55 protein-coding genes and 2 pseudogenes (1 of these 57 cut by a window edge) are annotated in these 55,910 nt (G+C 61.6%); 43 read left to right on the top strand and 14 right to left on the bottom strand.

The genetic code is table 11. The features are described 5' to 3' along the window. Window positions 1–91 (top strand): annotated as a pseudogene (locus GGD65_RS41165) (BREX system ATP-binding domain-containing protein) (its annotated part extends 917 nt beyond the left edge of the window); the annotation flags it as partial. On the opposite strand, the gene dinB reads toward GGD65_RS41165, so the two are convergent. The 4 genes from dinB to GGD65_RS26065 are packed head-to-tail and all read right to left on the bottom strand — an operon-like array spanning window position 8 to window position 2,761. Then, on the bottom strand, window positions 8–1,144 hold the full coding sequence (gene dinB, locus GGD65_RS26080; protein WP_409362760.1) for a DNA polymerase IV: 1,137 nt from the start codon (window positions 1,142–1,144) through the stop codon (window positions 8–10). The pseudogene GGD65_RS41165 and the gene dinB sit on opposite strands and share 84 nt — an antisense overlap. Then, a complete protein-coding gene (locus GGD65_RS26075; RefSeq protein WP_183237048.1) occupies window positions 1,141–1,866 on the bottom strand; it encodes an SOS response-associated peptidase in 726 nt (241 codons plus the stop codon). The genes dinB and GGD65_RS26075 overlap by 4 nt, the downstream gene beginning before the upstream one ends. A gap of 3 nt (window positions 1,867–1,869) precedes the next feature. Next, window positions 1,870–2,319 carry a hypothetical protein gene (locus tag GGD65_RS26070; protein ID WP_183237047.1) on the bottom strand — a complete coding sequence of 150 codons (450 nt, stop codon included), beginning with the start codon at window positions 2,317–2,319 and terminating at the stop codon, window positions 1,870–1,872. Between the two features lie 46 nt (window positions 2,320–2,365). Continuing rightward, complete coding sequence (locus GGD65_RS26065; RefSeq protein WP_183237046.1) at window positions 2,366–2,761, bottom strand: hypothetical protein; 396 nt, start codon at window positions 2,759–2,761, stop codon at window positions 2,366–2,368. 146 nt (window positions 2,762–2,907) lie between these two features. Here GGD65_RS26065 and GGD65_RS26060 point away from each other — a divergent pair, with 146 nt between their 5' ends. From GGD65_RS26060 to GGD65_RS26045, 4 genes are all read left to right on the top strand, one after another. Further along, window positions 2,908–3,840, top strand: a complete 933-nt coding sequence (locus tag GGD65_RS26060) for a Ku protein (protein ID WP_183237045.1) — start codon at window positions 2,908–2,910, stop codon at window positions 3,838–3,840. A 139-nt stretch (window positions 3,841–3,979) separates the two neighbouring features. Next, window positions 3,980–4,114 carry a hypothetical protein gene (locus GGD65_RS40805; protein WP_283813705.1) on the top strand — a complete coding sequence of 45 codons (135 nt, stop codon included), beginning with the start codon at window positions 3,980–3,982 and terminating at the stop codon, window positions 4,112–4,114. Between the two features lie 7 nt (window positions 4,115–4,121). Continuing rightward, a complete protein-coding gene (locus tag GGD65_RS26050; protein WP_183237044.1) occupies window positions 4,122–4,625 on the top strand; it encodes an NUDIX domain-containing protein in 504 nt (167 codons plus the stop codon). Then, window positions 4,622–5,086: a metallophosphoesterase family protein gene (locus tag GGD65_RS26045; protein ID WP_183237043.1), complete on the top strand. Its 465-nt coding sequence runs from the start codon at window positions 4,622–4,624 to the stop codon at window positions 5,084–5,086. Before GGD65_RS26050 ends, GGD65_RS26045 begins: the two co-directional genes overlap by 4 nt. Window positions 5,087–5,168: 82 nt before the next feature. On the opposite strand, the gene ligD (GGD65_RS26040) is transcribed toward GGD65_RS26045, so the two are convergent. Next, window positions 5,169–6,116: a non-homologous end-joining DNA ligase gene (gene ligD, locus GGD65_RS26040; RefSeq protein ID WP_183237042.1), complete on the bottom strand. Its 948-nt coding sequence runs from the start codon at window positions 6,114–6,116 to the stop codon at window positions 5,169–5,171. Between the two features lie 153 nt (window positions 6,117–6,269). Here ligD (GGD65_RS26040) and GGD65_RS26035 point away from each other — a divergent pair, with 153 nt between their 5' ends. Beyond that, the gene (locus GGD65_RS26035; RefSeq protein WP_183237041.1) at window positions 6,270–6,884 is read left to right on the top strand and encodes a cell envelope biogenesis protein TolA; all 615 of its coding nucleotides are present in this window, start codon (window positions 6,270–6,272) and stop codon (window positions 6,882–6,884) included. Window positions 6,885–7,337: 453 nt separating this feature from the next. Here the strand turns inward: GGD65_RS26035 and GGD65_RS26030 are convergent, their stop codons facing one another. The 3 genes from GGD65_RS26030 to ligD (GGD65_RS26020) form a co-directional block, all read right to left on the bottom strand. Further along, window positions 7,338–7,661: a hypothetical protein gene (locus GGD65_RS26030; protein ID WP_183237040.1), complete on the bottom strand. Its 324-nt coding sequence runs from the start codon at window positions 7,659–7,661 to the stop codon at window positions 7,338–7,340. A gap of 74 nt (window positions 7,662–7,735) precedes the next feature. Beyond that, window positions 7,736–8,194, bottom strand: a complete 459-nt coding sequence (gene hspD / locus GGD65_RS26025) for a small heat shock protein HspD (RefSeq protein ID WP_183237039.1) — start codon at window positions 8,192–8,194, stop codon at window positions 7,736–7,738. 351 nt (window positions 8,195–8,545) lie between these two features. After that, window positions 8,546–9,466: a non-homologous end-joining DNA ligase gene (ligD, locus tag GGD65_RS26020; RefSeq protein WP_183237142.1), complete on the bottom strand. Its 921-nt coding sequence runs from the start codon at window positions 9,464–9,466 to the stop codon at window positions 8,546–8,548. A 104-nt stretch (window positions 9,467–9,570) separates the two neighbouring features. Here ligD (GGD65_RS26020) and GGD65_RS26015 point away from each other — a divergent pair, with 104 nt between their 5' ends. After that, on the top strand, window positions 9,571–9,759 hold the full coding sequence (locus GGD65_RS26015; RefSeq protein ID WP_183237038.1) for a DUF3606 domain-containing protein: 189 nt from the start codon (window positions 9,571–9,573) through the stop codon (window positions 9,757–9,759). Window positions 9,760–9,785: 26 nt separating this feature from the next. On the opposite strand, the gene GGD65_RS26010 is transcribed toward GGD65_RS26015, so the two are convergent. Beyond that, window positions 9,786–10,064 (bottom strand): hypothetical protein, encoded by a 279-nt coding sequence (locus GGD65_RS26010; RefSeq protein WP_183237037.1) that lies wholly within the window; start codon window positions 10,062–10,064, stop codon window positions 9,786–9,788. 1,506 nt (window positions 10,065–11,570) lie between these two features. After that, window positions 11,571–12,911: an LLM class flavin-dependent oxidoreductase gene (locus tag GGD65_RS26005; protein WP_183237141.1), complete on the bottom strand. Its 1,341-nt coding sequence runs from the start codon at window positions 12,909–12,911 to the stop codon at window positions 11,571–11,573. Between the two features lie 645 nt (window positions 12,912–13,556). On the opposite strand from GGD65_RS26005, the gene GGD65_RS26000 reads away from it, so the two are divergent. The 13 genes from GGD65_RS26000 to GGD65_RS25940 all read left to right on the top strand — a co-directional run bounded on the left by GGD65_RS26000 (window position 13,557) and on the right by GGD65_RS25940 (window position 31,219). Beyond that, entirely contained in the window at window positions 13,557–14,486 is a 930-nt protein-coding gene (locus tag GGD65_RS26000; RefSeq protein ID WP_183237140.1) for a TauD/TfdA family dioxygenase, read from the top strand. Between the two features lie 28 nt (window positions 14,487–14,514). After that, a complete protein-coding gene (locus GGD65_RS25995) occupies window positions 14,515–15,558 on the top strand; it encodes an ABC transporter substrate-binding protein (RefSeq protein WP_183237036.1) in 1,044 nt (347 codons plus the stop codon). Next, entirely contained in the window at window positions 15,555–16,421 is an 867-nt protein-coding gene (locus GGD65_RS25990) for an ABC transporter ATP-binding protein (protein WP_183237035.1), read from the top strand. Before GGD65_RS25995 ends, GGD65_RS25990 begins: the two co-directional genes overlap by 4 nt. Beyond that, window positions 16,414–17,277, top strand: coding sequence for an ABC transporter permease (locus tag GGD65_RS25985; protein ID WP_183237034.1), 864 nt, complete (start codon window positions 16,414–16,416; stop codon window positions 17,275–17,277). Before GGD65_RS25990 ends, GGD65_RS25985 begins: the two co-directional genes overlap by 8 nt. 43 nt (window positions 17,278–17,320) lie before the next feature. Beyond that, entirely contained in the window at window positions 17,321–18,946 is a 1,626-nt protein-coding gene (locus tag GGD65_RS25980) for an FAD-dependent oxidoreductase (RefSeq protein WP_183237033.1), read from the top strand. Then, entirely contained in the window at window positions 18,943–19,263 is a 321-nt protein-coding gene (locus tag GGD65_RS25975; protein ID WP_183237032.1) for a ferredoxin family protein, read from the top strand. Before GGD65_RS25980 ends, GGD65_RS25975 begins: the two co-directional genes overlap by 4 nt. A 464-nt stretch (window positions 19,264–19,727) precedes the next feature. Beyond that, window positions 19,728–20,690, top strand: a complete 963-nt coding sequence (locus GGD65_RS25970; RefSeq protein ID WP_183237031.1) for an ArdC family protein — start codon at window positions 19,728–19,730, stop codon at window positions 20,688–20,690. A gap of 101 nt (window positions 20,691–20,791) precedes the next feature. Next, entirely contained in the window at window positions 20,792–22,909 is a 2,118-nt protein-coding gene (locus GGD65_RS25965) for a ParB/RepB/Spo0J family partition protein (RefSeq protein WP_183237030.1), read from the top strand. Window positions 22,910–23,095: 186 nt separating this feature from the next. Then, window positions 23,096–27,415 carry a strawberry notch-like NTP hydrolase domain-containing protein gene (locus GGD65_RS25960; RefSeq protein WP_183237029.1) on the top strand — a complete coding sequence of 1,440 codons (4,320 nt, stop codon included), beginning with the start codon at window positions 23,096–23,098 and terminating at the stop codon, window positions 27,413–27,415. Then, window positions 27,415–28,476 (top strand): toprim domain-containing protein, encoded by a 1,062-nt coding sequence (locus GGD65_RS25955; protein ID WP_183237028.1) that lies wholly within the window; start codon window positions 27,415–27,417, stop codon window positions 28,474–28,476. Before GGD65_RS25960 ends, GGD65_RS25955 begins: the two co-directional genes overlap by 1 nt. A 338-nt stretch (window positions 28,477–28,814) precedes the next feature. Continuing rightward, a complete protein-coding gene (locus tag GGD65_RS25950; RefSeq protein WP_183237027.1) occupies window positions 28,815–29,738 on the top strand; it encodes a DUF2493 domain-containing protein in 924 nt (307 codons plus the stop codon). Window positions 29,739–29,878: 140 nt separating this feature from the next. Further along, on the top strand, window positions 29,879–30,328 hold the full coding sequence (locus GGD65_RS25945; protein WP_183237026.1) for a hypothetical protein: 450 nt from the start codon (window positions 29,879–29,881) through the stop codon (window positions 30,326–30,328). A 570-nt stretch (window positions 30,329–30,898) separates the two neighbouring features. After that, on the top strand, window positions 30,899–31,219 hold the full coding sequence (locus tag GGD65_RS25940) for a DUF736 domain-containing protein (protein WP_027562526.1): 321 nt from the start codon (window positions 30,899–30,901) through the stop codon (window positions 31,217–31,219). A gap of 64 nt (window positions 31,220–31,283) precedes the next feature. Here GGD65_RS25940 and GGD65_RS25935 read toward each other — a convergent pair whose 3' ends face one another. Beyond that, window positions 31,284–31,511, bottom strand: coding sequence for a helix-turn-helix domain-containing protein (locus GGD65_RS25935; protein ID WP_183237025.1), 228 nt, complete (start codon window positions 31,509–31,511; stop codon window positions 31,284–31,286). Window positions 31,512–31,719: 208 nt separating this feature from the next. On the opposite strand from GGD65_RS25935, the gene GGD65_RS40315 reads away from it, so the two are divergent. The 23 genes from GGD65_RS40315 to GGD65_RS25825 all read left to right on the top strand — a co-directional run bounded on the left by GGD65_RS40315 (window position 31,720) and on the right by GGD65_RS25825 (window position 52,185). After that, a complete protein-coding gene (locus GGD65_RS40315) occupies window positions 31,720–31,992 on the top strand; it encodes a DUF2285 domain-containing protein (RefSeq protein WP_246783409.1) in 273 nt (90 codons plus the stop codon). A 165-nt stretch (window positions 31,993–32,157) separates the two neighbouring features. Next, the gene (locus tag GGD65_RS25930) at window positions 32,158–32,352 is read left to right on the top strand and encodes a transcriptional regulator domain-containing protein (RefSeq protein ID WP_183237024.1); all 195 of its coding nucleotides are present in this window, start codon (window positions 32,158–32,160) and stop codon (window positions 32,350–32,352) included. Window positions 32,353–32,419: 67 nt separating this feature from the next. Then, complete coding sequence (locus tag GGD65_RS25925) at window positions 32,420–32,929, top strand: DUF2285 domain-containing protein (protein WP_312017731.1); 510 nt, start codon at window positions 32,420–32,422, stop codon at window positions 32,927–32,929. A gap of 133 nt (window positions 32,930–33,062) precedes the next feature. Continuing rightward, window positions 33,063–33,344 carry an AlpA family transcriptional regulator gene (locus tag GGD65_RS25920; protein ID WP_092295092.1) on the top strand — a complete coding sequence of 94 codons (282 nt, stop codon included), beginning with the start codon at window positions 33,063–33,065 and terminating at the stop codon, window positions 33,342–33,344. Window positions 33,345–33,366: 22 nt separating this feature from the next. Next, window positions 33,367–34,248 carry a replication initiator protein A gene (locus GGD65_RS25915; RefSeq protein ID WP_183237023.1) on the top strand — a complete coding sequence of 294 codons (882 nt, stop codon included), beginning with the start codon at window positions 33,367–33,369 and terminating at the stop codon, window positions 34,246–34,248. A 289-nt stretch (window positions 34,249–34,537) separates the two neighbouring features. Beyond that, complete coding sequence (locus GGD65_RS25910; RefSeq protein ID WP_183237022.1) at window positions 34,538–35,002, top strand: DUF2840 domain-containing protein; 465 nt, start codon at window positions 34,538–34,540, stop codon at window positions 35,000–35,002. Then, a complete protein-coding gene (locus tag GGD65_RS25905; RefSeq protein WP_183237021.1) occupies window positions 34,999–35,511 on the top strand; it encodes a S26 family signal peptidase in 513 nt (170 codons plus the stop codon). Before GGD65_RS25910 ends, GGD65_RS25905 begins: the two co-directional genes overlap by 4 nt. A gap of 2 nt (window positions 35,512–35,513) precedes the next feature. After that, window positions 35,514–36,344 carry a lytic transglycosylase domain-containing protein gene (locus GGD65_RS25900; RefSeq protein WP_183237020.1) on the top strand — a complete coding sequence of 277 codons (831 nt, stop codon included), beginning with the start codon at window positions 35,514–35,516 and terminating at the stop codon, window positions 36,342–36,344. A gap of 418 nt (window positions 36,345–36,762) precedes the next feature. After that, window positions 36,763–38,526 carry a DUF3363 domain-containing protein gene (locus GGD65_RS25895; RefSeq protein WP_183237138.1) on the top strand — a complete coding sequence of 588 codons (1,764 nt, stop codon included), beginning with the start codon at window positions 36,763–36,765 and terminating at the stop codon, window positions 38,524–38,526. A 36-nt stretch (window positions 38,527–38,562) separates the two neighbouring features. Continuing rightward, window positions 38,563–40,551, top strand: coding sequence for a conjugal transfer protein TraG (locus GGD65_RS25890; protein WP_183237019.1), 1,989 nt, complete (start codon window positions 38,563–38,565; stop codon window positions 40,549–40,551). A 6-nt stretch (window positions 40,552–40,557) separates the two neighbouring features. Next, a complete protein-coding gene (locus tag GGD65_RS25885; RefSeq protein ID WP_183237018.1) occupies window positions 40,558–40,983 on the top strand; it encodes a CopG family transcriptional regulator in 426 nt (141 codons plus the stop codon). A 134-nt stretch (window positions 40,984–41,117) separates the two neighbouring features. After that, window positions 41,118–42,446: a nitrate/nitrite transporter gene (locus GGD65_RS25880; RefSeq protein WP_183237017.1), complete on the top strand. Its 1,329-nt coding sequence runs from the start codon at window positions 41,118–41,120 to the stop codon at window positions 42,444–42,446. Window positions 42,447–42,675: 229 nt separating this feature from the next. Further along, complete coding sequence (gene trbB / locus GGD65_RS25875; RefSeq protein ID WP_183237137.1) at window positions 42,676–43,590, top strand: P-type conjugative transfer ATPase TrbB; 915 nt, start codon at window positions 42,676–42,678, stop codon at window positions 43,588–43,590. Window position 43,591: 1 nt separating this feature from the next. Further along, the gene (locus GGD65_RS25870) at window positions 43,592–43,915 is read left to right on the top strand and encodes a TrbC/VirB2 family protein (protein WP_183237136.1); all 324 of its coding nucleotides are present in this window, start codon (window positions 43,592–43,594) and stop codon (window positions 43,913–43,915) included. Then, window positions 43,915–44,178 (top strand): VirB3 family type IV secretion system protein, encoded by a 264-nt coding sequence (locus GGD65_RS25865; protein WP_179734533.1) that lies wholly within the window; start codon window positions 43,915–43,917, stop codon window positions 44,176–44,178. Before GGD65_RS25870 ends, GGD65_RS25865 begins: the two co-directional genes overlap by 1 nt. Window positions 44,179–44,188: 10 nt before the next feature. Then, complete coding sequence (trbE, locus tag GGD65_RS25860; protein WP_183237016.1) at window positions 44,189–46,630, top strand: conjugal transfer protein TrbE; 2,442 nt, start codon at window positions 44,189–44,191, stop codon at window positions 46,628–46,630. Continuing rightward, window positions 46,627–47,355, top strand: a complete 729-nt coding sequence (gene trbJ, locus GGD65_RS25855; protein WP_183237015.1) for a P-type conjugative transfer protein TrbJ — start codon at window positions 46,627–46,629, stop codon at window positions 47,353–47,355. Before trbE ends, trbJ begins: the two co-directional genes overlap by 4 nt. After that, a complete protein-coding gene (trbK-alt, locus tag GGD65_RS25850; protein WP_183237014.1) occupies window positions 47,355–47,714 on the top strand; it encodes a putative entry exclusion protein TrbK-alt in 360 nt (119 codons plus the stop codon). The genes trbJ and trbK-alt overlap by 1 nt, the downstream gene beginning before the upstream one ends. After that, window positions 47,711–48,928, top strand: a complete 1,218-nt coding sequence (gene trbL / locus GGD65_RS25845) for a P-type conjugative transfer protein TrbL (protein WP_183237013.1) — start codon at window positions 47,711–47,713, stop codon at window positions 48,926–48,928. Before trbK-alt ends, trbL begins: the two co-directional genes overlap by 4 nt. 93 nt (window positions 48,929–49,021) lie before the next feature. Next, window positions 49,022–49,705: a conjugal transfer protein TrbF gene (trbF, locus tag GGD65_RS25840; RefSeq protein WP_183237012.1), complete on the top strand. Its 684-nt coding sequence runs from the start codon at window positions 49,022–49,024 to the stop codon at window positions 49,703–49,705. After that, the gene (trbG, locus tag GGD65_RS25835; RefSeq protein WP_183237011.1) at window positions 49,702–50,736 is read left to right on the top strand and encodes a P-type conjugative transfer protein TrbG; all 1,035 of its coding nucleotides are present in this window, start codon (window positions 49,702–49,704) and stop codon (window positions 50,734–50,736) included. The genes trbF and trbG overlap by 4 nt, the downstream gene beginning before the upstream one ends. Further along, on the top strand, window positions 50,733–51,938 hold the full coding sequence (locus GGD65_RS25830; RefSeq protein WP_183237010.1) for a TrbI/VirB10 family protein: 1,206 nt from the start codon (window positions 50,733–50,735) through the stop codon (window positions 51,936–51,938). Before trbG ends, GGD65_RS25830 begins: the two co-directional genes overlap by 4 nt. 4 nt (window positions 51,939–51,942) lie before the next feature. Beyond that, window positions 51,943–52,185, top strand: coding sequence for a DUF2274 domain-containing protein (locus tag GGD65_RS25825; protein ID WP_179734517.1), 243 nt, complete (start codon window positions 51,943–51,945; stop codon window positions 52,183–52,185). A gap of 187 nt (window positions 52,186–52,372) precedes the next feature. Here GGD65_RS25825 and GGD65_RS25820 read toward each other — a convergent pair whose 3' ends face one another. The 3 genes and pseudogenes from GGD65_RS25820 to GGD65_RS25810 all read right to left on the bottom strand — a co-directional run bounded on the left by GGD65_RS25820 (window position 52,373) and on the right by GGD65_RS25810 (window position 54,684). Then, window positions 52,373–53,278, bottom strand: coding sequence for a TauD/TfdA family dioxygenase (locus GGD65_RS25820; protein WP_183237009.1), 906 nt, complete (start codon window positions 53,276–53,278; stop codon window positions 52,373–52,375). A gap of 53 nt (window positions 53,279–53,331) precedes the next feature. Continuing rightward, window positions 53,332–53,781 carry a hypothetical protein gene (locus GGD65_RS25815; RefSeq protein ID WP_183237008.1) on the bottom strand — a complete coding sequence of 150 codons (450 nt, stop codon included), beginning with the start codon at window positions 53,779–53,781 and terminating at the stop codon, window positions 53,332–53,334. A gap of 272 nt (window positions 53,782–54,053) precedes the next feature. Next, a pseudogene (locus tag GGD65_RS25810) lies at window positions 54,054–54,684 on the bottom strand (FMN-binding negative transcriptional regulator). Between the last annotated feature and the right edge of the window lie 1,226 nt (window positions 54,685–55,910).

Genomic DNA, 55,910 nt, shown 5'->3' with positions numbered 1-55,910 from the left:
ATCCTCACTATATCGGCTTGCTTACAGCCAACTGGCCGAAAACGTTGAGGCTGTGAGCGCGCACTGCGTTGAAGACTGGATGCGGAATCCAGTCCGGAACCCGCGCAGACTTGTTCGCCTTTTGGTGCATCGCCTCGATGTCATGCGCAACTTGGATAGATAGGCGTTCGAGTTCCGTGCGACTCGAAACCGCGACGGGTACCGACCTGCTGCGCGTAATCATCTCGAAGTCGTTGAACTTGACCTTCAGAGTCACCGTCAGGCCCCGCGCTCCCTTGTCTTCACAATGCAGCCAGATCTTATCGATCAATGGTTGCAGTTCGGCGACCATCGCTTCGAATTCGGTGAGGCCCCTGGAGAACGTATTCTCGGCGCCGACTGACTTTCGTATTCGGTCGGAACGGACCTCGCGGTCGTCGACGCCCCGCGAAATCCAGTAGTAGTAGCTTCCGGCCTTCCCGAAATTGGCCTGCATGAATTCGAGCGACTGATTGCGCATGTCGAGGCCGGTGTAGAGACCCAAGGAATTCATCTTGGCGCTGGTCGCTGGGCCGATGCCGTGGAATTTGCCTACGGGTAAGGCTTCGACGAAGGCAGGCCCCATCTCCGGCGTGATGACGTACTGGCCGTTCGGCTTGCGGTAGTCTGAGGCGAGCTTCGCCAGAAACTTGTTGTAGGAGATTCCCGCCGAGGCATTGAGGCCGGTTACCTCCTTGATCTTTGCACGGATCGCCAACGCGACGTCCCGCGCCAACGGAATGCTCTGCAGATTTTCGGTCACGTCGAGGTAGGCCTCGTCCAGCGACAGTGGTTCGATGATCGGGGTGTGCTCGACGAAAATCTCGCGTATTTGCTGGGAGACCGCCTTGTACACCTCGAAGCGCGGCTTCACGAAGATCAGGTCTGGGCATTGCCGTTTCGCGGTAACCGATGGCATGGCCGACCTGACGCCGAACTTGCGCGCTTCGTAGCTGGCGGCCGCCACGACGCCGCGCTCCCGGGATCCACCGACGGCAATCGGCTTGCCGCGAAGATCCGGATTGTCCCGCTGCTCGACGGACGCATAGAAGGCGTCCATGTCGACGTGGATGATCTTGCGCTGACGGCGCGAAAGCTCAATCTGGTCGTCGTTCTCGTCGGTCACGTTGTCGGCGCGGGCGGGTCTTCCTTGACGCCGCGCGCGACGATCCGGAGCGCTCCGTCCGCCAGCGGCCGCTGCAGCTTCAAGGCCTCGTCTGAAGGGGCCATCATCCAGGTCTCGACTTCGTCCGGCGTCGTCAGGATTACAGGCATCGCCTTGGGATGGATGGCGCCGACCTCGGCGTTCGGCTCTGCCGTGAGGAACGCGTACAGGTCGTTGGTCGTCTCACCTTCCTTGACCTTCCGGACGGACGTCCAGTTGGTCCAGATGCCCGCGAAGCAGGCGAGGGGACGGGTCTCATCGAGCGCGAACCAGATATCACCGCCCTCGGCCTTGTTGAACTCGCTGAACGAGTTGAACGGCACTATGCAGCGATGCTCGGGACCGTGCCAACGAGCCCAGTGTTTGCTCTTCACATTTCGGATGTTGGTCGTCCCGCCGTCCGGCTCCATTCTGAGCAATTCCTTGAAATCCACTGCCTTACCCTTAGCCTGCAGCTTTTCGGCTCGCTTCTTCGTGGCGTCCATCAGTGCTTTTGACGACGATGGCATTCCCCATCGCGCCGTAGCGAGTTCGCGGCCCTCGACCCCGTTGCGCACGATCGGTGCCTTGTAATCGGGAAACACGCCGGGCATGGGCGCTAGATTGCCGACGTATCGGTTCACTACTCGAAACAGCGCACTGATCGCGGCTTGGTTGGTCGTGATCGAATAGAGATTGCACATCGGTCAGGATTCGGTTCGAGGGTGGCGCGGCTGCCACGTCAACTGTAGCAGAGTCGCGGATGGACGCCGGCCCGCCTTGGCGCATTTGCGGCAGCGCAGACGGCTAGCGAGATCGTGCACGAAGGTGGTCGGCGGGTGCTTCATCGCCGCGAGGTCCACGTCGCTCGGCGTCTTGCAGCGCGCACACCTGATCTCCAGCCAGGGGAAGCCTCCGTTCACGGCCTGATCGATGGTCGGCGACGGATCGATCGGTTCGCCGTCCCTCCACATCCGCTCGCTCCAGCTTTCGCAAAGCAGCCTATCGGCTTGCCGGATCATTGCCTCGCCTTTGGCCCGCATCTCCGCCGAATGGGTAGCCAGGATGTTAGCCATCGCCCGTGCCTTGCCGAGCTCTTTTGCCAGAGCCTTGCGATCGCCGCCCGACAGGGGCGTAGGGTGATACTTCGGGGCCATCCGGACATCCAAGCGCAAAGAGATCGGATCGGCAAATCCTGAGCGACTACGGCGTCTCGAACGCTGGCCAGCACCCGTCTTCTTCATGCCTGCCGGTGCGCTGCTGGCAGGTGTTGTCGAGCAGCCGCTGCGCAACGTCCTTCCAGACAGCGTTGGCGCCATACAAGCGGACCGCATCGGCGGTCTGGATTTCTACGGTCCGTTCGCAACGGTGGCAGGAGACGCGCAGTACGTGACGCTGAATTTCGGAGAGACGTCGCTGCCGCATCTGGGCCCCGGTCGCGCCGGCGTGAGGATCTTTGAGGACCGATTCCCAATATTCGGCCGGGAGGGGCGCATCCGGAGCCGCAGTGGAGGGGCTCGGCCTACGGGCGGCTTCAGCGGCCAGCTTTTCCATCTGCTTCGGGGTCGGCATGCGCCAGCTCGCGGGTCGGTCGGTCATGCACGTACTAGAACATAACAAGAACAAATGTCGAGCCCGACTAGGGCAGCTGGTGAGAAAAATCCTCCTATCGGACGGGTCGCGATGTCGGAACCAAGATGGGCCGTTCGTCTTGAATCCGGCATCAGTAATGGAGTTCCCCCGCGATGGCCCCGCGCGCCAACTGGAAAGGCTTCCTTCGTCTTTCCCTCGTCACCTGTCCGGTTGCGCTGTATCCGGCCACCTCGGAGTCCGAAAAGGTCTCGTTCAACCAGCTGAACCGAAAGACTGGCCATCGGATCAAGTACGCCAAGGTCGACGCCGACACTGGCGAGGAGGTCGACAACGAGGACATCGTCAAGGGGTACAAGGTTGATACGGATACCTTCATCGAGGTGACCAAGGAGGAGCTTGAGAACGTCGCGCTGGAATCGACACGAACCATCGAGATCGACGAGTTCGTCGACCGCAGCGAGATCGATCCGCGATATCTCATTCGCCCCTACTACCTGCGTCCCGACGGTAAAGTTGGGCACGATGCCTTCGCCGTCATTCGGGAAACCATCCGCGAGATGAACAAGGTCGCAATTGGTCGTGTGGTGCTGACCAATCGCGAGCACATCATCGCGCTCGAACCTCTCGACAAGGGGCTGATGGGCACGCTGCTGCGCTATCCCTACGAAGTCCGTTCTGCGGATGAGTATTTCGACGATATCCAGGACGTCAAAGTCACCAAGGACATGCTCGACCTGGCCAAGCACATCGTCAATCAGAAGGCGGGGCACTTCGAGCCAGACAAGTTCGAAGACCAGTACGAGACCGCCCTCGTCGATCTGATCAATCAGAAGCGCGCCGGCAAACCCATTACTGCGAAAGCGCGTCCTCGAGGCGAGAACGTCGTGGATCTGATGGATGCGCTGCGCAAGAGCATCGGAAAAGAGGGCGCGTCCGCGACAGAGGCACCCAAGAAATCAGGAAAAAAGCCGCGCAAGGCGGCCGCCGGGCAGAAGGAAATGCTGATGCCGATCGCAGGCAAGAAGCCGGCGAAGGAGACCGCGGCGAAGAAGCCGGCGGCCAAGCCGCAGCGGAAGTCGGCTTAGGTGTGAAGCATTTGGTGACGCCGGACGGCCACTATTCGTCGTCCGCGGCAGGCTCTGGCGAATGGCAAATCCCATCTCAACGATGTCACGCGAGATCATCTCGTCGGCAGTCTAATGGCGGCTCGCCGGGCGGTGCGCGATGCCAGGAAGGCTGCCGACCGCGAGGCCGAAATACGGCGGTAGGACGGTGGACGAGGTTAAGCAGGCGCTCGGCGAGCGCGGTCTGGTATGGTGGGACGACGGCTCGCCGGATCTCGATTGCTCTGCAAAGTAGGAGCGATATGGCTGCGATAAAAAAGACTTCCAGGAAATCGGCCTCGAGCGCGGGCATTCTCGCATACCGCAAGGGCGCTCGTGGGCTCGAGGTTCTGCTCGTTCATCCCGGCGGTCCGTTCTGGCATAAGAAGGATGATGGCGCCTGGTCCATCCCAAAGGGTGAAATCGATGCGAATGATGCTCCGGAGAACGTCGCTCGACGCGAGTTTGCCGAAGAACTCGGCCCGGGCGCTTCGATTGGTCCACTCCAGGCGCTGGGGGAAATCCAACAGCGAGGAGGGAAGCGCGTCATCGCATTCGCCGGCGAGGGCCACTTTGACCCGGCAGCGCTGACCAGCAATACCTTCGATATCGAATGGCCGCCCCGAAGCGGTCGACGGCAGAGTTTTCCCGAAGTCGACCGCGCGGAATGGTTCGATATCGAGCTCGCGCGGACCAAGATGCTCTCCGCTCAAGCTGTGCTTCTCGATCGTCTTTTGGCGATCGCGGTTGAGAGCGCCGGAAAATGATGTTCAGGATCGGAATCATTTCGGACACGCACGGTCTGTTGAGGCCCGAGGCGGAACGAGGCCTGACGGGCGTCGATCACATCATCCATGCCGGCGACATCGGGCGCCCCGGGATCATCGACGCGCTTCGCCGGATCGCGCCCGTCACGGCCATTCGTGGAAACGTGGACAGTGGCGAGTGGGCCTGCGACTACCCCGACACGAACCTTGTGCGCCTGGCGGGAAAGTCGATCTACGTTCTGCACGACTTGAAGACGCTAAAGGTCGATCCCGGCGCCGGCATCGACGTCATCGTCTCCGGGCATTCTCACGTGCCGAAGATCGACACGATCGGCGGCGTTCTCTATCTGAATCCCGGTAGCGCGGGACCCCGGCGTTTCAAGCTGCCGATCACGCTTGCGACGCTCGAACTCACGCCTGACGGCATGCGACCGGAAATCCACGACCTTGGAGGCGACTGAGTGCCACCGTGGAGGGAGTTCACACCGGAGGAGGCGGATGCGTTAGTTCGTTCCGTTTGCCGGCTACGCCCGAAGGGAAGTGCTATGTGCGCGGACGTTCTCGCTCGCGCACGACATCCTTCGCCCGCTTGTCGGATCTGAGCCCGAGGTAGACGGGCTGGCGCAGTTCGCCCTTACTCGTCCACTCCGCAAATTTGACCTCGGCAACCAACGAAGGCTTAACCCAGGTCGTGGCTGCCTCGTCCTTCACTTTGGCAGGGAAGGGTGATTTCGGGGTCGTCAGCTTCGCGAGCTTGGCATGGAGGTCTCCCAGGACCTTGTGGCTGAAGCCAGTGCCGACATGTCCGATATACCGCCATGTGTCGTCTTCCCGCACAGCGAGGACCAGGGCGCCGAAGAACTGCCTAGTGCGCTTGGGCGCTGTGAAGCCCGCGATCACCACTTCCTGCCGCTTTGCCGTCTTGATCTTCAGCCAATCCGCCGTCCGGCTTCCGGACTCATACCCGCTGTCGGCGCGCTTCGCCATGACGCCTTCCAGACCCTTCCGCTCGGCCTCGGCGAAAAATTTCGTGCCGTTCGCTTTGCGGTGACGGCTGAAGGCGATCAGCCGGTGGCTCGGCAGGATCGCTTTCAGCCGCTCCTTGCGCTCGAGAAGAGGCTGTTTGCGCAAGTCCGCTGCGTTCTGAAACATGAGATCGAAGGCGCAATACAGGAGCTTCGCTTCATGACGCAGCGCGTTTTGCAGCAGCTGGAAATGCGAGACGCCGTCCTTTCCGATCGCGACGAGTTCGCCGTCGATCACGGCGTCGCCCTTCACGCCCTCCAGCGCTTTGGCGACCTCGATATAGCTGCGGCTGATGATCTTGCCGTTGCGGCTGTAGAGCGAAACCTTGCCCCGCCGGATTTCCGCGATCATCCGGAAGCCATCGTACTTATCCTCGAAAACCCAGCCGGGGTCGTCGAACGGCGCGTCGGTGAGGGTAGCGAGCATCGGCTGTAAGCGCTTGGGCAGGGTCGACGTCCGGCTCATTCAAGGGCCAATTTTTCGGAGCGTGTTGCGTAATGCATGGACGTCCTTCAAGAATGAGGGAACGCTTAAAGCCATGGCATGTTCCGTCAGACGCCGCGGCAAATCCCAGAGTGCGCGACGTTAACTATCGAACGGGAAGGTCTAATCAGACCGATGGCCAGAAAACTGAAAACATACCAGACGTCGCTCGGCTTCTTCGATCTGGCGATAGCCGCTCCTTCCATGAAAGCGGCGCTGGAAGCGTGGGGCGCAGACAGCAATCTCTTTCATCAGGGCGCCGCCAAAGAAAGTGATGATCCGGACGTCATCGACGCAACCATGGCAAAGCCTGGCATTGTGCTCAGGCGCCCGGTCGGATCCGACGGATCTTTCAAGGAGCATGCCGAACTGCCCACGGATCTTGGCGGCGGCAGACCAACGAAAGCTACCCGCAAGTCGAAAAGCTCAAAGGCGAAGAAGCCTTCCTCTCGTACCGTCGACAAGGCTGCGGAGCGAAAAGCCGCGCTCGACTACGACCGGGAGCAGAGGCGTCGCGAGGTGGAACGAGCGAGAGAGGAGGCGGCCAGGCAGAAGGAGAGAGAACGCCGTCAGCAGGCGGTCGACAAGGCGCAGGCTGCGTTGGACAAGGCCGAGCAGGAGCACGCGAAACGGGCCGCGGCCATCCAGGTCGAGGTCGAGGCTATCGAGAAGAGGTCGCAGGCCGAAGAAACCCGCTGGGATAAAGAGAAGGCGCGATTGGAAACTGCGCTCCGGCGCGCGCGAAGTTAGAAGCTAGCTAGCCAATGGTCTCGCGGAACCCGCCTAGCATTCCTCGTCGCGCCTCTAGCTTTCTTACGATCGCTCCAGAGATCACCTTGCTCAACGCGGCTATGCGCGATGTTGGATAGGCCAGTATGAAAGTTGAACTCGCGATTGGCGGAGGCGAAAGACAAAAGATTCAAAAGAATGACCTCCGAAAAGCGTAGAACTATCCGGAGGTCAATGGTGCGCAGTTTAGAGCACGGGGTTAGACGAAGCTGGACTGGATTTCTCGATCTTCCGTCGGTGGTCTCAGGGATCCTTCCAGAAGTCGCCGAACTCGCGGCGATCGGAGTGGATCGTCAAAGACCGTCGAGAACCGCGGGCGCAGCGAAGCTTGCGCGAACTTCGCCATCCACCGACGCTCGATACGGTTCAGCACGTCTCGGGGTAATCCGATGTCATCCATAGCAACCCTCCTTCTCAGGCGGCCAGAACCCTCGACGTCGAGCAGAGACGGTTCGGTTTACCTCCTGGAGGATTGCGTGGAGCACCGTCGAGTTCGCACAGTGCCTCGAGGATCTCGTCAATGGTGACTGGCGCTTTCAGTCCCGTCGGTGCCCGCAAGGACGGGCAGGAGGCGATGGCCGATGCGTCGGACGCCCAGGATGCCAAAATGGCGCGTTTCTCCGAGGTGGACAGCGAAGGGTCGGCCAGCACATCCCTCGGATGGTCGAACACGGTCCCGGGATGCAGCAGGGCGTTGAAGTCGATGACGTTGTCGTCGGAAGCGGTCGTCGGCCGCATGGTATCCTCCATTCCGTAGACGAAGTCGGGTGCCGCGCGTCGGCTGACGCGCGGCGTTGCTCGATGGGGTTGAATTAGGCCGCTTTGGCCTCGATCTGGTGGACGTTGTCTGAAGATGCGGCGCCGCCAATCGCGATGCGGCGCGGCTTCATGGCCTCTGGGATTTCCCGGACCAATTCGATCTTCAGCAAGCCGTTGTCGAACGTTGCGCCCTTGACCTGTACGTAGTCCGCCAGGTTGAACTGACGCTTGAAGTGGCGGGTCGAGATCCCTCTGTAGAGAAACTCCCGCTCGGCCTTCTCGGTCTTGCCGCCCTCGATCGTTACGACGTTCTGTTCGGCCGTGACCGCGACCTCGTCGGGCGAGAAGCCCGCCACCGCCAGAGTGATCTGGTAACGGTCTTCGGCCAGCCGTTCGATGTTATAGGGGGGATAGCTTTCCTCGGCAGCCCGCTGGGCCGTCTCGGCGAGGTCAAACAGGCGATCGAAGCCGATCGTCGACCGGAACAGGGGCGAGAAATCATAAGTGCGCATAGCCAAATCCTCCAAAGAGCAAGATGGGTATGAGGCACCGGACACGACCGGTGCCCGTCTCAGGTCAGAGGCCCCAGAGGGCACCTCAGACGTCACCCGAAGGTGACGCCAAAAAAATTAGCAAAACCGATTTTGGTTTCAAGAGGGGAGGCAAAAAAATCGTCGGCTTAGGGGTCCAGACGATCCCGGTCAAGTCTCGCAGCGTCGAGATGAGTTGGGCGCCGCTATACGGTTTCGGGATGAAAACGCTGCCCGCCGGCGGATCCGTATAGCATGGTTCGCAAGCGAAGGCCGGAGTCTGGATGTTCTGCTTCCAGCTTGAGCCGAATTGTCGCGCTAGCGCCTGCCTGATTACACGTCATCGCGTAATCCTCGAAAGAAAGGGTGCCGGACCTTTCCGTCGGCAGACTTTGCGCGATACTCGATCTCGGCCAGAAGCTTGGGTTCAACCCAGATGCCCTTGTGGCCGATGCGCTTGGCGTAGGGCTGAGTCCTTCGGATGAGGGGTTTAAGCCGCTTCTGCAGATCGGCGGCCGAGACCTTGTCGAAGCCGTGGTCGACTTTGCCGGCGTAGACCAGATCGTCACCCTTGCGCCGCCCGACATAGAGCCCGTCCCACTTCGTACCATCGAGTGCGAAACCGGCAATGGTCAGCGTCTCCCGCTGCACGCAAGTCTTCTTGACCCAGTCGTTCGTGCGTCCCCGCGGATAGGCACTGTCCCGTACCTTCGAGACGACGCCTTCGAGGCCGAGCTTGCAGGCGTGCGCGAACATCTCACGGCCGTTTATCTCGAAACTTTCGCTGAACTGGATGTCGGTGCCGTTCACGATCTTCTTGAGTTCGGCCTTGCGCTGAAAAAGCGGTAGCTTCCGGATATCTCGGCCGTTCAGATAGAGCAGATCGAACGCTACGAGCACGATGCTGGCCGACTTGCCCTTAAGCTCGTTCTGCAGGACCGAGAAGTCGGTCGTGCCGTCGGCCGCCGGTACCACGATCTCCCCGTCCACCACCGCCGAGTTCGCCTTGATCCGCCAGGCGTCATGAGCGACCTTCTTGAAGCGATGCGTCCAATCGTGGCCCCGCCGGGTGAAGATCTTCGCCGTCTCGTTGGCCAGATGGACCTGAACACGGTAGCCGTCGAACTTGATTTCGTGAATCCACCGCTCTCCTGACGGCACCTTCTCGATCGAGGTGGCCAGGGCCGGTTCGATGAAGCCGGGGAGAGGCGCCTTGACGCCGATAGCCGCCGGCATTTTACGCGCAAACGCCACTGAATAACTCCACGCTACAGCCGACTCAAATTGGCACAGTTCGGATCGTTCCGGAACCTGCGAATCCTTGTCGCGTTGCTTCGATGTCACAACAGGAGGCACCGATGGCGGTAGCGAAGAAGAGCAAGACGGCGCGCGGACGAAAACAGGACCGGGCGCGGGTGGCTGGCGGGCAGGACTACGAAGTGCAGTACGAGGCGAAGAAGACAAGAAAGTCGGCACCGGCGGTGAAAAAGGCCGTCAAAAAGGTCGGCAACGCGCGCAAGCGCGTGGAGAAACGGCTAGGCCGCTGAGAAGGAGACGGGGTCGGCGTCGATGCTTAGCGCCGGTCCTCCACGTCAGGGGGGCATTCTGGGCAGGTATCACCAATCGAGTCCAGCACGTCGCGAACCGCCGCCTCCGCTGCTTGAGGGGATACGTCTGCTGGCGGATTTCGACGGGCGATGTCGAAGGCCCGCGCTCGTGCATGCGGATCGGCGCGGTCCTGCATCCAACCGTGCTCCTCGCACTCGCGGATGGCGCCGGCTTCGTTCAGCACGTTGATCGCCCAACCGCGCAGGGTGCGGATCGCCGGCCGTCTCTGCTTGGTCATCAGCATTGAAAGGGTCCCCCACGCTGAGACGAATCGTTTAGTCCCGCAGACGTTCCCCATCGCTAACACACGACTGGGATTCGAGATCGTGGGATCTCGTGGTTTTTCGAAGGCCGAATTTTCCGCCCGCCCAGGTGCTAGGGGTGGGCAAGAACGAACTGAAGAAACCGTTTTCCGATACTTCAGACGTCCGAGCTCAGGTGGTTGCTTCTTGTCCGTTTTGTGCGTGCGGCTGTCGCCGCACCGGGCTCTCGTAAACCGAGCCGCGCAGCGTCTCGGCCTTGCGGCTTCGATCCCTCGCGCACGAGCAGATCACGCCCTCGCGGGGCAGAAATGAAAAACCGGACCTTTATGCAGCAGCCGCCTGCACAAAGGTCCGGCCTTGTCTTACCTTGCCGCGATACCAAACGGCTGCAAAGGACGCTTCATATCCTTTGGGAGGTCTCGCTTTTCATGCGGGTTGCGACCCGAAGGCGGCAATAGATCAGTAGCCGATACGACTACTTCTTTTTCTTTGAAGTCTTCTTTGCCACCTTCTTGGTGGCTGCCTTCGCGGTCTTCTTTGCCTTCTTCGCTTTCTTGGCCATGTCGTCCTCTGTAAAAAATGGCTCTCAGTGAACATGCCCACGCCGTGCATAGACATGCGCACGAGTGAGACGCTATCACAAAAGCAAAATTGATACCAAGCAGACGTGAATCCGCATTGGTCGCTCGCCGGAGGCACTCGCCCTCGGGCCCGCCGTCATTGCATGCCGGCGTCGCTATCACTGCCCTTCGGGTCGGGTGCCTTTTTAACCGGTCTCGCGACTGCACTCGGTCCCGGATCCCGCCGCAATGCGTCGGCGCTATGCTGACCCTCCTGCGGGTGCCTCTTTTGCTGCGTCCCGCGAGTGGTCTACGCTTTCGCTCCGCCCACAGGCCTCTCTTCCATAATTGCGAGACTCCCGTGAAAATGCTGGGCGGTTCTCGTATCGTTGCCTGCATCACGTTCGCTCAGCTTTTGGCGCGTGCGGCCAGAGCCGCACCGGGCTCTCGTGAACCGAGCCGCGCAGCGTCTCGGCCTTGCGGCTTCGATCCCTCGCGCCAGAGCTTTGGTGCTCCTCGCCGGGGGCACTCGGGAAAGGGGCTCGCCTGCGGCGATCGCTATCACTGCCCCGTTCCCGGGTGCCGCTGTTGAACCGGTCTCGTCGCTGCACTCGGACCCGCGTGCCCCTTCGGGCCGCTATGCTCACGCTCTCCGGGTGCCATTTTCCGTTGAGGCGATGCGCCGCTGGCGCACGCCCGAGGTGATGACAAAAGCCAACATGCAGACCTACCAAGAGGCATGACATCTTGGCTGTTCAACGTGGCATCATCGAACAACTGCGAGCAGCCGAGAGCAAAGCTAGTGGACGACCTGCGAAAACGCAGCATTGCTCCAGAACTAGCGCCTAGCTCAAGTAACCTGTATGAAAGATCGGCTGCCGTGGTGCGCTGCGTCGGCTCCCGGCAGTTACGTTCGATGCAAGTCTTTCAAGCGGTCGCTTTAACGCGATTGGAGAAAACGCTGTCCGGGCGATCCAGACTGTAATGTCCGCGTAAGGTAGTGCCGGCATAGTCGTGCCGGAACAGGCAGCGCGCGCGCAGGATAGGCACGACCTGCTCGGCGAAGACGTCGAAACCGCCTGGCAGCCACGGCGGCATGACGTTGAATCCGTCGGCCGCGCCGTTCTCGAACCAGGTCTCGATGTTGTCAGCGATCTTCTCAGGCGGCCCAGCGATCACCCAATGGCCGCGTGCGCCGGCGAGCCGCTGCACGAGCTGACGGATCGTCGGCTTCTCACGATCGACGATATCGACAACGAGCTTGAAGCGGCTAGCGACGCCGTGCGCACCGTTGGTGTCGATCAGATGCCGGGGGAAAGGGCCATCGAGATCGAAGCCGGAGAGATCGAGCCCAGTCATCTGACGGAGTTGGGTGAGCGAAAATTCTGGTTGGATGAGGTCGTTAAACTCCTCCTGCAGCCGGTCGGCCTCGAGCTGCGTGCTGGCGATGAAGGGGGAAATCCCAGGCAGGATTTTGATTTGGTCGGGGCTACGGTCGAAGGCGCGCGCTTGCCGCTTAATATCGGCGTAGAACTCTTGTGCGCTGGCCAAAGTCTGATGCGCGGTGAAGATCGCTTCGGCAAAGCGTGCCGCGAAGACGCGTCCATCTTCTGAGGAACCGGCTTGGACGTAGACCGGCCGCCCCTGCGGCGTCCGCGAGACATTGAGCGGCCCGCGCACGCGGAAATGCTTTCCGATGTGATCGATCGTGTGGATCTTGCTGGTGTCGGCAAAGATGCCCGACACCGGGTCGTTGACCAGCGCGTCGTCTTCCCAACTGTCCCAGAGCCTCGTGATAACGTCGAGATATTCCCGCGCCCGCTCGTAACGTTCGTGATGCGGCGGATGCTCCGGCAGACCAAAATTCTGCGCCGCCTGCGGCGTGCTCGTGGTCACGATGTTCCAGCCGGCACGGCCGCCGCTGATGTGATCAAGCGAGGCGAACAACCGCGCCAGATTGTAGGGCTCAGTGTAGGTCGTCGACGCCGTTGCGATCAGGCCGATGTGCTTGGTGGCCGACGCGATCGCGGTCAGGAGCGTGATCGGCTCGAGCCGGAAGCGCTGCGCATAGCGGACGTTGTCTGCCAGCGCCGGCCCGTCGGCGAAGAACACCGCGTCGAACTTGTGCGCCTCGGCTTTCTGCGCCAGCTCCTGATAATAGGTGACGTCGAGGATACGGTCCGTTGCCGAGGACTTGTGACGCCAAGCCGCCTCGTGATGGCCGTCCGGATAGATGAAAAAGTTCAGGGAAAGCTGGCGTTTGCTCATGTCGTGCTCGTGAATGTTGATCGTTGTCTGATTAGACTGCGCCTCCGCGCGTTCCATCAACTCTATGTCGGTGATCGCAAGCCTGTCGATGAAAGGAATTTGCGTTGTTGTGTGCCAAGTGAGCATGAAGCGGGTGAGGAGATCGTCGATCGAAGACGAGTGCGTGCGTGTCGACGAAGCAAGCCGGCTTTTCTAGCTATTCTACGCGTCGACGCGGCCGATTTTGTATGCGGTCGTGCACGTGAAGCGAAGTAGCGGACGGTAATCGTCGCAAATATTTCAGTGTCTGCATGGGTGACGATGCGATCATTGCGTCCCCTCAAAAACAAAGCTGGTTTCGTTTCATTGACTGATTTTGGATCGCTTTTACGATCAGAAGCGTCAAAGCGAGGTCGTCCCACCTATGCTGCCAGCCGATGCCCATAACGTAGCGCGCGACGTGTCGCCTCTCACGAGGCCGCTCGGCGACCATGCTATCGCACAGCACATTTGCGACGATCGCTGTATCCGATGCCTCTGTCGACCCATCAGGCACGACTGAACGGACGCCCCCTTCAAAAGTGACTTCGAATATCTCCGCCGTCGTACCCGCGACCGGCGCATGGCGGAGCTTTGTCCATGGATCGCAGTGATGAGAACAGGATCATGAGCAACACCACCGAAATAGACAATGTCATTCCGCGCGCTGACATCGTCAAGCGCGCCGCTCGGCTCGGCGCCGAGATCAGGAACGTCAAGCTGTCGGGCGATCTGCCCGACCAGGTCATCCGCGCCATCAACCAAGTGCTGCTCGAACACAAAGTGATCTTCTTCCGCGACCAGGGCCATCTCGACGATGCGGAGCAAGAACGTTTTGCCGTCCGGCTCGGCAAGCTGGTGCCGCATCCGACGGTCGGCGCCACCAAGGGCACGTCCTCGATCCTGGAATTGGATTCTGGCCGAGGCGGGGGCCGTGCCGATCAGTGGCATACGGATGTGACCTTCGTGGATGCCTATCCGAAAATCTCGGTGCTGCGCGGCGTGGTGATCCCCTCCTATGGCGGCGACACCGTTTGGTCGAACACGGCGGCGGCCTATCTCGATCTGCCGGCGCCCCTGCGCAAACTCGCCGACGAGCTCTGGGCGGTGCACAGCAATGCCTATGACTACGCTGTGAAGGCGCGTGCTTCAGAGGCGGACAAGAAGCACTTCGACGAGGTCTTCACAGGTACCATTTTCGAGACCGAGCATCCGGTGGTGCGCGTCCATCCCGAGACTGGCGAGCGCACGCTGGTGCTCGGCAACTTCGTGCAGCGCTTCGTCGGCCTGCCGAAATACGACGGCCAGAAGCTGTTCGATTTGTTCCAGTCGCATATCACGGCGCCCGAAAATACCGTGCGCTGGAGGTGGCAGGCTGGCGATGTTGCAATCTGGGATAATCGCGCCACCCAGCATTACGCGGTCAATGACTACGGCGATCAACATCGCGTGGTTCGCCGCGCCACCATCGATGGCGACGTGCCGCTCAGCGTCGACGGCCGCCACAGCGTGACACGCATCAAAACTTCGAAACCGCAGGCGGCGAAAGCCGCCTGATTCAGGGTCACGCAATCGGAGCACAACAATGAACACGATCCTTCGCATTCTTCGCGTGCGGCGTCACGCCGCGCGCCTTCTGCTGGCCGGTGCCCTCGCGTTGGGCCTCGTGGCCCCGGCCTTCGCCGAACCGCCACTGGAGAAGACTGAGATTCGTTATCAGGGCTGGGCCGGGCAGGTGACGTTCACCGAGCTTGCCGAGGACCTCGGCTATCTCGCGCCGCTGAAGCTCAAATGGGTCGGCAACACAACTAGCGGGCCGCAAGACATCCAGACCGTCGTCACCGGCGATATCGACGTCGGCGGTGCCTTCTATGGCGCGATCCTGAAGCTGATAGCGGCAAAGGCCCCGATCAAGGCGGTCGTCGGCTACTACGGCTCGGATGCCAACACCTATTACGGGTACTACGTCAAGGACGACAGTGCGATCAAGACTGCGCGCGATCTGATAGGCAAGAAGGTCGCGGTCAACACGCTCGGCGCCCATCTCGAATTTGTGCTGCGCGAATTTCTGGCGCGGAACGGCCTCAACGCCGGCGAAGCCAAGCAAGTGACATTGGTGGCGATCCCGCCGGTTTCGGGTGAGCAGGCCTTGCGCCAAGGGGCGGTCGAGGTAAGTGCGCTCAGCGGCGTGCTGCGCGACAAGGCGCTGGAGCGCGGCGGCATCCGCTCGCTGTTCAACGATACCGACCTATTCGGGCAGTTCACCGGCGGCGCCTACGTGCTACGGGATAAATTTATCAAGGACAATCCCGAAGCCTCGCGCAAGCTGGTCGAGGGCATCTCGCGCGCAATCCAGTGGGCGCAGAGCAGCCCGCCGGATGAGGTTCGTGCCCGGTTCGACAGGATCATCGCGGAGCGCAAGCGCAACGAGGACGGTTCCACCATCAAATACTGGAAGAGCACCGGCGTTGCGAGCAAGGGCGGCGTGATTTCAGACGCTGAGATCCAGGTGTGGATCAACTGGCTTGAGAAGGACGGGCTGTTCAAGCCGGGGCAGGTCAAGGCCTCAGATACCTACACCAACGCGTTCAACTATTTCCGTCCCGGCAATACGGCGGAGGCAAAATGACCTCCGTCAAGATCAGCTTTGAACGGGTCCGCAAGGAATTCGTCACGCGCGGCGAAAGTGGCGGTCCGGCCGGCCGCTTCACCGCGCTGGAAGACATCACGCTCGATGTTCGCACCGGCGAGTTCCTCGCTCTCGTCGGGCCGAGCGGCTGCGGAAAGTCCACTTTGCTCGATCTGCTCGGTGGGCTCGCGACGCCGACCAGCGGTCGCATCCTGCTCGATGGCCAACCGATTGAGGGACCGGCGCGCGATCGGGGCATCGTGTTCCAGCAATATGCGCTGTTTCCCTGGCGCACGGCCGCGCAGAACATCGAGTTCGGCCTCGACATTGCCGGCTTCAAGGCCAAGGAGCGGCGCGACGTCGCTCGGCATTTCCTCGACCTGGTCGGCCTGTCCGGTTTCGCCGACCGCTATCCGCACGAACTCTCCGGCGGCATGAAGCAGCGCGTGGCGATCGCGCGCAGCCTTGCCTATGATCCCGAAGTGCTTCTGATGGACGAGCCCTTTGCAGCACTCGACGCCCAGACGCGCGAGACCCTGCAAGGTGAGTTGCTGCGGATTTGGCGCGCCACCGGCAAGACCATCATTTTCATCACCCATGGCATTGACGAGGCTGTCGTACTCGGCCAGCGGGTCGCGGTGATGACGTCGCGTCCGGGCCGGATCAAGCAGATTATCGATATTCCGGACCTGCTGCGCAGCGAGGCCGACGACGTGCGTTCGCTGCCGGAGTTCGGCGAGGTGCGGCATGAGGTCTGGAGCCTGTTGCGCGAGGAAGTGCAGAAAGCCCAGCACGGACAGTTGGCCGGCGGCGGGGCTTCGCGCCCGGTCGGCCGTGGCGTGAAGGAAGCTGCCCATGTCTAATATGGAACTGTTGACGCTTTTGGAGCTGGCACATGGGCGCCGGGAGCTGGAGAGGCCGCCTTCGCAGGTGGCGGCGCGATTGCGCGCTGCAGCGCGCGGACTGGCCGTCGCCGGGCGCCGCTCGCTGCTGCTGATTGCGCTGCTTGCGGTGTGGGAGGCTGCACCGCGGCTGGGGCTCATCGACGCGGTGTTCCTGCCGCCCTTCTCAGAGGTGATCGCGGCCGGCTGGCAACTCGCGCAGACCGGCGAGCTTTATGACGACGTCTGCGCCAGCCTGCTGCGCGCGCTGAGCGGCTTTCTGATCTCGGTAGCCCTGATCGTGCCGCTTGGCCTTGCGGTTGGCTGGTATGCCCGACTCGGCGATCTTCTCAATCAGTTCATCGAGATCTGCCGCAATACCGCACCGCTGGCGCTGCTCCCCGTGTTCATCCTGCTGCTTGGGATCGGCGAGCTCTCGAAAATCACGATGGTGATCTATAGCTGCGCGTGGCCCCTGCTGCTCAATACCGTCGCCGCGGTGAAACAGGTCGATCCGCTCCTGATCAAATCGGCGCGGACCATGGGCGCAACGCCCCAGCAATTGTTCCGTAAAGTGATCCTGCCGGCTGCGCTACCCACCATCTTCGTCGGCATCCGTCTCGCTAGCGCTTCCGCCATGCTTGTGCTGGTCGCCTCCGAGATGGTCGGTGCCAAGGCGGGGCTCGGCTATCTCATCATCAACAGCCAGTACAGCTTCCTAATCCCGCAGATGTATTTCGGCATTCTCGGTATCACCGTGATCGGGCTGGCATTCAACGCCGCGCTCGAAGCGCTGGAGCGGCGCTTCATGCGTTGGAAGGCCCCGGTGACAGCGTGAGCGTATGGATGAATCGTAATCATTTGGGCAGAGGACAAGGTCAATGACTCAAATTCATCGTGCCGAACGCAGAGTCGCGCCGGCTGGATCGGTTGAATACGACGCCGATGTGCTGGTGCTCGGCGGCGGGCCCGCGGGCACCTGGGCTGCAGTGAGCGCCGCGGAGCGCGGGGCGCGTGTGGTACTCGCCGACAAGGGATTTTGCGGCACCTCCGGCGCCACCGCGGCAGCCGGCACCGGTGTCTGGTATGTCGAGCCCGACCCAGCACAGCGCGAAGCTGCGATGGCCAACCGCGAGAAGCTGGGCGGGTATCTGCAGGATCGCCGCTGGATGGCGCGGGTGCTCGATCGCACCTATCAGCAGAGCAATCGCCTGGCCGATGGGGGATATCCCTATCCGCTCGACGAGAGCGGTACCTCGCAGCGCGACTCGCTACAGGGACCGGAATATATGCGATTGATGCGTAAGCGCACCAAGCAGGCCGGCGTCACGATTCTCGATCACAGCCCGGCGCTCGAATTGCTGGTGGATGACGATGGCGCAGTCGCCGGCGCCAGCGGTCTGCGCCGGCAAAAAGATGATCGCTGGACGGTGCGCGCCAAAGCGGTCGTGATCGCGACCGGCGGCTGCGCGTTTCTGAGCAAGACTCTCGGCTCGAACGTGCTGACCGGTGACGGTTATCTGATGGCGGCCGAAGTCGGTGCCGAGTTCAGCAGCATGGAATTTTCCAACCCTTACGCGATCTCGGCTGCGTTCGGCTCGGTGACCAAGACGTTGTTTTTCGGCTGGGCGACCTTTACTTATGACGATGGCACGGTCGTGCCTGGCGCGGCGTCCAAAGGCGGACGCTCGGCGATCGCTCGCGCGCTGCTTCAAGGATCCGTCTACGCGCAGCTCGACAAGGCTGATGGCGACGTGCAGCGTCACATGCGTGCCTCGCAGCCAAACTTCTTCCTGCCCTTCGACCGCACAGGCATCGATCCATTCACTGATCGCTTCCCCATCACCTTGCGGCTGGAGGGCACGGTGCGTGGCACCGGCGGCCTTCGTATTGTCGACGAAAGCTGTGCCACAAGCGTGCCCGGACTGTATGCCGCGGGCGACACGGCCACGCGTGAACTGATCTGCGGCGGCTTCACTGGCGGCGGCAGCCACAACGCCGCCTGGGCGATGTCTTCGGGAGCATGGGCGGGGCAGGGCGCTGCCGATTACGCGCGGCACCTTGGTCTAACTGCAAGTCGAAGGCTGTCCTCCGCCGGAACTGTCGCATTCCGCAACCGGCCGCGGCGTATGTTCGCCCCGGCAGTGTTAGCCAAAGCGGTCCAGGACGAGGTCTTCCCTTATGAACTGAATTATTTCCGCGAAGCGTCGCGGCTGCAGGGGGCGCTGGCGCGGCTCGATGCCGCCTGGCGCGACATCTCGGACGCAGACGCAGCAAACAAAGACGATCTGTCGCGAGCTCGCGAGGGCGCAGCGATGCTCGCGACTGCGCGATGGATGTACCGTAGCGCGCTGACACGTCAGGAAAGCCGCGGCATGCATCGCCGCGACGATTTCCCCGATCAGGACGACCGCCAGCGTCACTACGTGACAACCGGGGGCCTTGATGAAGTCTGGACGTCGGCTCGCCCGCATGCGGAAGCGACCTATTTGGAGGCGGCAGAATGATTGAAGTCATCGATACCGAGCGTTGTACGTCTTGCGACATCTGCGTGACCGTGTGCCCGACAAATGTGTTCGATAAGACGGACGGCATTCCGGTGATCGCGCGTCAGAGCGATTGCCAGACCTGCTTCCTCTGCGAACTTTATTGTCCCGAAGACGCGCTTTATGTCGCGCCTTTCGCCGATCAGGCGCAGCCGGTCGATCTCCTGGCGCTCAAGAATTCGCCTACGTTGGGCAGCTACCGCCGCGCCGTCGGTTGGACGGACGAGACGCGGGATCGCCGCGGCCTTGATCGCAGCTATTTACTGTTCGGGCATTGACCGAAGCCAAGACGCGAAAGGCCACCGGGAGCGACCTCCCCGGCTTCGGTTAGCACCGCCCGACAACTTGGAAACGCAACTCCTGAGCCGGGCCAAGACAGGAACGGCGGTAGCTTGAAATCCGCCGGCGAAGGCGGGAGTGCTCCTTGTTGAAGTGCCGCGCCTCGTCCGGCGACGAGCCAAAGGGTACCGATGCCGGGTCGTTATCACTGCCCCGTTCCCGGGTACCCTTATAACCGGTCTCGTCGCGCACTCGGTCCGGCGTGCCGCCTTCGGCGTCCCTATGCTCGCGCTCCTGCGGGCGCCATTTCTCTTAAAGCGACGCGCCCTGGCGCACGCCGGAACCGTCCTGCGGCCTAAGGCAGATCGGGCAAGAAGCTTAGAGTAAGAGTGCAGGCTGGGTTTTTCCGTGACGGGTTACAAGCTGCGAGAGAGGCTCGCGGTGCCCGTCGCGGAGACCCGCGATGTCAAACCCTACTGCGTACGCGCGCGTCGACCTGGACCGGGCGAACCTCTACAACGAAATCACCGACCGGATCATTGCCGAACTCGAGGCCGGACGCGTCCCTTGGGTTCAGCCCTGGGGTACTGCCGCGGCGAAAGCGCCGCTGGCGATGCCGAAAAACGCGTCGACTAACCGGCAATACGGTGGCGTTAACATCCTCATCCTCTGGGGAGCCGTGATCGAGCGCGGATTCACCGGGCAAAGTTGGCTCACGTTCCGTCAGGCGCTCTCGCTTGGTGGCCACGTTCGCAAGGGAGAGCGCGGCACCACAGTCGTCTACGCCGATCGTTTCGTGCCGAATGACGAGAAGCGACGCGCCGCCGAGACCGGCGAAGACGCGCAGGCGATTCCATTCCTCAAACGATTTACCGTTTTCAACACCGATCAGTGTGAGGAACTGCCCGGCGAGATTGCCAACGCGGCGCTGCCACCGCCGGCTGGCCTCATCGAACCCAAGGTCGACGCTCTGATCAGGGCCAGCGGAATTCCATTCCGGATCGGTGGAGATCGCGCATTCTATGCAACAGCCGAAGACTATGTTCAGGTCCCGCCGCCGCAGGCCTATTTCGAACCCATCAACTGGCACCGTACGGCCTTGCATGAACTCGGTCATGCGACCGGGCATCCTTCGCGTCTCAATCGCGACCAGAGCGGATCCTACGGTACGAAGAGATATGCCTTCGAAGAACTGGTCGCCGAGTTGAGTTCCGCATTCAGTTGCGCGTCGCTCGGGATCGTCCCGACCGTGCGCCATGCCGACTATATCGGATCATGGCTTGAAGTTCTGCGTGAAGACAATCGGGCCATCGTGCGTGCCGCCTCGCAAGCGAGCAAGGCCGCGGATTATTTGCTCGGCTTCATTCCCGGGGCCATTGAGCACACGTCGCCGCATTCGGTTGTCGCCGATCACGAGGCGGCGTGATGCTCGGCCTCCTGGCCGCGCGAGAGTGAGAGGGGGGAGGCTGTTCGCGACGGGTTGGAAGCCGAGAGAGAGTCTCACGGCGCCCGTCGTGGAGAGCTAAAATGACGAAAGCCGTACAAAAGATCACGTTGTCGCCTTCCCGGGACATTCCCTTTAACAAGCTCGTGCTCAGCCAGTCGAACGTTCGGCGCGTCAAGACCGGTGTCTCGATCGAGCAGCTAGCCGAGAGCATCGCGCAGCGTACGCTTCTGCAAAGTCTGAGTGTCCGGGCCGTCGTTGATGCAGATGGCAACGAGACCGGCATGTTCGAGGTGCCAGCGGGCGGCAGGCGCTATCGCGCTCTCGAACTCCTGGTGAAACAGAAGCGGATGTCCAAGACGCAGGCGGTGCCGTGCGTCGTGCGTGAAGGGGGCATTGCCGCGGACGATTCGGTGGCGGAGAACGATGAGCGGGTCGGCCTGCATCCGCTCGATCAGTTTCGGGCCTTCCAGATCCTCCGCGACCTCGGCATGAGCGAAGAAGACATTGCCGCGCGCCATTTCGTGAACCCCGCCATCGTCAAGCAGCGCCTGCGCCTGGCGTCGGTCTCGCCGAAGTTGCATGAGGTCTATGCTGAAGATGGCGTGACGCTCGAGCAGCTCATGGCGTTCTCAGTCACTGCCGATCACGCCCGCCAAGAGCAGGTCTGGGAGAACGTCAGCCGCTCCGGATATGATGAGCCATACCAGATACGGCGCTTGCTCACCGAGAACACCGTGCGCGGGTCCGATCGCCGGGCCCAATTTGTGGGCCTCGATGCTTATCAGCACGCGGGTGGCGGCGTTCTGCGTGATTTGTTCGAGCACGACGACGGCGGCTGGCTTCAGGACGTCGTGTTGCTCGACCGCCTCGTGACCGAAAAGCTCAAAGCCGAAGCTGAGACGATTGCGGCCGAAGGCTGGAAGTGGATCTCAGTCGCCGTGGATTTCTCCTACGGTCACACTCAAGGTCTACGAGAAATCGAAGGCAAACCTGTCGAACTCTCGCCTGAGGAGCAGGCCACCATCGATGCCCTGAACACCGAGCAGGCCAAGCTTGAATCGGATTACCAGGATGCCGACGAGTTGCCGGACGAGGTCGATCAGCGTCTCGGCGAAATCGAATCGGCATTGGCGGCATTCGAAAATCGGCCGATGCTTTACGAACCGACGGAGATCGCCCGAGCTGGTGTCTTCATCAGCATCGATTCCGAAGGACGCCTCTCCGTGGACCGGGGTTACGTCCGGCCAGAGGACGAGGTGCAGGCAACTGATCCTGATATCGCGCAGGCCGCCGACCCGTCGTCGAACGAAGGGCAGGAGCCCAGCACTTCAGTCCAACGCACGATCATCGCGGTCGCAGGTAGCGCTGCTGATGTCGAAGAGGATGATGAGGACGCGGCCAAACCTCTGCCGGATCGGCTCATCATCGAGCTGACGGCGCATCGTACACTGGCATTGCGGGATGCGCTGGCAGAAAATCCAGCGGTCGCGTTCCAGGCGGTGCTGCATAACTTCGTGCTGACGGCCTTTTACCGGTTCGCCTCGTCCGGGAGCTGTCTTGAGATCGGCCTTCGCACGCCGAACTTTCCCGCTCAAGCTCCGGGGTTGAGAGAAAGCGTCTCAGCCAAGGCCATCGAGGCGCGGCATGAGGCATGGAAGGCGCGGTTGCCGAAGAGCGAGAACGATCTTTGGGATGCGCTGACGACTCTCGATGGCGGTGCACAGGCGTCGCTGTTCGCGCACTGTGCGTCATTTGCGGTCAACGCCGTCTATGAGCCGGCCAACCGCTACAATCAGGGCCGTGTCTCCGCTCACGGTGTCCGCACGCGCCTCGACCAAGCCGATGTGCTGGCGCGCGCGGTCGGGCTCGACATGGTGCAGGCCGGCTGGCGACCGACGGTCGACAACTATCTCGGGCGGGTCACCAAGCCGCGTATTCTGGAAGCGGTGCGGGAATCCAAGGGCGAGTCGTCAGCACAACTGATCGACCATCTGAAGAAGGCCGACATGGCCAAGGAGGCCGAGCGTCTTCTGGATGGCTCGGGTTGGTTGCCGGAGCCGCTGCGTCTCGTCGATCCCGATGTGGCGCCAGTGGAGCAGAAGGGCGAAGCTGGCTCGCTGCCCGAATTCCTCGCCGACGAAGAGGATCAGGAGACCGCCGGCGACGAAGATCCGCAACAACTCGACGCGGCTGAGTAACATCACAGAGCGGGGCGGCTCCGGCCGTCCAGCGGTTGCTTGGGGACCGGTGCTCAGCGCCGGTCCCCATTCTTATGGGCGAGGGCTCAGAGGGAGAGGTAGGCCGGGAAGGGTTTGAATCGTCGTGGTCTTGAGGAGAGCGCCGGGCGGTTCGACCCGTTCCTGCTCTCCGAAAGGAATCCTGCCATGACCGAATCTCTTGCCGGCGGTGCCGCCACGCCGCTCTCCACGCGTGCCGCTGCAAATCTCACCTCTGCCGCTGTCAGGGCCGCGCGACAGGTCCTGACCGAACTCGAACGCGGCCGTCGCATCGATGCCGCTGTTCTGCGTAGCGCTATGGAGTCTGCCTTCGGCGCCTCGGACACGGCCGGCGTTTGGAACTGGAAGACCGCCTATGACGTCTGCGAGGCGGCAACCGTTCTGTTCCTTCGCAAGTTCGGTCCGGCCATGCGCGCCAAGGCCGGCTCGACCGTCGCCATGCTTCCGATGCTTGCGCGAGTGTCTGGTCTTCTCCCGACCCACACGCGACGTTCCGAAGATAGTCAGGCGCTTCAGCAGTTCTCGACACCGCTCCCGCTGGGGCTGGCCGCATGCACCGCAGCCGGCATTACACAGGCCGATCGCGTTCTGGAGCCCTCCGCGGGGACTGGTTTGCTTGCCGTCTTTGCCGAGCTTGACGGCGGCGTCTTGCTATTGAACGAGTTGGCTGAGACCCGGGCGGGGCTGCTCGAACAGCTATTCGCGGGCGTTAATGTCACGCGGTTCGATGCCGCGCAAATCGATGATCACCTCGATGCGAGTGTCACACCAAGCGTCGTCCTGATGAACCCGCCGTTCTCCGCGGTAGCGAATGTCGATCGACGGATGGCGGATGCGGCTCTCCGCCACATCGCTTCGGCGCTCGCGCGCCTTTGCGACGGTGGACGCCTCGTCGCCATCGCCGGTGCAAGCTTCGCGCCGGACAATCCGGCATGGCGAAATGCCTTCGCTCGCCTCCAGGAACGCGGACGGGTGGTGTTTTCTGCGGCGATCGATGGCGCCGTCTACGCCAAGCATGGCACTCAGACGGATACGAGGCTGCTTGTAATCGACAAGCTGCCTGCCGCCGATCCGACCGCTTTTCCTGCCTCACCAGGCATGGCGGCCGATGTCGCCACCTTGCTTGGCTGGGTGAGCCAGCATGTGCCTCCAAGGCTGCCCGTCGCCACGCCACAGGAGATCGCTGCAATCGGGCGGCCAGCGATGTCGCGATCGGTCGGCCCCGCCGCACCGCGCTCATCGTCCTCTTCGACAGAGGCAGCGCCAAAGGGCGTCGAACTTGCGTACGAGACGGTCGAATGGTCGCCGCCGGAAGGCGCCCGGCTGACCGATGCGCTTTATGAGGAATACGGACTACAGTCGATCTGCATTCCCGGATCATGCGCACATCCGACCAAGCTCGTGCAGTCTGCCGCGATGGCGTCCGTTGCGCCACCGAAGCCATCCTATCGTCCGCACCTGCCGGCCAATGTCATGGACGACGGTGTTCTGTCGGATGCTCAGCTGGAGAGCCTCATCTATGCCGGCGAGGCGCATTCCGAATTCCTGGCAGGCTCCTGGACGGTCGACACGACCTTTGATGTTTTGGCCGCCGCGCGCGACGACGCCGAAAATGCCGTCCGCTTTCGCCGCGGCTGGTTCTTGGGCGATGGCACCGGGGCGGGCAAGGGGCGGCAGGTCGCCGGGGTTTTGCTCGACAACTGGTTCAAGGGCCGTCGTCGTGCGATCTGGGTCAGCAAGTCCGACAAGCTGATCGAGGACGCGCAGCGCGATTGGTCCGCGCTCGGCATGGAGCGGCTACTTGTGACGCCGCTCTCGCGGTTTCGCCAGGGCACCCCGATTCGGCTCTCGGAAGGCATCCTTTTTACCACCTACGCCACCCTACGGACCGACGAGCGCGGCGAAAAGCTTTCGCGTGTCAGGCAGATCGTCGAATGGTTGGGTTCGGACTTCGACGGAGTGATTGTCTTCGACGAGAGCCACGCCATGCAGAATGCGGTCGGGGGCAAGGGCGAGCGCGGTGACCAGGCGGCCTCTCGGCAGGGCCGCGCTGGCCTGCGGCTCCAGCACGCGCTGCCGAATGCCCGCGTAGTTTATGTGTCGGCGACGGGCGCTACCACGGTCCACAACCTCGCTTATGCCCAACGCCTTGGCCTCTGGGGCGGCGCCGACTTCCCGTTCGCGACGCGTGCCGAGTTCGTCGAAGCGATCGAGGAGGGAGGGGTCGCGGCGATGGAGGTGCTGGCGCGGGACCTCAAGGCGCTCGGTCTCTATGCGGCCCGCTCATTGTCCTACGAGGGCGTCGCGTACGAGCTCGTCGAACACCAGCTGACGCCCGAGCAAGTTCGCATCTATGATGCCTATGCCGATGCGTTCGGTATCATCCATAACAACCTCGACGCCGCGATGCGAGCGGCCAACATCACTGGCGCAACGGGAACGCTGAACGGGCAGGCCAAATCAGCGGCACGCTCCGCCTTCGAAAGCGCGAAGCAGCGCTTCTTCGGGCACCTCCTGACTTCGATGAAGACCCCGTCGCTGATCCGTTCGATCAAGCACGATCTTGAGGCTGGACACACCGCCGTCATTCAGATCGTGTCGACGGGCGAAGCGCTGATGGAGCGCCGGCTCGCTGAGATCCCGACTGAAGAGTGGGGCGACGTCAAGGTCGACATCACGCCGCGCGAGTATGTCCTCGACTATCTCGCCCACTCCTTCCCGGTCCAGCTCTACGAGCCCTTTACCGACTCTGAAGGTAACCTTTGCTCCCGGCCTGTCTATCGCGATGGCCAGGCGGTCGAGAGCCGGGAGGCCGTCGCCCGCCGCGATCGTTTGATCGAGAAGCTCGCCTCATTGCCGCCGGTACCTGGCGCGCTGGATCAGGTCGTGCAGCGCTTCGGCACCGACTTGGTTGCCGAGGTGACGGGCCGCTCGCGCCGCATCGTTCGCAAGGGCGACCGGCTGGTGGTCGAAAATCGAGCCGGTTCAGCCAACCTCGCCGAGACCTCGGCTTTCATGGACGACGTCAAGCGCATCCTCGTGTTCTCCGACGCCGGCGGCACGGGGAGGAGCTACCATGCCGAACTGTCGGCCCGGAATCGCCGTTTGCGGGTCCACTACTTGCTCGAGCCCGGCTGGAAGGCCGATGCCGCAATCCAGGGCCTCGGCCGCACAAACCGGACCAATCAAGCGCAGCCACCGTTGTTTCGTCCGATTGCGACAGACGTGAAGGCCGAAAAGCGCTTTCTCAGCACCATTGCCCGCCGGCTCGATACGTTGGGAGCCATTACCCGCGGCCAACGTCAGACCGGAGGACAGGGCCTGTTCCGGCCCGAGGACAATCTCGAAAGCCAGTACGGACGTGATGCGCTGCGTCAGCTCTACACGCTGCTCGCGCGAGGCAAGGTCGAGGGGTGCTCGCTTGGGAGGTTCGAGGATGCGACCGGTCTGAAGCTCATGGATGCCAATGGGCTCAGGGATGACCTGCCGCCGATCACGACCTTTCTGAACAGGCTATTGGCGCTCACCATCGACCTACAGAATGTGCTGTTCACCGCCTTCGAGCAGCTCTTGACCGCTCGGATCGAAGGCGCGGTTGCATCCGGCACCTACGACGTCGGGTTGGAAACCCTCCGTGCCGAGAGCCTCGTCGTCACCGACCGGCGGACGATCTATGACCATCCGGGGACCGGCGCCGAGACCCGGCTGCTCACGGTCGCCCAGTGCGAGCGCAATCATCCGGTGAGTCTGGATGACGCTCTTGCTCGTCTTTCCGATCGTCAGGCCGTCCTGCTCGTCAATGAGCGCTCGGGACGAGCCGCCGTACAGGTCCCCGCGGCGAGCGTCATGCTCGATGACGGCGAGATCGAGCGGCGCGTCCGTCTGATCCGGTCGATGGATCAGCACACGGTCCCCTTGACCACCATGGCCGAAAGTCATTGGGACGAAGCGGATCGTGAACGCTTTGCCTCGACCTGGCTGGCGGAGCTTGCCGAGGTGCCCGAGTTCACGGAAAGCACGATCCACGTCGTGGCGGGCTTGCTGCTACCGATCTGGAAGCGGCTACCGAACGAATCGACCCGCGTCTATCGGCTCCAGACCGATGCTGGCGAACGCATCATCGGCCGCAAGGTTTCGGCCGCGTGGGTCGCAAACGTTGTTACGACGGACGCGCCTTCGCTGACGCCGGACGCTGCCTTTGCTGCACTGATGGAAGGACGGACCGTCCTCGACCTCGCGGAGGGACTTCAGCTTCGCCGCGTCCGGGCGATGGGTGCACATCGCATCGAGCTGTCGGGATTCAACGACACGTTACGCGATCGCCTCCGTGCTTACGGCCTCTTTGGGGAGATCATCTCCTGGAAGCTGCGCATGTTCGTACCCACGAACGCGAGCGGCGTCGAGATCCTGTCGAAGGTGCTCGACACCTATCCGGTTGCGCACATCAGTGAGCGGGAGGTCGCGTGATGTCCGGCGATGTCTCCGAGCTAGCACGCCGCCTCGCGCGCGAGGCCGAGGCGGTGTGCCGACACTATCTCCCCAACGGTAAGCGGGCGGGGCGGTACTGGGTGGTTGGCGACGTCCACAACACCCCGGGCCGCTCGTTATTTGTGCGGCTCCAGGAATCGTCGAAGGGCCCCGCCGGCAAATGGACCGATGCCGCGACCGGGGAGCATGGCGATCTCCTCGACATCATCCGCGAAAGCCTTGCATTGCGAGACTTCCGCGAGATCGCCGAGGAGGCGAGGCGCTTTCTGAAGCTGCCTCGTTCTGAGGAGCAATCACTCCCGAGACCCGTTCGTCCAGTTGTGCCGGCCGGATCGCAAGAAGCCGCCCGTCGACTTTTTGCGATATCCGGTCCGATCGAAGGGACGTTGGTGGAAAGGTATTTGCAACGTCGTGGAATAAGCCAAATCTACCACGGTGGTAGCCTGCGCTTCCACCCACGTTGCTACTACCGACCGGACGAGCATTTGCCGGCTGAAACTTGGCCGGCGATGATAGGCTCTGTCACGGACCTCGAGGGACGGATCACGGGCGTACATCGCACCTGGCTAGATCCACACGGCTTTGATCGCGTGCGGCTCGGCAAGGCCCCGATCGAAACGCCACGACGGGCCATGGGCGACCTGCTTGGTAACGCCGTTCGCTTCGGCGTGGTGGACGACGTGCTCGCTGCGGGCGAGGGGATCGAGACCATGCTGTCGCTGCGTTATGTACTGCCGACCTTGCCCATGACCGCTGCTCTCTCGGCCAATCACCTCTCAGCCATGTTGCTGCCGTCTGGCCTACGCCGACTCTATATCGCCCGTGACGCAGATGCCGCCGGAGATGCCGTACAGGCTATTCTCACCCTGCGCGCAGAAGCCGCCGGCATTGAAGCGATCGCATTGTCGCCCCGGCTGGGCGACTTCAACGAAGATCTGCACATCTTCGGCCGCGAGGCCCTCCGAGCAGCGTTGCTTCTGCAACTCGTACCGGAGGACGTCGTCCGTTTCCTGCATTCGTCGATGGCAACCGCAGAGTAGCCCCGGCAATTCGATGGGCGTCGACAGGTCGGTCGCGGTACGGCCACTGCCGGAAGAGGACGCGACCACGGCCTTCTAGAGGGCGATCGGACGGCAAGCGGCTCGGGCCGGCAATGGCTGCGTCCGGCTATTTTCCGCCGCGCGCCGGCGACGAGAAGACACATTAGCCATCTGGCGAGCGCGCTTTGCATCGCGAAGCAAAATAGCCGGCCTCCGCCATCCTCCGCTGCGCTTCGGCCCTCCGCTCTGCTCCGGGTTCTGGCCCGTTCCGCCTGCCGTCTGAGTGATCGCCACGAAGGCCGCGATGGTCGCGGCCGATCCGGCAAAGGATCGCCTCCATGACCGACCACGATGACATCGAACCCCCGCACGCCGCATCTGCGACCGAACACGTTCTTACCGAATTGCAGCTCTTTGGTTACCGCCCCTTCGACGACCAGCCGGATCGACGGCCGCTTCCCGAGGGCAGGATCATTACCGGTGCCGTCGCTGACATCTTCGATGCCTTGGTCGCCACGTTGAGCGACACGCGGCTTGAGCCGGACCTCGACGATCTGCTCTGGTCGACTGTCAACCTGTTCCATCGTGCCGTTGACCGCATCGGTCGCCAACTCGACGACAACGAACTGGCGCAACAGAAGAGTCAGCGCGAGCAGGACGGTTCCGAAGTTCGATCCGTCGAACTAGAACGCATCACGGCGGAAGGCATCACGCTGATTGAGCGCCGCAACTGCTTGGAGCTCTTCCGCGACCAGGCCATAGAGCGCTTCGAGACTCACACCGGCTCATTCTGGCGTCCCCGATCGGGATCGCTGGTGAACCATCGTACGCTGACCGCAGCGATGATCGACTCCCGCGACTTCATCGCGGCCAAGCGCCGCGCTGAGACCGGGGTCATGCTGCCCGCTGGGCCGAAGATCGCGCTCACTGGAGGGCTCGACTTCAACGACCACCACCTCATCTGGGATCGTCTCGACAAGGTTCATGCCAAGCATCCAGACATGGTCCTGCTCCATGGCGGCTCCCCGAAGGGTGCCGAACTGATCGCATCCAAATGGGCGACGATCCGCAAAGTGCCTCAGATCGCCTTCAAGCCTGATTGGACGAAACATGCCAAGGCAGCACCGTTCAAGCGCAACGATGCCATGCTCGAACTCCTGCCTACCGGCGTCATGCACTTCCCGGGCACGGGCATCCAGGACAACCTCGCCGACAAGGCGAAGCGGCTCGGCATCCCGGTCTGGAGGTTCGGCGGCGCGTGAGCGCCATCTTCTCGACTCCAAGCGTCGAGGCGGAATTGCTCACGCCGCAACTCCGCCTCGTTTCGGTCTGATATCCAGAGTTGCGCCGTGGTGGTGGTGGAAGGCGCAACTGGTACATCTATGCACATGGAGCTACCACCATGCTCGCTATTGGGCTTGTTCTCAACACACTCGGCATCGGCCTATTCTGCTGGGCGATTTTCGCGCTCGCAGTGTATGCCCTGCCGTTTTTCGTCGCGCTGAGTATCGGGATGACGGCGTTTCAGAGCGGCGCCGGCCACATTGGCGCGCTGCTTATCGCAATGGCCGGCGGTGCGCTGACGCTTGTCCTCGGCCAGGTCGCCTTTGCTGTTACTCGGTCCTTGGCCTTGCGCATCGCGATCGCGACAGCATTCGCTGTTCCCGCCGCCGTCGCCGGCTATCATGTGGTGTTCGCCGTGTCCCATATCGGGGTGCCTTCGCTGGCCTGGCGTGAAGTCTTCGCTTGCCTGGGCGCGGTTTGCATTGGCGTTACGTCATGGACGCGCTTGATTGTTTTGGCGAAGACCGGCCCGTTCGAGCCGGATGGGGTGGTGGAGAACCCGTCCTAACCAGTTCTTACGGCCACATTGGTCGAGCGATGATCGTTTCCCGCCTTCATCGAACAGGTGCGTAGATCGGCGCGGCGAACGGGAGATGATCGAAACCTGAGCGCGGGAGAGGCTCCTCCTCAGAACTCCTCAGTCAAGCTGCCGGCATTCGGTCCGGCCCACCCAGCCGCGGCAGAGCGATGTTACCTCGATCGGTTCATGGGAAACGATGCCGCCTTTTGCAGGAGATTGTTTCTCTTTCCCCGCTGAATCGTTCCGGCCTCTTGTTCATCAGAACCGAGATAGCCACGCTTCTCCAGAGATTGTGGTTCAGCACGCGGACGCACGTGGCCTCGTTGATGGCTTGATCTGGCCGAAGACCGGCTTCGCCTCGATCGTCTGAGCCGCAACGCCGTTGATGCGACTTTCTTCCCCTGGGCTTCGCCCATTCCTCGCGAGACAAGAAAGTCGCCACAACGACGTCCTCCGCTGCGCTCCGGCCCGAGCGGGTGCGTCGCCGATCGTCCTCGGCCCTAGATCGCCATCGAGGCCGCGGTGGTCGCGGGCTCGAAACACAAAAGGAGAAGTGACATGGCTAACATTGGTTCTTTCAAGAAGGTCGGCAACGATTTCCAGGGCGAGATCGTCACCCTGAGCCTGCAAGCCAAGGGCGTCCGCATCGTCGCCGAGACCAACCGCTCCAACGACAACGCTCCCAGCCACCGGATCTATGTGGGGCGCGCGGAGATCGGCGCAGCCTGGTCGAAGCGTTCCGAAGAGGGCCGCGATTACCTCTCACTCAAGCTCGACGACCCCTCGTTCAACGCCCCGATTTACGCGAACTTGTTCGATGACGAAGGCGGCGAGGGCTATACCCTTCTGTGGTCGCGGCCGCGCAAGAGCGGCGAGTAAGAGCGCCCCACCAAGCCCCGTCCGGTCCGCCGGGCGGGGCGCTTCGCGGCTGGCCTGAGCGGGCTTACGATTTGCTAAGCCGCGCAGCTTTTTTGAGCAGGTCCCCCGGTTCGACCCCTAATGCGTCAGCAATTTGCCCGAGCACGGTAACGCTTGCTGATACGTCGCCGCGCTCGATGGCGCCGACGTAACGGGCGCTTAAACCCGCGCGCTCGGCCAGCTCCTCCTGCGTCATTTGTAGATCGTGGCGTTTCCGACGCAGGTTCACAGCCATGATCTCTTTGAGATCCATGGCGATATGGGAACTGAGCCGGAACGATCGTTCTAGGAACGATCGTTCCTATTCGTGTCCGAACATGCTATCGACTGTGGCGACGTGACGTGCGCGGCCAAGCTCCGTCGCTGATCCGAACGAATATCCAAGATTCCAACCGGGCAACGGAGGTCTGGATTGCGACCAAACCATGGCGTAGCTTATAGGCGTTCTAAAAGCGGGTATGATGCAGAAACCATCCCTAGATCCAGACGTAGCTGACAGTGCGCCGAACGAGCCGACGTTGACGGCCTATGACGAACAGCATGTTGTCACGTACGTTCGCCTTCTGCAGGCCGAAGGTGAGGGTGCGGACTGGCGCGAAGTGGCTCGAGTGGTCTTGCATATGGACCCTGAGCGAGAGCCAGACCGTGCGCGGAGCGCATATCAGAGTCATCTTGCCCGCGCCAAATGGGTGACCGAACAAGGGCGCTTGTTACGCGACACCGGCTCGAAGTAGAAGAAAATCGCTGGCCGACGACTTGCTGGCAGAACTATTTTCTTTTGCTGAAGGGTGGTCATTCCGGAGCACCACGTGGTGCCAAACTAGGGGCTTCCTACAACCGTCTCGTTCATACCTATTGCGCTGCAATCGTTGTTAGCTGCGTGCAATGGGGCGGAAGCAATGCCTGAATTCGACTGGCGGTCGCCGGATTCCTACAAGAGCCTACAAGACGCCGAAATCACCGACATCGCCTGGGAATGTCTTCGTCGTAACGCGGACTATCGACGCGAGTACGAAGCGATGATCGCAAGCAGCCCAGATGGTGCAGTGACCGGGGAATTCAGGAGGAAATGGGGCATCTGCTTTCGCCCATGACCCGCAGAGGTCCTTCGACGAGCAGACGATCTTTTGGGCGCCTGAGGTTCTAGCGGCGGTCGTTCCGGTGACGGTTGCCTCGGCGACCGATGGCGGTTCGACGTCTCAGCCACTGCTCGACCTTACAGCTGGCCAGGTGCGCCGCGCCGTCGACGGCTGGCATGCCGTTCTGCGCATCGGTGCGATAGATCACCGTGTCTGGTCCAAAGAGCCGCCAGTGCTCGGCGCGTCATACACAGCCGAATTGCCGTTTGATGGCGATTTCGGCGCACGTGCCTATGCAGCCCGCCGGCTGTGGCGCGCGATGAATGGACGCGCGCCAGGGCCTGCATTTCATCAATTATCTAGACAGCGGCGCGAACGCCTGAGCACCGCGATCCGCGCGCTTGATGCGCGTGGCGCCGGCGGCAGTTATCGCGTTATCGCCGAAGCGCTGTTCGGCAAAAAACGAATCCCCGATCGCGCCTGGAAGACCCATGATCTGCGCAATCGAACAATCCGCTTGGTGCAAGGCGGCCTCGCGTTGATGCGCGGTGGCTATCGCAAGCTTCTGCGGCCCGTGCGTAAGGACGAGTAACGCGGTTCTAAGGGGGTGCCGAAAACCGACCTCTCCATATTCGGCATCCCCCTCCGAGATCCTGCTCCTCCATGATGACCGCACACACGCCGGCCTAGCCAGGCGCAGTGCGCTGTCCTCCTGGAGTTCTCAAATGCCCGATCCGATGGCCGGTCTTCCCCCGCGCTTCCTGCGTACACCTGAGGCCGCGCGTTATCTTGGCCTGTCCGGTCGCACGCTCGAGAAGCACCGGACGTATGGTACCGGACCGACGTATCGGAAGATCGGCGGACGTGTTGTCTACGCCGTCGATGACCTGAAGGCGTGGGCGGACCGCGGCGCCAAGACATCGACGTCCGACCCCGGGAAGGGGACGGTACTGCCAGCCAAGAAGCACCCGGTGCTCCGCCCCTATGCGGGCCAGGAACGTCGCTGATTGCCGCGTGAGAACAGTGACCATGCGGCGCAAACACCGTTCCGAGCGCGAGCAGCTTGAGCTCTTCCGGGCGCTTCCCGGCGATCTTGCGCCGCGCGACGCGCAGGATCTGATGGCTTATCCATTCTTTTCGTTGGCAAAGACCAAACGCATTGTGCCGATCGATTTCCGCGCGGGTGCGATCGCAATTCGTGTCGAAGCGGTGCCTGAGCACGGTATGGCGACCATTTGGGATGCGGACGTTCTGATTTGGGCCGCTTCTCAGATCGTCGAAGCCCGTGATGCGGGCTTGAAGACGTCGCGCCTAATGGCAGCAACGCCTTACGAGATTTTGACCTTCGTGGGCCGCGGCACCAGCGCACGTGACTATGACCGCCTGAAGGCTGGTCTTGACAGACTTCAGTCAACGACAGTGCTGACGTCGATCCGCCAGCCGGCAGAACGGCGGCGGCACCGCTTCTCCTGGATCAACGAGTGGAAGGAGACAGCCGATGCAAGCGGCCGGCCATTTGGCATCGAGCTGATCCTGCCTGATTGGTTCTATGCCGGCGTCGTCGATGACGCGCTCGTGCTGACGATCGATCGCGCCTATTTCGAGCTGAGGGGCGGGCTTGAGCGGTGGCTCTACCGCCTCGTGCGCAAGCACGGCGGACGCCAGGTTTGCGGCTGGAGCTTTGACCTTGGTCACCTCCATGCCAAGTCCGGCATCATCTCGCCGCTCAAGCACTTTGCTTACGACGTACGTCAAATCGTCCAGCGCCAGACATTGCCCGGCTATCAGCTCGTGCTCACGCGCGATCCTGATGGCACCGAGCGGCTGAACTTCGCACCTTCGCCGGTTGATCCCCTAACGGCACGCCTGCGCCGGCGCGGACTCATATCGAATTCGGAGGACAACCTGTGAATCCACTCGTGCTATCGGGGACCGCAACCCTCGTGCTATCGGGGACCCGATCCTCGTGCTATCGGGGACCGGAATCGAGCTTAAGAGCTTGGTTCTCCGCGCTTTCCGGCCGCTCTAACTTTACTAACCAGAAATCCTTCGGATTTTTTCTAACGGAGCAGGCCGAAAGCCGCGTTGGCGGCGCTCGGCAACGGCAGTCCGGCAGGCCAGCCTGCCTTTGCAGGCCACACACACTCTCCACCGAGCCCCAAGCTCACGGCTGCCAGCTCCAGCGTCAGGGAGTCGCCGCATGAGCGATCTCACGGAAGTGGAAGTATTGTGGCTCGAGAAGCGCATCGAAAACCGTATTCGGTTCGGTCGTATCGTCAACGAACGCAAGCTTGATCGTCACAGGCGTGTCCTGTCATTCGCGCCCGGCAGCATCTTTGCCTTCGTCCGATGGACGTCGAACGACTTCGGCACGATCATTTCGCGGATCGACATCTTGCGCGCAGTCGCTCCGGGACAGCGCTGCTCGACCGTCCCTTATGTGACTCCCGGCGGAGAGATTTTGCTGCGTCTGTCCGGCTGGCCGAAGGTCGAGCGCGTCCTGCAGATGATCGATGCCGTTGAGGCGCTCGGCATCGATCCGGCTGACGTCGCTCCCGATCACTGGCATCACGTTCACAACCGTCTGTCCGTCAACGAAAACCCGCGCCCCTACACGAAAGCGCGCCATCAGGCCTGGCTTCATCGCCAAAAGGTGATGCGATGACGGGCCGCCTAATGATGCTGGCCGCGACGATTGGGGTTGCTGCTGCGCTCGTCGCGACGATCGTCCTGGAGCCGCTTCCGCTTTACATCTGGAACGCATCCGCGAGCGTGCCGATCGGTCTCTACCGCCTGCGACCGGCGGACCAATTCCATGTCACTGAATTGGTCGCCGTGCAGCCGCCGGAGCCGCTCGCGACCTTCCTCGACCTTAACGGCTATTTGCCCATTGGCGTCCCCATGCTGAAGCGCGTGCTCGCCCTTCCGGGGCAGAGTGTTTGCAGAACTGGCCTCACGATTTCGGTCGACGAGATTGCAATGGGCGAGGCGCGGGACCGCGACGGACGCGGCCGGCCGCTGCCGAAATGGCAGGGCTGCCGCGTCGTCGGCAACGGCGAGCTGTTTCTGATGAACTGGCAGTCGGACGACTCTCTTGATGGCCGGTATTTTGGATTTCTTCCCGCATCTAGCGTGATCGGCCGTGCGATGCCGGTGTGGACGTGGGAGGAGTGATCGTGCGTATTCAACGTGTTCTCCTCGCCGTTCCCTTGTTCGATCGATTGCTGGATCATTCCTCCGTCTCGATCGATGTCTGCAAGGCTGGCGCGAGCGCGACAGCACGCTTGGCTCAGTTGGGCCCGCGCGTTTGTGCTGTCGTACCCCTGATGCTTCTTTTGACCGCGTTCGACAGTGCTGCTTTGGCCCAGAGCGGATCAGCCGCCCAGCCGGCGATCAGTCAGACCGCTCACTCATTTGCCGGCTTCATCAATGAGGCCTCACAACGCTTTGCGATTGCACCGAACTGGATCCGATCAGTCCAAAGCATCGAGAGTGCTGGTGACGTGCACGCCAGATCGCCAAAAGGCGCAATGGGCCTGATGCAAATCATGCCGGCGACTTGGGCGGAACTTCGCGAGCGCTACAATCTCGGGAACGACCCCTACGACCCGCGTGACAATATTCTGGCCGGCACGGCTTACTTGCGCGAACTGCTCGATCGGTATGGCTCGCCTGGGGTGTTTGCCGCGTACAATGCTGGACCAACTCGCTATGAAGAGCATCTCGCTGGCGGCTCTTTGCCAGAGGAGACGCGAGCATACGTCGCAAAGCTTGCAAATCTGCTTGCCATTGAACTGCCGCCGAGGTGGACGTCCAGCGGACAGTCATCAGCAGTCGCGACGCTATTCGTCACGCGATCCAATCTCATGAAAACGCGCGATCGGCTGCCGTCGTTCATGCCGTCCAGCGGTGTCACGACCGCAATTTCGGCGCCCGATGTTTCGCCTATGGTCCCCCGGCCAATTGGCGTGTTCGTCCCTCGATCGGATTCGGGGGTATCGCAATGACCAAGTGTGCGGGCTCGCAAGCCTTCGTGTGCTTCAACGAGCAAGGGGTACGTGCTGATGGCGTATGGGCGATGCCTTCGGCCCGCGCTCTACTCGTCGCTTCGCTCCTCACCGAGCCACCCTTCGGGTGTCTCGGCCCTTCGGGTAACGATCGCTATCGCAAGCGCTCGGCAGCATTAGGGGCTTCGCGAGTTGGCTGCCAAGTCGCGGCGGCTCTTTCGGGATCCGGCGACTGGGAGACCACGACGGTAGGACGGCGAGATAAAAGGGGCTCGCCGGTCGAACCGCAAGCCATTGGCATGGCTTGGGTTCTGGCGTGCCGGTCGGTCGGGGCGCGTGCCGCGCCCTGCATTTTGACGAGTGCAATCAAGGACATTTTCGGCACGGTAGGCGCCTTTGCGCAATTCGAGGCCCGGCCATGACCGTAGGCGACAGCGATCTGCGCGTTCGGCCCGGGAGCATTCGCAGTACCCGCGGGCCGAAGCCGAAGAGCTTCATCAACCAGGTGCTGCGCGCCGCGAAGAAGGCCGGGCACACCTCTAGTCAGTCTGCGGTTGGCAGGCGTTCCACGGCTTATGGGCGCTCGACGTTTGGCCGCGGCAGGCTTGCGTTCAGCCGCAGCCGGTTGTTCAGCCCCACGCGGCGTGTTGTGGTGAAGGCGCGCGTGGTTCGCCACAAGGGACGTGCCTTTCGTTCAGCACCACTCACCGCGCATCTTTCATATCTGAAGCGCGACGGCGTGACCCGGAGTGGTGAACGAGCCGAGATGTTCGATGCCGGCGGCGATCGTGCTGACGCCACGGCTTTCGCGGAACGGTGCAAGGACGACCGGCATCATTTCAGGTTCATCGTCTCACCAGAGGATGCCGGCGACATGACCGACCTCAGGGCTTTCACCCGCGACTTGGCCAAGCAGATGGAAACCGATCTCGGCACGCGGCTTGATTGGGTAGCCGTTGATCACTGGAATACGGACAACCCTCACGTCCATCTTCTCGTTCGGGGGGTCGACGAGGAGGGCGCTGATCTCGTGATCTCCCGCGACTACATCAGCCGGGGCCTGCGTTCACGCGCCGAGGAACTGGTCGCGATTGAACTGGGTCCAAAGCCCGAGCACGAGATTCGCAACTCGCTGGAGAGGGAAGTCACGGCGGAACGATGGACGCGGCTCGATCGGGAGATCCGGCTGGCGGCAGATGAGACCGGCACCATTGATCTTCGCCCGGAGAATCCCGGCAAGCCCGATACGGAGATCCGGCGGCTGATGGTTGGCCGCCTGCAGCGTCTGGAGAAGATGGGCCTTGCCACATCCGCCGCGCCGGGGGAATGGATGGTCGGGCTTGAGGCCGAGCGCAGCTTGCGCGACCTCGGCATACGCGGCGACATCATCAAGACCATGCACCGTGCCTTCACCGAGCGGGGGGAAGCGCGCGGCATTGCCGACTTCGTTATCGAAGGTGGACAGCCGTCTTCCCAGATCATCGGACGACTGGTCGACCGTGGATTGCATGACGAACTGACCGGCGAGGCCTACGCCCTGATCGACGGAACAGACGGACGGGCGCACCACCTGCGCTTCCGAGGCGTCGAGGCTTTCGAATATGCTCCGCCGGCCGGCGGCATCGTCGAAGTCCGACGCTTCGGTCAAGCCGACGATCCGCGGCAGACCGTGGTGCTGGCGATCCGCTCCGATCTCGATCTTGCCGAGCAGGCTACCGCGAAGGGCGCGACCTGGCTCGACCACAGGCTGGTCGAACGCGACCCCATGCCGCTCGCCATGGGCGGATTCGGCCGCGAGACCCGCGATGCCATGGAAGCCCGGACCGAGCATCTGATTCAGGAGGGCCTGGCGGGGCGGCAGGGCCAGCGCATCATCCTGCAGCGCGACCTCCTGAACACGTTGCGCCGACGTGAACTGGACGAGGTGGCAGCAAAGGTCTCGGCCGACACCGGCCTGCCTCGCGTGAATGCCGCCTCCGGGGAGCATGTGGCGGGAACGTATCGCCAGCGGCTGACGCTCACCTCGGGACGCTTCGCCATGATCGATAATGGGCTCGGCTTTCAGCTCGTGCCCTGGTCCCGCGAACTCGAACAGAGGCTCGGCCAACACGTCACCGGCGTCGTGAAGGACGGCGGCGGCATCGAATGGGGCTTTGGTCGCAAGCGCGACCTCGGCCTCTAGGTATCTCGCCAATTCAGTTGCGGAAGGACGCTCGGAATGTCCGGGACCAAAATCCTCTGGGGACAGGTGATCGTTGTCGGCCTCATCGTTTTACTGGCCATCTGGGGAGCCACCGAGTGGACAGCGTGGCGGCTCGCTTATCAACCGGAGCTTGGGCGGCCCTGGTTCGAATTGTTGGGCTTCAAGATTTATTATCCACCCGTCTTCTTCTGGTGGTGGTTCGTGTATGACGCCTATGCGCCTCAGGTCTTTGTCGAGGGCGCCTTCATTGCGGCGTCGGGAACCTTTGTTTCGATCGCGGTGGCGATCGGCATGTCGGTTTGGCGGGCGCGTGAAGCCACGAACGTCGCGACCTATGGTTCGGCGCGCTGGGCCGATGCGAGGGAGGCCAGAGCAGCCGGTCTACTCGGTCCGGATGGCGTGGTGCTGGGCAAGCTCGACGAAAACTACCTCCGCCATGATGGACCGGAGCACGTGTTGTGTTTTGCGCCCACTCGCTCGGGAAAGGGCGTCGGCCTTGTCGTCCCCTCACTGCTGGCTTGGCCCGGCTCGGCCATCGTGCACGACATCAAGGGCGAGAACTGGCAACTGACCGCCGGCTTTCGTTCGCGGCATGGCCGCGTCCTGTTGTTCGACCCGACCAACCCAAAGTCCTCAGCCTACAATCCGCTGCTCGAGGTCCGGCGCGGGGATTGGGAGGTTCGCGACGTCCAGAACGTCGCCGACGTCCTGGTCGATCCCGAAGGCTCGCTGGACAAGCGGAACCATTGGGAGAAGACCAGTCATTCGCTCCTGGTCGGTGCCATCCTCCATGTACTCTATGCCGAGGCAGACAAGACTTTGGCCGGTGTGGCCGCCTTCCTGTCCGACCCGAAGCGGCCGATCGACGTAACGTTGAAGGCGATGATGTCCACGCGGCATCTTGGTGAGCAGGGCGCCCATCCCGTGATCGCCTCAACCGCGCGCGAGCTCCTCAACAAGTCCGAGAACGAACGTTCCGGCGTTCTGTCCACCGCCATGTCGTTCCTTGGGCTTTACCGTGATCCCGTGGTAGCCAAGGTGACCTGCGAGTGCGACTGGCGGATCGCAGATCTGATCGCAGATAGCCGCCCAACGACGCTTTACCTCGTGGTGCCGCCTTCCGACATTTCGCGGACCAAGCCCCTGATCCGTCTGGTGCTGAATCAGATCGGCCGGCGCCTAACCGAGGACTTGCACGCTCGCGACCGCCGGCACCGAGTCCTGATGATGCTCGATGAGTTCCCGGCTCTTGGGCGGCTTGATTTCTTCGAGTCTGCACTCGCTTTCATGGCGGGGTACGGCATCAAGAGTTTCTTGATCGCGCAGTCGCTCAATCAGATCGAGAAGGCCTATGGGCCCAACAACGCCATCCTCGACAATTGCCACGTCCGCGTCAGTTTCGCGACTAACGACGAGCGGACGGCCAAACGCGTGTCCGACGCCTTGGGTACGGCGACCGAGATGCGGGCCATGAAGAACTACGCCGGTCATAGATTGAACCCGTGGCTGGGGCACCTGATGGTCTCGCGTCAGGAGACGGCAAGGCCGCTTCTAACCCCAGGCGAAGTCATGCAGCTTCCGCCGATGGACGAGATCGTCATGGTGGCGGGGACGGCGCCGATCCGGGCGAAGAAGGTCCGCTACTACGAGGATCGGCGATTCACCGAGCGGGTTCTGCCGCCGCCCGATCCGGCGACGGCCCCCCGATCATTGCGAATGGACGGATGGTCAGCGCTCGGAACGCCGATGCCGACGGGAGGTCCAACTGACAAAGCCGCGGAGGCCGAGGAAGACACGGCGAACAGCGGGCTCCGTCGTGAGCCCGAACTCCCCGATCACGTCGCGATCGCCAAGGAGACAACCGAACCGACGCCGGCAGAGGAATTTGCCGCGGTTCTTGACGATGATGAGGATGCGGTCCGCCAGTCGCGACTTATGCGTCAGCAGATGCGCGGTGTCGCCCGTCAAGTCGCCCTAGACCCGAATGACGGTATGGAGCTCTGAGGCGATATGCGCGACCGGATGAACGTCTACTTCCCGCCAGAACTGCTGAAACAGATCTCGGATCTGGCCGATCGCAAGAAACTTTCCCGGTCTGCCATCGTGGAAGCGGCCGTCGCTTCGTTTCTGTCTCCGGACGGTGCGGACAGGCGGGAGGCAGCGTTTATCCGTCGCCTGGATCGGCTGTCGCGTCAGATGCAGAGGCTGGAACGAGACGTGGGTTTGACGGCCGAGACCTTGGCTTTGTTCATTCGTTTCTGGCTGACGATCACGCCGCCGCTACCCAACGATGCGCAGGCGGCCGCGCAAATAAAGGGCAGGGAACGCTTTGAAGGATTTGTCGAGGCGCTGGGGCGCCGTCTGCAAAAGGGGCAAAGTTTTCTCCGAGAAATTCCGGAAGATATCCGCTATCACCAGCCGACCGACGACGCCTGACTGAGCGTCCTGGATACGCTTTTGCGCCGTCCCTTCTTTTTCTACGCCAGTCTACGACCGCAGCAATTCAGCCGATCTGACAAAAAGCTGGACACGCTATCGGCTCGCACGAGCTGAGAGCAAAAGGGGCCAGCATGCAAATCTCAACAGCATGGCGTCGAATCGCGTTCGTTTTTCTCCCTTTTGCCGCCGGATACTATCTTTCGTATCTATTTCGAACGATCAACGCTCTGATCGCCGGTCATCTAAGTTCGGATACCGGGCTTGGGACTGCCGACCTCGGGTTGCTTACGTCGGTCTATTTTCTTGTTTTCGCGGCCGCTCAGATCCCCATCGGGGTATTGCTTGACCGCTTTGGCCCGCGGCGCGTCCAAAGTGTTCTGCTCTTGCTCGCAGCTGCGGGCGCTGGGCTGTTCGCGGTATCGACCAGCTTCCTGTCACTTTTGATCGCGCGCGCAATGATCGGGCTCGGCGTGGCCGCGGCACTGACGGCAGGACTGAAGTCCATCATCCTTTGGTTCCCCAGGGAACGAGTTGCCTTGCTGAACGGCTACATGATCATGCTGGGATCGCTAGGAGCGGTGACCGCTACGACTCCCGTCGAACACCTGCTCGCTTGGATGGGCTGGCGGCCGCTCTTTGAGATCCTGGCAGCTGCTACGGGTGTGACGGCCATTCTCATCTATGTCGTCGTGCCTGAACGACCCATTGTCCCATCAACCGCGCACGCAACCCTTGGCTCCGTTTTCGGCGATCGGCGCTTCTGGCGAATCGCACCTGTGTCGGCGACTTGCATTGGATCAGCCTGGTCTCTGCAAGGTTTGTGGGCATCGCCATGGCTGACAGATGTCGAGGGGCTTGATCGCGCAGGGTTGGTCCGACAGCTTCTTACGATGTCGATCGTCTTGAGCTGCGGTGCCTGGTTCTTCGGTACGACGGTCCATTACATCAAACGGAGGGGAATCGGGACGGAGACGATTCTGGTGATGGTATCAGTTCTGTTTGTCGCAGCTGAGTTGGCCTTGATCTTGCGAGCGCCTCTGCCGTCCATTGTGCTCTGGTCCGTTGTCGCCATTGTCGGAACGGCAACTGTGGCCAGCTTCGCGGTGATAGCGGATTACTTTCCGCCTGAGCTAGCTGGTCGCGCCAATGGCGCCCTAAACGTCCTGCACTTCGGTTGGGCATTTTTGGCTCAATTCGGGACTGGCCTGATCCTGGAGCAATGGTCTGCGAATGGTGGCCATAGGCCCGTCCAAGCCTATCAAGTCGCGTTCGGTCTCAACGTAGCACTTCAGATCGCGGCGCTGCTCTGGTTCGCGCTGCCTTGGGCCGGATACCTAGCTTCGCGGATGAGGCCGATTCCGTTCTTGGTGCCGGCTGATGTTTTCGATCTTGTCGTTTCGGTAAGCTCGTATGAGGATTCGCTCATCCTCCTTCCCGCGGATGACGATGCGGAGTGGTGAGTGGTAGCTCGCCGAGTACAATACGGTTGAGTAGGCCTCAAACATCAGTTCTCAGTCTTTCTTTTTCTACGCTAGTCTACGATCACTGAAGCCGCTTGTTGCGCCAAGTCCATCGGTGCCTTTTCTAATCATCCCCATATGAGGACGCTCGTTGGACGTCCTCATTCGGTGGGGGCGAACGGTGGCAATCCATTCCATTCAATCGGAAGCGAGTTCGCGCGGCGCGCGAATGCTGCGCAGCGCGCTTGGCTCTGCGATTGCCGGCTACCTCGAAGACGAAGCGATCATCGAGGTGATGCTCAATCCGGATGGGCGGTTGTGGATCGATCGGTTGTCGAATGGCCTGATCGACACAGGCGAGACTCTGTCGGCGGCGGACGGCGAGCGCATTGTTCGTCTGGTAGCGCACCACGTAGGTGCGGAGGTGCATGCCGGCTCGCCGCGGGTCTCGGCCGAATTGCCCGGGACCGGCGAGCGATTCGAAGGTCTCTTGCCTCCGGTCGTTGCGGCACCGGCCTTTGCGATCCGCAAGCCCGCTGTCGCTGTATTCACGCTCGATGACTACGTCGGCAGGGGGATCATGACCTCGGAGCAGGCCAAGTTCCTGCAGAACGCGGTCGCCGCACGGAAGAACATTCTGGTCGCCGGTGGGACATCGACGGGCAAGACAACATTGACGAATGCGCTCCTGGCCGAGGTGGCAAAGAGTTCCGATCGGGTCGTGCTGATCGAAGATACGCGGGAGCTTCAGTGCAAGGCGCCCAATCTAGTGGCTTTGCGGACCAAAGATGGTGTGGCCACGCTATCGGATCTCGTTCGCTCCTCGCTGCGACTGCGTCCTGACCGCATTCCGGTCGGCGAAGTTCGTGGTGCCGAAGCACTCGATCTGCTCAAGGCATGGGGCACAGGCCATCCCGGCGGCATCGGCACGATTCATGCGGGTAGCGCGCTCGGTGCGCTGCGGCGGCTCGAGCAACTCATCCAGGAAGCCGTCATCACGGTTCCCCGCGCCCTGATCGCCGAGACCATCGACCTCGTCGCTGTCCTCGCGGGTCGCGGCGCTGACCGTCGTCTCGCTGAGCTCGCCATCGTCACCGGGCTCGGGGCCGCCGGTGATTACAACCTTTCATCAGCAGGAGACTGACATGCGTCAGCAATTTCGCTTTCTTCGAGGTGCATCGTTGGCCGCCTTCGGCGCGGTGATTTTGTCGTCGGCACCGGCGTGGGCGGCTGGCTCGAACATGCCGTGGGAGCAGCCACTCAATCAGATATTGCAGTCGGTTGAAGGTCCGGTCGCCAAGATCATCGCCGTCATCATCATCGTCGTGACCGGGCTCACGCTCGCGTTCGGGGACTCGTCAGGTGGTTTCCGCCGGCTGATCCAGATCGTGTTCGGTCTGTCGATCGCGTTTGCTGCCTCAAGCTTCTTCCTGTCGTTCTTCTCCTTCGGCGGCGGCGTGGTGATCTGATGGATGAACCGGTCACAGGTTTCGTGGTGCCCGTTCACCGCGCGCTCACTGAGCCGATTCTGATGGGCGGCGCGCCGCGGTCGGTCGCGATCGTCAACGGCACGCTTGCGGCAGCCCTTGGGCTCGGCATGCGGCTCTGGATCGCGGGTCTCGTCCTCTGGTTCATCGGCCACATGGCCGCCGTCTGGGCCGCCAAGCGCGATCCCGCCTTCGTCGATGTGGTGCGCCGACATTTGCGCATTCCCGGTCATCTCAACCTCTGAGTTTTCGGTCATGATGAACCTTGCCGAATATCGCCATTCCGACGCGCGTCTGGCCGACTTTCTGCCCTGGGCAGCCCTCGTCGACGAAGGGATTGTCCTGAACAAGGATGGCTCGTTCCAGCGGACAGCAAAGTTCCGGGGACCTGACCTCGACAGCGCGGTGCCGGCTGAACTCGTCGGCGTCGCCGGCCGTCTGAACAACGCACTTCGTCGCCTGGGATCCGGCTGGGCCGTCTTCGTTGAGGCGCAGCGTCATTCTGCGGGCGCTTACCCGCCCAACAGCTTTCCGGATGTCGCGTCTGCGCTGGTCGACGCCGAACGCCGCGCGCAATTCGAGGAGGCTGGTGCCCACTATGAGTCCAGCTATTTCCTGACCGTCCTCTACCTGCCCCCGGAAGAGGGCGCTGCCCGGGCAGAACGGCTGCTCTATGAGGGCCGGGATCGAACCGTCGGAGCAGGCGCGCGCGAGGCGCTCCGCGGGTTTGTCGATCAAACCAACCGTGTGCTGCAGCTATTTGAAGGGTTCATGCCCGAATGCGCCTGGCTCGATGATCAGGACACGCTGACCTACCTGCACTCTACGATCTCGACCAAGCGTCATCGGGTTCGCGTGCCCGAAATTCCTATGTACATCGATGCGCTGTTGGCGGACCAGCCGCTGACCGGCGGGCTTGAGCCGATGCTGGGGGCAGCCAACCTGCGGGTTCTGACGATTGTCGGCTTTCCGGGCGCGACGACCCCGGGAATTCTTGATGAACTGAATCGCCTGCCATTCTCGTATCGCTGGTCGACCCGAGCAATCATGCTCGACAAGACCGATGCCACCAAGCTGCTGACCAAGATTCGTCGGCAGTGGTTTGCCAAGCGAAAATCCATCGGCGCCATCCTCAAAGAGGTCATGACGAACGAGGCGTCGACGCTGCTCGATACCGACGCCCATAACAAGGCGCTTGATGCCGACGCCGCGTTGCAGGAACTGGGCTCGGATCAGATCGGGCAAGCCTTTGTCACGGCGACCATCACTGTCTGGGACCGCGATCCCAACGCTGCCGATGAAAAGCTCCGCCTGGTCGAGAAGGTCATCCAGGGCCGCGATTTCACCTGCATGATCGAGACGGTGAACGCCGTCGAAGCCTGGCTCGGCAGCCTCCCGGGGCATGTCTATGCGAATGTGCGGCAGCCACCGGTATCGACCCTCAACCTCGCCCATATGATTCCGATGTCGGCCGTGTGGGCCGGCGAGGCGAGGGATCTGCACTTCAAGGGTCCGCCGCTTCTGTTCGGCAAGACCGAGGGATCAACGCCGTTCCGATTCTCGCTCCACGTCGGCGACGTCGGTCATACCCTTGTGGTGGGGCCGACAGGCGCTGGCAAGTCAGTGCTGCTCGCGCTGATGGCGCTACAGTTCAGGCGTTATCCGAACTCACAGGTCTTCGCGTTTGACTTCGGTGGTTCGATTCGAGCGGCCGCCCTCGCCATGGGCGGTGATTGGCATGATCTCGGCGGCGCATTATCCGACGCAGGTGAACAACCCGTCGCCTTGCAGCCGCTGGCCTGGATCGATGATCCCTCTGAGCGCGGATGGGCTACGGAATGGATCTGCGCAATCCTTACTCGGGAAAAGATCGAGATCACCCCGGAGGTCAAGGATCATTTGTGGTCGGCGCTGACATCTCTCGCTTCGGCGCCGAGGGAGGAGCGGACCCTGACGGGCCTGTCAGTTCTCCTGCAATCCAACTCCCTGAAGCGTGCGCTGCAACCCTATTGCCTCGGTGGCGCGTCCGGACGCCTACTTGATGCCGAACACGAGCGCCTCGGCGAGGCCTCAGTCCAGGCGTTTGAGACCGAAGGTTTGATCGGAACGAGTGCAGCGCCGGCCGTGCTCGCGTACCTCTTCCATCGTATTGGGGACCACCTCGACGGCCGGCCGACACTCCTGATTGTTGATGAAGGTTGGCTTGCCCTCGACGACGAGGATTTTGCGGGGCAACTCCGGGAATGGTTGAAGACGCTTCGGAAGAAGAACGCGTCCGTCATCTTCGCCACCCAGTCGCTCTCGGACATCGATGGATCCGCGATCGCGCCCGCGATCATCGAAAGCTGCCCAACGCGATTGTTGCTGCCGAACGAACGGGCGATCGAACCGCAGATCACTGCCATCTACCGCCGCTTCGGCCTCAATGACCGCCAGATCGAGCTTCTAAGCCGGGCCACGCCAAAGCGCGACTACTACTGCCAGTCTCGTCGCGGCAACCGGATGTTCGAACTTGGTCTTGGTGAGGTTGCGCTCGCATTCACCGCAGCCTCTTCCAAGACAGACCAGGCTGCCATCACGCAGCTCATCGCCGAACATGGACCCGACGGCTTCGTGCCTGCCTGGCTCCAGCACCGTGGCGTCGCCTGGGCGACAGATCTGATCCCGAATCTCGTCAATCTGGAGAAATCGCTATGAGACCTCTTGGCCTGTTGGCGACCACGGCCGCCTTCGCGCTGTTGCTTGGCGTTACGCTGCCCGCACGGGCGCTGATCGTCTTTGATCCCACCAACTACGTCCAGAATGTTCTGACGGCAGCGCGGGAGCTCCAGCAGATTAATAATCAGATCACCTCGTTGCAGAACGAGGCACAGATGCTGATCAATCAGGCAAGGAATTTGGCAAGCCTGCCGTATTCATCGTTGCAGCAACTGCAATCTTCGATCCAGCGCACCCAGCAATTGCTGGCCCAGGCCCAGCGCATTGCATACGACGTGCAGCAGATCGATCGTGCCTTCTCGACCAGCTACGGGCCGGCGACCGGCAGCCAGTCGAACCAGTTGCTGATCTCCAACGCTCAATCGCGCTGGCAAAATACTTACTCGGCAACGCAGGACGCGCTTCGCGTCCAGGCCGGCATCGTTGGCAACCTCGACACCAATCGCATCCAGACGTCTGCCCTCGTAACCTCGAGCCAGAGTGCCAGTGGCGCCTTGCAGGCGACTCAGGCCGGCAACCAGATCCTCGCGATTCAAGCGCAACAACTTGCCGATCTCACAGCGGCCGCTGCGGCGCAGGGCAGGGCGCTGAGCCTCGAAGCCGCTCAGCGCGCCTCGGCTCAGGATCAGGGGCGAGAGCAGCTCAGGCGTTTCCTGACGCCAGGACAGGGCTATCAATCCTCCAATGTGCAGATGTTCCACTGATGACCGACGTAAGAGCATTCAAGGCGCTGTCGCTGCTTACGACAATCGGCCTGGTGGCCGTCGCGGCCTGCACGATTCAGCTGCGTGGCCGGGACGATGCGCCGAAGGCGGAGCAGAGGACCGATGCCGCCAATGCCGACCTCGTACACTGCCGCGGCGTCACTCCGGAGGAGACGGCAGGCTATCGCCACTGCCAGCAGATTTGGGCTGAAAACCGCCGTCGCTTCCTTGGCAAGAAGGACAGCGCCACAGCTTCCGGACGCGATGACGCAACCAGCTCGATACCTGTCCCAAAGGATCAAAGCCGGATTCCGCAGGGATATCCAAACCTGACGTCACCTGAGGCGAACAAGCCATGAAGGGTACGGGGATCATTGACCAGTTCCTGGAAACGTTCACGCGCTATATCGACAACGGCTTTGGGCTGCTCGGTAGCGACGTTGGGTATCTCGCAGCGACGCTTGCCGCAATCGACATCACGCTTGCGGCGTTGTTCTGGAGTTGGGGGCCGGACGAAGACATCATCGCGCGCCTCGTCAAGAAGACGCTCTTCGTGGGGGTCTTCGCCTACCTCATCGGCAACTGGAATAGCCTGGCGCGCATCGTCTTCGAGAGCTTTGCCGGTCTCGGGCTGAAAGCATCGGGTGCAAGCCTGTCCGCTGCAGATTTCCTGAGACCTGGAAAGATCGCTCAAGTCGGACTCGACGCCGGCCGGCCGCTGCTCGATTCGATCTCCAACCTGATGGGCTACATCAGCTTCTTCGAAAACTTCGTGCAGATCGTCGTTCTCCTGTTCGCATGGGTCGTGGTGCTACTCGCCTTCTTCATTCTGGCGATCCAGCTCTTTGTCACCCTGATCGAGTTCAAGCTCACGACGCTGGCCGGCTTCGTGCTCATTCCGTTTGGCTTGTTTGGCAAGACCGCCTTCGCGGCAGAGCGGGTCCTGGGCAACGTCATATCGTCCGGAATCAAGGTCTTGGTGCTGGCCGTCATTGTCGGGATTGGATCGACCCTGTTCTCGCAGTTCACCGCTGGCTTTGGCGGCAATCAGCCAACCATCGAAGACGCGATGACACTGGTGCTTGCGGCGCTCTCCTTGCTTGGCCTCGGTATCTTCGGTCCGGGTATCGCAAACGGCCTGGTATCGGGCGGACCCCAGCTCGGCGCGGGTGCCGCGATTGGAACAGGCCTTGCTGCCGGCGGCATTGTTGCGGCAGGCGCAGGTGTCGCCGCCGGCGGCGCTGGTCTCGCTGGCGGCGCGATTGCAGGCGCCGCGCGCGGTGGCGGCGCTGTCATAAGCGGAGCATCAGTCGCCTATCGAAGCGGCGGCCTTGCTGGCGTCGCGGAGGCTGGCGCTTCGGCTGCGATGAGTCATTTGCGTCGAGCAGCGGCTGCCTTCGGGGGTGGGAAAGCGGGCGAGCAACCCTCGGCCGAAGGGCAGCCTGATTGGGCGCGCCGCATGAAGCGTGCTCAGACCATTCGGCATAGTGCCTCGGCTGCTGGCCACGCCGTCCGCTCGGGCGATCATGGTGGCAGCGGCTCCTCCGTCGATTTGTCCGAAGGAGAGCGCTGAGACGCACCACTGCACCTCGGCCGCACAGCAGAGCCTCAAACCCTTCCATCGCACGACTTGAAACCGATCACTCGATACCAGGGGCAACCATCGATGTTTAAACGAAATTCCGTTCATTACGGGCGCATGCCCGAACCGGTCACACCGTATCAGAAAGCAGCGCAGGTCTGGGACGAACGCATTGGATCAGCGCGCCTGCAAGCCAAGAACTGGCGCCTGATGGCGTTCGGCTCCTTAATGCTTTCAGCCGGTCTCGCAGGTAGCCTTGTCTGGCAATCGAACCAAGGCTCGATCACGCCCTGGGTCGTCGAAGTCGATCATCTCGGCCAAGCTCAAAGGGTTGCGCCGGCAAACATCGATTATCAACCTACTGACGCTCAGATCGCCTACCATCTGGCGCGATTTATCGAAGATGTCAGAGGCCTGCCCGCGGACGGCATTGTTCTGCGCCAGAATTGGCTCCGGGCCTATGATTTTACGACTGATCGCGGCGCCGCTGTGCTCAACGACTACGCGCGTAACAATGACCCCTTTGCCAAGCTGGGCAAGGCGCAAATCTCCGTGGACGTATCGAGCGTCATTCGCGCGTCGCCGGAAAGCTTTCGCGTCGCGTGGACCCAGCGCGTCTACGACAACGGCTCGCTGAGTTCGACCGAGCGCTGGACTGCGATTCTCTCGATCGTGATCGAGACACCCCGCGATGCCGAACGCCTCCGCAAGAATCCACTTGGCGTCTACGTCCGCGCCATCAACTGGTCAAAGGAGTTGGGTCAGTGACCAAGACGCCGTCTGACGTTCATTCGATACGTTCCCTCCCGCAAAGCAGGCTCAATTCGCCTCGGTCCGAGTTCGTGGGCTCAAAGCGAGCGCTTCTGTCCGTGCTCTTGCTCTGTTCATCGGCGCTCGGCGGGTGCGCGACTTATATACCGCCGGAGATCAGCTATGACGCTGAGGTTCCTCCGCTGCCGGCGACGCCAGTGGCTCTCGACGACAGATCGCGACCGCTTCACGTTCCGCCTCTCTGGAAGCCGGCTCTGGGCGGCAAGTCGGGAGGGAAGGAAGACGCTGAGCCCGTGAGCCGGGTTGAGACCGCAAACAGCGCAGCCCGGGTCGAACCGCGCAAGCGGGGGTATTTCAACGCAGCGCAGATTTACGCCTACAGTCCTGGAGCACTCTATCAGGTTTACGCCGCACCGGGGCAGATCACGGATATCGCGCTCGAGGAGGGAGAGCAGTTGACGGGATCAGGGCCGATCGCGGCCGGAGATACCGTTCGCTGGGTCGTAGGCGATACTGAGAGCGGGAACGGCGACACGCGACGCGTCCACATCCTGGTCAAGCCGACCCGCGCGTCCATCGAGACCAACCTAGTCGTCAATACCGACCGGCGCACCTACCTTATCGAACTCCGCTCCCGGGAGCGGCCATACATGCCGTCTGTTGCCTGGTACTATCCGGAAGCAGCGCGCGAAAGATCCCGTTCAGTCGCTCTGAAACCCGTTCTTCCGGATCCGGCGCAGCGTATCTCCCGCTACGCCATCGAAGGGGACAGTCCTCCGTGGCGGCCGCTCGGCGCATATGACGATGGCCGTAAGGTCTATGTCGAATTCCCGCAGGGCATTGTGCAGGGCGAGATGCCTCCACTCTTTGTGATTGGCCCGGACGGCAAAACCGAACTCGTCAACTACCGCGCCTACGGCAGTGTGCTGATCGTGGATCGGCTCTTTGCAGCCGCCGAACTCCGGCTCGGCGGTGAGCACCAGCAGAAGGTCAGGATTGTCAGGACGGACGGGAGGCCGTCGTCATGAACAGCGGGAATGGAAACGATCACGAGCAGTCTGTCCCGCCGGCGACACTAGAGGACAGGTCCGGGAGCTTCCGCCTGAGAGCGGAGCATCCGCGCGTGACACGATTGTCGCGGAAGGTCCTGGCCGGCGGCAGCGCGGTTGCCCTGCTTGTCATCGGCGGAGCGGTGCTATGGTCGCTACAGAACAATCGATCCCGAAACCAGGTGGCCGATGAGCTTTACAGTACCGACCATCACAATGTTGCCGACGGCATTACGACCCTGCCGAAGGATTATGCTGGCGTTCCACGCCAAACAGTTCCGCAGCTAGGTCCGCCGCTTCCCGGCGACCTCGGTCGACCGATCCTTGCCGCTCAAGGCCAGTTGCCGACGAGCGGCGCTGATCCAGACCAGCAGCGGAGGGACCAGGAGACCGAAGCAGCTCGGATCAGTCATCTGTTCGCTTCGACCAATGGACGAGAATTGCGTCCGTCCGCCGCTGCTGGCAGCGAGCGCGTCGTGCCGCCGAACGCAACGAGCACCGGCGACGATGGATCTGCGCAAAACGGTCAGGACCGCAAGCTTGCCTTCGTGAACGCCTCTGTGGATCGTCGCACTGTAAGTCCTGACCGTATCACGAGGCCAGCTTCACCATATGTCGTGCAGGCTGGAACGGTCATTCCGGGAGCTCTGATCACCGGGATCCGATCAGACCTTCCAGGGCAGGTCACAGCGCAGGTAACCGAGAACGTCTATGACACGCCGACCGGCCGTTTTCTGCTTGTGCCTCAGGGAGCGCGTCTAATTGGTATGTACGATAGTCAGGTCACCTTCGGCCAGTCCCGTGTCCTGCTCGTCTGGACACGGCTGATCATGCCGAATGGACGTTCAATCGTTCTCGAGCGGCAGCCTGGCGCTGACACCGCAGGATACGCCGGCCTCGAAGACCAGGCCGACAATCACTGGGGCGAGCTGTTTAAGGCTGCGGCACTATCGACGTTTCTGGCGGTCGGTACCGAACTAGGGGCAGGTTCGGACACAAATAGCAACGACAGCGCGATCATCCAGGCATTGCGACACGGCGCCTCCGACTCACTAAATCAAACTGGACAGCAGGTGGTTCGACGCAGTCTCAACATCCAGCCTACTTTGACCGTACGACCGGGCTTCCCTGTTCGTGTTCTTGTCAATCGTGACCTCATACTTACGCCGTATAGAGGCTGACAACATGCCAAGACTCAAAATAGGAGAGCTTCCAGACGAAAAGCCCGTCAAAGTGAGTACGGAGTTGCCTGCGGCCGTGCATCGTGATCTCATTGCATATGCAGAAGCGCTTAAGCGTCAGGGTGGTCAAGTGGTCGATCCGACTAAACTCATCGCCCCCATGTTGGCGCGCTTTATGGCCACAGATCGAGGATTTTCTAAACTGAAACGTCAAGGCCACGTTCCTGCCGCTGAGGAAGGACAGTGACGCTCAAGGTTTTCCGAAGCGGTTGCTTGTCGCCAAAATAGTTGCGTAGATCAAACCTGGGCGCTGCCGAGTTGGCGCTAAGAGCTGAGATATCGTGTCGGAAAGTGTGTTCCCGCGTCTGCCGAAACAATTCCGATTACCAGGTTTTCTCATTTTCAGACGCGAGAGCGCTGGCGTCGACGTGCAATTATTTGGTCACCTTCAGCCGCGTTACACTGCGTCGGCCACCGACGCTGACAGGCACGTCGCCCTCGATCGTGGCCCGACGTACGACGCGATGCTGGTCCCCGTAATCGTTGACTGCGTAATGCTGCGTTGCGCGGTTATCCCATATCGCAATATCGCCCTCTAACCAGTTCCAGCGCACAGTGTTTTCGGGCGCGGTGATGTGAGACTGGAGCAGATCGAACAGCTTTTGTCCGTCGTATTTGGGGATCCCAACAAAGTGCTTCACCAAGGCGCCGAGCACTAACGTCCGCTCGCCTGTTTCGGGATGGACGCGTACGACGGGATGCTCGGTCTCAAAAACCGTTCTGGTGAACACCTCGTCAAAGTGTTTCTTGTCGACCTCGCGGACACGCGCGATCCCGGCGTAATCGAAGACGTTGCTGTGAACGGCCCACAGGCCCTCGGCAAGCCTTTGTAGCGGCGGCGGCAAACCAAGATAAGCGGCAGCTGTGTTCGACCACAGGGTGTCGCCTCCGAACGTTGGCATTACAACGGCCCGCAGCACCAAAATCTTAGGATAGGCGTCGGCGAAGGTTCCATCCGCATGCCAAACGTCGGCGCGACCGCCGCCGCGCGTGGAGTCCAGTTCGAGCAGCGACGCCATCCCCTTGGTAGCACGGAGCATCGGATGTGGCACTACCTTTCCGAGACGAGCGGCAAAGCGCTCCTGCTCGGCGTCATTGAGATGTCCTTGATTGCGGAAGAAGATCACCTTGTGCTCGAGCAATAGGCTGTTGATCGCGGCGATCGTGTGATCCGGTAGTTCGCCTGATAGCTTGACATTTTTGACTTCCGCACCGATGCGCGCTGCACGCTTCACAACATCGGTGCTCGGAATGACGCCAATTAAAGCGTTTGTGCTCATCTTGCTTTTCCAAGCCCTTGCAGTTCTTCCTCGCCCATTGGAGCAGATCATCTTCAGCAAGCATCGTGCCAAGCGGAAGACAAACATGTACTCGACAATGGGCAGCGATCGAACGGTGGCATTTGGCGCGAGTACTCGAACTGAGCCAGTGGTTGGGCCGAGTGACGAAAGAACTCGATCACCGACTCACCCCTTCGAATGTCAATTAGCGATGGACAGCAGGAGCGCGCCTCGTAGGTGTCGTGAAAAATGGCGCCATCCTTGCCATGCATGAGCTCAATTTCATTTTTCGACATATCCAGGTTGCGGAAAAGAATGGAGAAAGGGAGCTCAAACTCCTCTCGAAACCTATCCATATTGATGATCGCGCGGCTGAAGCCGCTCAACATAGCTTTGACGGTTTGCAACACCGCACTGGCGTCATCGAGTATTGTGCGACAATGGCGAATTTCATGCGTGAACCTGGGGCACGTCATCGTGCGGTAATCAATTTGTTTCAGCAATGGCCATCCCAGGCGGTGCCGGGAAAGTCACAAAGCCGAATGGGCTTTCGAAAGTCTCAACGCTTACTATGTGCGCGTTGTTCTGGGCCTGACACGAGATTGTGCCTCTGTCAGGATAATGACAAGTGTCAACCAGTGCGGCAAGCCGGACTGTTCCGTTCGTGAATTTCGCGAGGTAATTGATGGCCCGACCGCTGAAGTCTGTGAGAGCTGTAGATGTAAGATCGCCCTCCGTCGAGCGGCGCTGTTGGCGGGTCATGGACATCATCGTCTCAGTCCTGAACCAAGATAAGAGCTGCAACTTCCTGGTCCCGTGCCAGTTTGCTCGCTGCCAGTCCCGGCGGCGATACCAATGCGATCAGGCGCGGGGCGGTTTTGGCTCATTTTGCGTTTGCCTTCGACCGTGGTGATCCGGATGCGCACGCCGACGATTTCACGCAACTGGGCGGCGATGAAATCCGCGGGAGCATCGCTGACGGCCCAGGGCGTCGCACGTGACGTCTCATGGATATTCGTCAGACGCGTTACAATCTCAAGCAGGCGAGTGGGATCCTCGAAGAACTCAATCGGCCCATGGGCGTGGACCGCGATGTAGTTCCACGTCGGCACCACACGTTCAGCTTGTCGCTTGCTGGGAAACCAGGATGGCGTCACGTAAGCCTCTGCGCCAGTAAAGATCGCCAGAGCTTCTCCGATCGGGGCCGTGCGCCATTGCGGATTGCCCTTCGCCAGGTGCCCGTACAGCGCACCGTGTTCGCCTTCGCGCTCATCGAGGAAGAGCGGAAGAAGCGTCGCAATTGGCCCATCTGATGTCGCTGTGACCAGGTTGGCCAATCGGGCGCAGCGGATTGTTGCTCGAATGTTCTCGATGTCGTCGTCTCGAAAGTGGAGTGGTATGTACATGGAGGCTCTCCGCTGGCGGTCGTCGAGATAAACCCAAGTCAATAGGCTAGAAAACTGCCAATCTTAGTCGTTCCCGTAGAGGTTCTCTGCTTCCTCTTTTGACGTGACGATTTCGAAGTTACCTGGGACCCGGCGATTTCACTCAGCCGCTTCAATCCGTCGAGCTGCTGTTGGGTTGGTGTTTCCGTAGCTATTCTCCTGCGGGCTGAGCTAGGCATTCATGGACCTTTAGAGATCTCACCCCGGCGGTGCCTGTATGAGGCGATCCGGCAGCTCTCCTTACGCGCACCGAGTCGCGTTTGGCGATCTAGTCGTTGATCTCGGCAATGTCGCGGCCGGCCTCAAAAGCCGTCTTCATCGTTTCGATGAACGCCGCCGATGGGTACAAGTCGGAGGTGATCGTAACGAACCCATGTAAAACACCAAGATTCTCGTCTACGTGGTGGTCGCCCTCGCCCGTGTGCAATCGCCGAGGAGATTGTCGACGATTTTCCATCGCTGACGCGCGATTAGGTTGAGGCCGCGGCCGAACAGGCCAAGGCGTATCCCGAGCGAGAGTGCCTGTCCCCCTGAGTCTGTATCGGGTGCTGGCGAGCTAGCGGACCTTGGGTTCGATGACGAAGCCGTACGGGCGAGGTTGCGCCGCGCCGGATTCCGTGACCGCGTATTTGATCGACGAGAATGTGCTTCGCGAATTTGGCGTACGTGGCAACGTGAACGTGCGCGAGTGGCTTGCAACGCGCTCCTGGATCAAAGCGCGCTCATACTGCGCGAGCGCGCCGCACCTGGAACAGGAATTCGCCCGGGCGCGTCGTGGTGTCCAGGTTCTCGTTCAGGGAGCGGAACGCCACTCGATTGTCCGAGCGAGCTCACGATCGCGATCAGGTGCGACAGCGAGCGCCCGCGCCAAGCCGGTGCGGTCATCCTTCGCCCGAGGCGTGATCCTCGAACAGGGGCGGGGATCAATGCTGGCGGCGAGCAGCGCATCGCGCTGCAGTCGTGTTCTGACGGTCTGAGTCCGGCGACACGCGCATGTAGCCAACCAACATAGGCGGATACCCACCGAAATAGGTTTCGTATGGTAGCGCGTGGCGAGAGAGTTTTCCGCATATTTTTTGAACCACCAGGCGTTTAGCTCACGGGAGCTACTACAAGATTCGGTAGATGGCTAAAGCCGACTTGAGGCCCTAGGATTCGGCCGCCTTCCCCGCCGATCATCATCGACG

It is taken from the genome of Bradyrhizobium sp. CIR18 (assembly GCF_014198295.1).
In the GTDB taxonomy this organism is placed as follows: Bacteria; Pseudomonadota; Alphaproteobacteria; order Rhizobiales; family Xanthobacteraceae; genus Bradyrhizobium.
This window is presented reverse-complemented; position numbering and strand designations above follow the sequence as displayed.

Excerpts from the sequence above, each read along its gene's own strand:
- GGD65_RS26005 (WP_183237141.1), bottom strand. The coding sequence starts at position 12,911 with ATGAGCAAACGCCAGCTTTCCCTGAACTTTTTCATCTATCCGGACGGC.
- GGD65_RS25955 (WP_183237028.1), top strand. The coding sequence starts at position 27,415 with ATGTCCGGCGATGTCTCCGAGCTAGCACGCCGCCTCGCGCGCGAGGCC.
- trbK-alt (WP_183237014.1), top strand. The coding sequence starts at position 47,355 with ATGACCGACGTAAGAGCATTCAAGGCGCTGTCGCTGCTTACGACAATC.
- trbL (WP_183237013.1), top strand. The coding sequence starts at position 47,711 with ATGAAGGGTACGGGGATCATTGACCAGTTCCTGGAAACGTTCACGCGC.
- trbF (WP_183237012.1), top strand. The coding sequence starts at position 49,022 with ATGTTTAAACGAAATTCCGTTCATTACGGGCGCATGCCCGAACCGGTC.
- GGD65_RS26075 (WP_183237048.1), bottom strand. The coding sequence starts at position 1,866 with ATGTGCAATCTCTATTCGATCACGACCAACCAAGCCGCGATCAGTGCG.
- GGD65_RS26050 (WP_183237044.1), top strand. The coding sequence starts at position 4,122 with ATGGCTGCGATAAAAAAGACTTCCAGGAAATCGGCCTCGAGCGCGGGC.
- GGD65_RS25980 (WP_183237033.1), top strand. The coding sequence starts at position 17,321 with ATGACTCAAATTCATCGTGCCGAACGCAGAGTCGCGCCGGCTGGATCG.
- GGD65_RS40805 (WP_283813705.1), top strand. The coding sequence starts at position 3,980 with ATGCCAGGAAGGCTGCCGACCGCGAGGCCGAAATACGGCGGTAGGACG.
- GGD65_RS25920 (WP_092295092.1), top strand. The coding sequence starts at position 33,063 with ATGCCCGATCCGATGGCCGGTCTTCCCCCGCGCTTCCTGCGTACACCT.
- GGD65_RS25990 (WP_183237035.1), top strand. The coding sequence starts at position 15,555 with ATGACCTCCGTCAAGATCAGCTTTGAACGGGTCCGCAAGGAATTCGTC.
- GGD65_RS26035 (WP_183237041.1), top strand. The coding sequence starts at position 6,270 with ATGGCCAGAAAACTGAAAACATACCAGACGTCGCTCGGCTTCTTCGAT.
- GGD65_RS26030 (WP_183237040.1), bottom strand. The coding sequence starts at position 7,661 with ATGCGGCCGACGACCGCTTCCGACGACAACGTCATCGACTTCAACGCC.
- trbB (WP_183237137.1), top strand. The coding sequence starts at position 42,676 with ATGCTGCGCAGCGCGCTTGGCTCTGCGATTGCCGGCTACCTCGAAGAC.
- GGD65_RS25820 (WP_183237009.1), bottom strand. The coding sequence starts at position 53,278 with ATGAGCACAAACGCTTTAATTGGCGTCATTCCGAGCACCGATGTTGTG.
- GGD65_RS26045 (WP_183237043.1), top strand. The coding sequence starts at position 4,622 with ATGATGTTCAGGATCGGAATCATTTCGGACACGCACGGTCTGTTGAGG.
- GGD65_RS25965 (WP_183237030.1), top strand. The coding sequence starts at position 20,792 with ATGACGAAAGCCGTACAAAAGATCACGTTGTCGCCTTCCCGGGACATT.
- GGD65_RS26060 (WP_183237045.1), top strand. The coding sequence starts at position 2,908 with ATGGCCCCGCGCGCCAACTGGAAAGGCTTCCTTCGTCTTTCCCTCGTC.
- GGD65_RS26010 (WP_183237037.1), bottom strand. The coding sequence starts at position 10,064 with ATGCTGATGACCAAGCAGAGACGGCCGGCGATCCGCACCCTGCGCGGT.
- GGD65_RS26015 (WP_183237038.1), top strand. The coding sequence starts at position 9,571 with ATGGCGGTAGCGAAGAAGAGCAAGACGGCGCGCGGACGAAAACAGGAC.
- GGD65_RS25960 (WP_183237029.1), top strand. The coding sequence starts at position 23,096 with ATGACCGAATCTCTTGCCGGCGGTGCCGCCACGCCGCTCTCCACGCGT.
- GGD65_RS25975 (WP_183237032.1), top strand. The coding sequence starts at position 18,943 with ATGATTGAAGTCATCGATACCGAGCGTTGTACGTCTTGCGACATCTGC.
- GGD65_RS25945 (WP_183237026.1), top strand. The coding sequence starts at position 29,879 with ATGCTCGCTATTGGGCTTGTTCTCAACACACTCGGCATCGGCCTATTC.
- ligD (WP_183237042.1), bottom strand. The coding sequence starts at position 6,116 with ATGAGCCGGACGTCGACCCTGCCCAAGCGCTTACAGCCGATGCTCGCT.
- GGD65_RS25905 (WP_183237021.1), top strand. The coding sequence starts at position 34,999 with ATGACGGGCCGCCTAATGATGCTGGCCGCGACGATTGGGGTTGCTGCT.
- trbE (WP_183237016.1), top strand. The coding sequence starts at position 44,189 with ATGATGAACCTTGCCGAATATCGCCATTCCGACGCGCGTCTGGCCGAC.
- GGD65_RS25985 (WP_183237034.1), top strand. The coding sequence starts at position 16,414 with ATGTCTAATATGGAACTGTTGACGCTTTTGGAGCTGGCACATGGGCGC.
- GGD65_RS40315 (WP_246783409.1), top strand. The coding sequence starts at position 31,720 with ATGCAGAAACCATCCCTAGATCCAGACGTAGCTGACAGTGCGCCGAAC.
- GGD65_RS25995 (WP_183237036.1), top strand. The coding sequence starts at position 14,515 with ATGAACACGATCCTTCGCATTCTTCGCGTGCGGCGTCACGCCGCGCGC.
- GGD65_RS25890 (WP_183237019.1), top strand. The coding sequence starts at position 38,563 with ATGTCCGGGACCAAAATCCTCTGGGGACAGGTGATCGTTGTCGGCCTC.
- GGD65_RS26065 (WP_183237046.1), bottom strand. The coding sequence starts at position 2,761 with ATGACCGACCGACCCGCGAGCTGGCGCATGCCGACCCCGAAGCAGATG.
- GGD65_RS25950 (WP_183237027.1), top strand. The coding sequence starts at position 28,815 with ATGACCGACCACGATGACATCGAACCCCCGCACGCCGCATCTGCGACC.
- GGD65_RS25970 (WP_183237031.1), top strand. The coding sequence starts at position 19,728 with ATGTCAAACCCTACTGCGTACGCGCGCGTCGACCTGGACCGGGCGAAC.
- GGD65_RS25910 (WP_183237022.1), top strand. The coding sequence starts at position 34,538 with ATGAGCGATCTCACGGAAGTGGAAGTATTGTGGCTCGAGAAGCGCATC.
- GGD65_RS25870 (WP_183237136.1), top strand. The coding sequence starts at position 43,592 with ATGCGTCAGCAATTTCGCTTTCTTCGAGGTGCATCGTTGGCCGCCTTC.
- GGD65_RS25930 (WP_183237024.1), top strand. The coding sequence starts at position 32,158 with ATGCCTGAATTCGACTGGCGGTCGCCGGATTCCTACAAGAGCCTACAA.
- GGD65_RS25935 (WP_183237025.1), bottom strand. The coding sequence starts at position 31,511 with ATGGATCTCAAAGAGATCATGGCTGTGAACCTGCGTCGGAAACGCCAC.
- GGD65_RS26000 (WP_183237140.1), top strand. The coding sequence starts at position 13,557 with ATGAGCAACACCACCGAAATAGACAATGTCATTCCGCGCGCTGACATC.
- GGD65_RS25885 (WP_183237018.1), top strand. The coding sequence starts at position 40,558 with ATGCGCGACCGGATGAACGTCTACTTCCCGCCAGAACTGCTGAAACAG.
- GGD65_RS25865 (WP_179734533.1), top strand. The coding sequence starts at position 43,915 with ATGGATGAACCGGTCACAGGTTTCGTGGTGCCCGTTCACCGCGCGCTC.
- GGD65_RS25915 (WP_183237023.1), top strand. The coding sequence starts at position 33,367 with ATGCGGCGCAAACACCGTTCCGAGCGCGAGCAGCTTGAGCTCTTCCGG.
- GGD65_RS26070 (WP_183237047.1), bottom strand. The coding sequence starts at position 2,319 with ATGGCCCCGAAGTATCACCCTACGCCCCTGTCGGGCGGCGATCGCAAG.
- trbJ (WP_183237015.1), top strand. The coding sequence starts at position 46,627 with ATGAGACCTCTTGGCCTGTTGGCGACCACGGCCGCCTTCGCGCTGTTG.
- GGD65_RS25940 (WP_027562526.1), top strand. The coding sequence starts at position 30,899 with ATGGCTAACATTGGTTCTTTCAAGAAGGTCGGCAACGATTTCCAGGGC.
- GGD65_RS25830 (WP_183237010.1), top strand. The coding sequence starts at position 50,733 with ATGAACAGCGGGAATGGAAACGATCACGAGCAGTCTGTCCCGCCGGCG.
- GGD65_RS25825 (WP_179734517.1), top strand. The coding sequence starts at position 51,943 with ATGCCAAGACTCAAAATAGGAGAGCTTCCAGACGAAAAGCCCGTCAAA.
- GGD65_RS25895 (WP_183237138.1), top strand. The coding sequence starts at position 36,763 with ATGACCGTAGGCGACAGCGATCTGCGCGTTCGGCCCGGGAGCATTCGC.
- hspD (WP_183237039.1), bottom strand. The coding sequence starts at position 8,194 with ATGCGCACTTATGATTTCTCGCCCCTGTTCCGGTCGACGATCGGCTTC.
- GGD65_RS25880 (WP_183237017.1), top strand. The coding sequence starts at position 41,118 with ATGCAAATCTCAACAGCATGGCGTCGAATCGCGTTCGTTTTTCTCCCT.